This is a genomic window from Micromonospora sp. DT15 (genome assembly GCF_049841475.1).
GTDB lineage: Bacteria > Actinomycetota > Actinomycetes > Mycobacteriales > Micromonosporaceae > Micromonospora.
In genome coordinates, this window is sequence record NZ_JBNCKJ010000002.1 from 655,185 (window position 1) to 712,098 (window position 56,914).

53 protein-coding genes and 2 pseudogenes (1 of these 55 running past the window's edge) are annotated in these 56,914 nt (G+C 71.4%); 28 read left to right on the forward strand and 27 right to left on the reverse strand.

Annotated features, from left to right (window positions below):
- The first annotated feature begins 66 nt into the window (after window positions 1–66).
- The 4 genes from ACLQ3F_RS07200 (at window position 67) to ACLQ3F_RS07215 (ending at window position 4,076) form a co-directional block, all read left to right on the forward strand.
- Window positions 67–1,059 carry a carbohydrate ABC transporter permease gene (locus ACLQ3F_RS07200; protein WP_425847274.1) on the forward strand — a complete coding sequence of 331 codons (993 nt, stop codon included), beginning with the start codon at window positions 67–69 and terminating at the stop codon, window positions 1,057–1,059.
- Entirely contained in the window at window positions 1,052–1,891 is an 840-nt protein-coding gene (locus ACLQ3F_RS07205; RefSeq protein ID WP_088989328.1) for a carbohydrate ABC transporter permease, read from the forward strand. Before ACLQ3F_RS07200 ends, ACLQ3F_RS07205 begins: the two co-directional genes overlap by 8 nt.
- 29 nt (window positions 1,892–1,920) lie before the next feature.
- A complete protein-coding gene (locus tag ACLQ3F_RS07210) occupies window positions 1,921–3,297 on the forward strand; it encodes a GH1 family beta-glucosidase (RefSeq protein WP_425847276.1) in 1,377 nt (458 codons plus the stop codon).
- 110 nt (window positions 3,298–3,407) lie between these two features.
- Window positions 3,408–4,076 carry a TMEM175 family protein gene (locus ACLQ3F_RS07215; protein ID WP_425847278.1) on the forward strand — a complete coding sequence of 223 codons (669 nt, stop codon included), beginning with the start codon at window positions 3,408–3,410 and terminating at the stop codon, window positions 4,074–4,076.
- On the opposite strand, the gene ACLQ3F_RS07220 is transcribed toward ACLQ3F_RS07215, so the two are convergent.
- Window positions 4,036–4,644: a nucleotidyltransferase family protein gene (locus ACLQ3F_RS07220; RefSeq protein WP_425847279.1), complete on the reverse strand. Its 609-nt coding sequence runs from the start codon at window positions 4,642–4,644 to the stop codon at window positions 4,036–4,038. The genes ACLQ3F_RS07215 and ACLQ3F_RS07220 overlap by 41 nt on opposite strands.
- 126 nt (window positions 4,645–4,770) lie before the next feature.
- On the opposite strand from ACLQ3F_RS07220, the gene ACLQ3F_RS07225 reads away from it, so the two are divergent.
- The 7 genes and pseudogenes from ACLQ3F_RS07225 to ACLQ3F_RS07255 all read left to right on the forward strand — a co-directional run.
- Window positions 4,771–5,268, forward strand: a complete 498-nt coding sequence (locus tag ACLQ3F_RS07225) for a 2Fe-2S iron-sulfur cluster-binding protein (RefSeq protein ID WP_355007577.1) — start codon at window positions 4,771–4,773, stop codon at window positions 5,266–5,268.
- A complete protein-coding gene (locus ACLQ3F_RS07230; protein WP_425847281.1) occupies window positions 5,265–6,248 on the forward strand; it encodes an FAD binding domain-containing protein in 984 nt (327 codons plus the stop codon). The genes ACLQ3F_RS07225 and ACLQ3F_RS07230 overlap by 4 nt, the downstream gene beginning before the upstream one ends.
- Complete coding sequence (locus ACLQ3F_RS07235) at window positions 6,245–8,335, forward strand: xanthine dehydrogenase family protein molybdopterin-binding subunit (RefSeq protein WP_357258982.1); 2,091 nt, start codon at window positions 6,245–6,247, stop codon at window positions 8,333–8,335. The genes ACLQ3F_RS07230 and ACLQ3F_RS07235 overlap by 4 nt, the downstream gene beginning before the upstream one ends.
- Window positions 8,336–8,363: 28 nt before the next feature.
- A complete protein-coding gene (locus ACLQ3F_RS07240; protein WP_357205230.1) occupies window positions 8,364–8,729 on the forward strand; it encodes an ArsR/SmtB family transcription factor in 366 nt (121 codons plus the stop codon).
- Window positions 8,729–9,370, forward strand: coding sequence for an SRPBCC family protein (locus tag ACLQ3F_RS07245; protein ID WP_357258985.1), 642 nt, complete (start codon window positions 8,729–8,731; stop codon window positions 9,368–9,370). Before ACLQ3F_RS07240 ends, ACLQ3F_RS07245 begins: the two co-directional genes overlap by 1 nt.
- A gap of 59 nt (window positions 9,371–9,429) precedes the next feature.
- The gene (locus tag ACLQ3F_RS07250) at window positions 9,430–9,939 is read left to right on the forward strand and encodes an NUDIX domain-containing protein (RefSeq protein ID WP_425847283.1); all 510 of its coding nucleotides are present in this window, start codon (window positions 9,430–9,432) and stop codon (window positions 9,937–9,939) included.
- A gap of 105 nt (window positions 9,940–10,044) precedes the next feature.
- Window positions 10,045–10,686: pseudogene (locus ACLQ3F_RS07255) on the forward strand (SAM-dependent methyltransferase); the annotation flags it as partial.
- Window positions 10,687–10,736: 50 nt separating this feature from the next.
- On the opposite strand, the gene ACLQ3F_RS07260 reads toward ACLQ3F_RS07255, so the two are convergent.
- The 3 genes from ACLQ3F_RS07260 to ACLQ3F_RS07270 form a co-directional block, all read right to left on the reverse strand.
- Window positions 10,737–12,692 (reverse strand): ABC transporter ATP-binding protein, encoded by a 1,956-nt coding sequence (locus ACLQ3F_RS07260; protein WP_425847402.1) that lies wholly within the window; start codon window positions 12,690–12,692, stop codon window positions 10,737–10,739.
- Window positions 12,693–12,767: 75 nt separating this feature from the next.
- Window positions 12,768–14,213 carry an ATP-binding protein gene (locus tag ACLQ3F_RS07265; RefSeq protein WP_425847284.1) on the reverse strand — a complete coding sequence of 482 codons (1,446 nt, stop codon included), beginning with the start codon at window positions 14,211–14,213 and terminating at the stop codon, window positions 12,768–12,770.
- A 40-nt stretch (window positions 14,214–14,253) separates the two neighbouring features.
- Window positions 14,254–15,912, reverse strand: a complete 1,659-nt coding sequence (locus tag ACLQ3F_RS07270; RefSeq protein ID WP_425847286.1) for an FAD-dependent oxidoreductase — start codon at window positions 15,910–15,912, stop codon at window positions 14,254–14,256.
- 151 nt (window positions 15,913–16,063) lie between these two features.
- Between ACLQ3F_RS07270 and ACLQ3F_RS07275 the strand changes: the two genes are divergently transcribed.
- From ACLQ3F_RS07275 to ACLQ3F_RS07300, 6 genes are all read left to right on the forward strand, one after another.
- On the forward strand, window positions 16,064–18,298 hold the full coding sequence (locus ACLQ3F_RS07275) for a hypothetical protein (protein ID WP_425847288.1): 2,235 nt from the start codon (window positions 16,064–16,066) through the stop codon (window positions 18,296–18,298).
- 43 nt (window positions 18,299–18,341) lie between these two features.
- Complete coding sequence (smpB, locus tag ACLQ3F_RS07280; RefSeq protein ID WP_124856073.1) at window positions 18,342–18,833, forward strand: SsrA-binding protein SmpB; 492 nt, start codon at window positions 18,342–18,344, stop codon at window positions 18,831–18,833.
- 450 nt (window positions 18,834–19,283) lie between these two features.
- Entirely contained in the window at window positions 19,284–19,706 is a 423-nt protein-coding gene (locus ACLQ3F_RS07285; protein ID WP_393225799.1) for a TOBE domain-containing protein, read from the forward strand.
- Between the two features lie 68 nt (window positions 19,707–19,774).
- Window positions 19,775–20,578 carry a molybdate ABC transporter substrate-binding protein gene (gene modA, locus ACLQ3F_RS07290; protein ID WP_425847404.1) on the forward strand — a complete coding sequence of 268 codons (804 nt, stop codon included), beginning with the start codon at window positions 19,775–19,777 and terminating at the stop codon, window positions 20,576–20,578.
- A complete protein-coding gene (gene modB / locus ACLQ3F_RS07295; RefSeq protein ID WP_357225412.1) occupies window positions 20,575–21,411 on the forward strand; it encodes a molybdate ABC transporter permease subunit in 837 nt (278 codons plus the stop codon). The genes modA and modB overlap by 4 nt, the downstream gene beginning before the upstream one ends.
- Window positions 21,408–22,475 carry an ABC transporter ATP-binding protein gene (locus ACLQ3F_RS07300; RefSeq protein ID WP_425847289.1) on the forward strand — a complete coding sequence of 356 codons (1,068 nt, stop codon included), beginning with the start codon at window positions 21,408–21,410 and terminating at the stop codon, window positions 22,473–22,475. The genes modB and ACLQ3F_RS07300 overlap by 4 nt, the downstream gene beginning before the upstream one ends.
- 287 nt (window positions 22,476–22,762) lie before the next feature.
- Here the strand turns inward: ACLQ3F_RS07300 and ACLQ3F_RS07305 are convergent, their stop codons facing one another.
- The 4 genes from ACLQ3F_RS07305 to ACLQ3F_RS07320 all read right to left on the reverse strand — a co-directional run bounded on the left by ACLQ3F_RS07305 (window position 22,763) and on the right by ACLQ3F_RS07320 (window position 25,673).
- On the reverse strand, window positions 22,763–23,176 hold the full coding sequence (locus tag ACLQ3F_RS07305) for a type II toxin-antitoxin system prevent-host-death family antitoxin (protein ID WP_425847291.1): 414 nt from the start codon (window positions 23,174–23,176) through the stop codon (window positions 22,763–22,765).
- Window positions 23,177–23,205: 29 nt separating this feature from the next.
- Window positions 23,206–23,778 (reverse strand): GNAT family N-acetyltransferase, encoded by a 573-nt coding sequence (locus tag ACLQ3F_RS07310; protein WP_425847406.1) that lies wholly within the window; start codon window positions 23,776–23,778, stop codon window positions 23,206–23,208.
- A gap of 134 nt (window positions 23,779–23,912) precedes the next feature.
- Window positions 23,913–24,353 (reverse strand): hypothetical protein, encoded by a 441-nt coding sequence (locus tag ACLQ3F_RS07315; RefSeq protein ID WP_425847292.1) that lies wholly within the window; start codon window positions 24,351–24,353, stop codon window positions 23,913–23,915.
- 33 nt (window positions 24,354–24,386) lie between these two features.
- Window positions 24,387–25,673: a hypothetical protein gene (locus tag ACLQ3F_RS07320; protein WP_425847294.1), complete on the reverse strand. Its 1,287-nt coding sequence runs from the start codon at window positions 25,671–25,673 to the stop codon at window positions 24,387–24,389.
- Window positions 25,674–25,780: 107 nt separating this feature from the next.
- On the opposite strand from ACLQ3F_RS07320, the gene ACLQ3F_RS07325 reads away from it, so the two are divergent.
- Window positions 25,781–27,340: an NAD(P)/FAD-dependent oxidoreductase gene (locus ACLQ3F_RS07325; protein WP_425847296.1), complete on the forward strand. Its 1,560-nt coding sequence runs from the start codon at window positions 25,781–25,783 to the stop codon at window positions 27,338–27,340.
- 33 nt (window positions 27,341–27,373) lie between these two features.
- Here ACLQ3F_RS07325 and ACLQ3F_RS07330 read toward each other — a convergent pair whose 3' ends face one another.
- A complete protein-coding gene (locus tag ACLQ3F_RS07330; protein ID WP_425847297.1) occupies window positions 27,374–28,186 on the reverse strand; it encodes a hypothetical protein in 813 nt (270 codons plus the stop codon).
- 107 nt (window positions 28,187–28,293) lie between these two features.
- Entirely contained in the window at window positions 28,294–29,019 is a 726-nt protein-coding gene (locus ACLQ3F_RS07335; protein WP_425847298.1) for a TetR/AcrR family transcriptional regulator, read from the reverse strand.
- 22 nt (window positions 29,020–29,041) lie between these two features.
- Here ACLQ3F_RS07335 and ACLQ3F_RS07340 point away from each other — a divergent pair, with 22 nt between their 5' ends.
- Complete coding sequence (locus ACLQ3F_RS07340; RefSeq protein WP_425847300.1) at window positions 29,042–30,169, forward strand: FAD-dependent oxidoreductase; 1,128 nt, start codon at window positions 29,042–29,044, stop codon at window positions 30,167–30,169.
- 98 nt (window positions 30,170–30,267) lie between these two features.
- A complete protein-coding gene (locus ACLQ3F_RS07345; RefSeq protein WP_425847302.1) occupies window positions 30,268–30,744 on the forward strand; it encodes a hypothetical protein in 477 nt (158 codons plus the stop codon).
- 109 nt (window positions 30,745–30,853) lie between these two features.
- Here the strand turns inward: ACLQ3F_RS07345 and ACLQ3F_RS07350 are convergent, their stop codons facing one another.
- Window positions 30,854–31,693 (reverse strand): SAM-dependent methyltransferase, encoded by an 840-nt coding sequence (locus ACLQ3F_RS07350; RefSeq protein WP_425847303.1) that lies wholly within the window; start codon window positions 31,691–31,693, stop codon window positions 30,854–30,856.
- Window positions 31,694–31,932: 239 nt separating this feature from the next.
- On the opposite strand from ACLQ3F_RS07350, the gene ACLQ3F_RS07355 reads away from it, so the two are divergent.
- Window positions 31,933–35,397, forward strand: coding sequence for a ThuA domain-containing protein (locus ACLQ3F_RS07355; RefSeq protein WP_425847305.1), 3,465 nt, complete (start codon window positions 31,933–31,935; stop codon window positions 35,395–35,397).
- A 104-nt stretch (window positions 35,398–35,501) separates the two neighbouring features.
- Here the strand turns inward: ACLQ3F_RS07355 and ACLQ3F_RS07360 are convergent, their stop codons facing one another.
- Window positions 35,502–35,957, reverse strand: a complete 456-nt coding sequence (locus ACLQ3F_RS07360; RefSeq protein ID WP_425847306.1) for a nuclear transport factor 2 family protein — start codon at window positions 35,955–35,957, stop codon at window positions 35,502–35,504.
- A 197-nt stretch (window positions 35,958–36,154) separates the two neighbouring features.
- Here ACLQ3F_RS07360 and ACLQ3F_RS07365 point away from each other — a divergent pair, with 197 nt between their 5' ends.
- Window positions 36,155–36,799, forward strand: coding sequence for an alpha/beta fold hydrolase (locus ACLQ3F_RS07365; protein WP_425847308.1), 645 nt, complete (start codon window positions 36,155–36,157; stop codon window positions 36,797–36,799).
- A gap of 82 nt (window positions 36,800–36,881) precedes the next feature.
- Here the strand turns inward: ACLQ3F_RS07365 and ACLQ3F_RS07370 are convergent, their stop codons facing one another.
- From ACLQ3F_RS07370 to ACLQ3F_RS07420, 11 genes and pseudogenes are all read right to left on the reverse strand, one after another.
- Window positions 36,882–39,953, reverse strand: coding sequence for a S8 family serine peptidase (locus tag ACLQ3F_RS07370; protein ID WP_425847310.1), 3,072 nt, complete (start codon window positions 39,951–39,953; stop codon window positions 36,882–36,884).
- 355 nt (window positions 39,954–40,308) lie between these two features.
- Window positions 40,309–40,470: pseudogene (locus tag ACLQ3F_RS07375) on the reverse strand (GNAT family N-acetyltransferase); the annotation flags it as partial.
- Between the two features lie 32 nt (window positions 40,471–40,502).
- Window positions 40,503–41,684, reverse strand: a complete 1,182-nt coding sequence (locus ACLQ3F_RS07380) for a hypothetical protein (protein ID WP_425847311.1) — start codon at window positions 41,682–41,684, stop codon at window positions 40,503–40,505.
- Complete coding sequence (locus ACLQ3F_RS07385; RefSeq protein ID WP_425847407.1) at window positions 41,677–42,516, reverse strand: sugar phosphate isomerase/epimerase family protein; 840 nt, start codon at window positions 42,514–42,516, stop codon at window positions 41,677–41,679. The genes ACLQ3F_RS07380 and ACLQ3F_RS07385 overlap by 8 nt, the downstream gene beginning before the upstream one ends.
- Window positions 42,517–42,536: 20 nt before the next feature.
- Window positions 42,537–43,688, reverse strand: a complete 1,152-nt coding sequence (locus ACLQ3F_RS07390) for a dihydrodipicolinate synthase family protein (protein ID WP_425847312.1) — start codon at window positions 43,686–43,688, stop codon at window positions 42,537–42,539.
- Entirely contained in the window at window positions 43,685–44,836 is a 1,152-nt protein-coding gene (locus ACLQ3F_RS07395) for a Gfo/Idh/MocA family protein (RefSeq protein ID WP_425847313.1), read from the reverse strand. The genes ACLQ3F_RS07390 and ACLQ3F_RS07395 overlap by 4 nt, the downstream gene beginning before the upstream one ends.
- Before the next feature lie 38 nt (window positions 44,837–44,874).
- Complete coding sequence (locus tag ACLQ3F_RS07400) at window positions 44,875–45,630, reverse strand: ABC transporter ATP-binding protein (RefSeq protein ID WP_387350869.1); 756 nt, start codon at window positions 45,628–45,630, stop codon at window positions 44,875–44,877.
- A 43-nt stretch (window positions 45,631–45,673) separates the two neighbouring features.
- Entirely contained in the window at window positions 45,674–46,678 is a 1,005-nt protein-coding gene (locus ACLQ3F_RS07405) for an ABC transporter substrate-binding protein (RefSeq protein WP_425847314.1), read from the reverse strand.
- Window positions 46,679–46,701: 23 nt separating this feature from the next.
- Window positions 46,702–47,673, reverse strand: a complete 972-nt coding sequence (locus tag ACLQ3F_RS07410; protein ID WP_425847315.1) for an ABC transporter permease — start codon at window positions 47,671–47,673, stop codon at window positions 46,702–46,704.
- A 167-nt stretch (window positions 47,674–47,840) separates the two neighbouring features.
- Window positions 47,841–48,557: a cupin domain-containing protein gene (locus ACLQ3F_RS07415; RefSeq protein ID WP_425847316.1), complete on the reverse strand. Its 717-nt coding sequence runs from the start codon at window positions 48,555–48,557 to the stop codon at window positions 47,841–47,843.
- Entirely contained in the window at window positions 48,550–48,894 is a 345-nt protein-coding gene (locus ACLQ3F_RS07420) for a cupin domain-containing protein (protein ID WP_355006751.1), read from the reverse strand. The genes ACLQ3F_RS07415 and ACLQ3F_RS07420 overlap by 8 nt, the downstream gene beginning before the upstream one ends.
- Window positions 48,895–48,987: 93 nt before the next feature.
- Between ACLQ3F_RS07420 and ACLQ3F_RS07425 the strand changes: the two genes are divergently transcribed.
- Together ACLQ3F_RS07425 and ACLQ3F_RS07430 are read left to right on the forward strand one after the other, a co-directional pair.
- On the forward strand, window positions 48,988–50,061 hold the full coding sequence (locus tag ACLQ3F_RS07425; RefSeq protein ID WP_425847318.1) for a LacI family DNA-binding transcriptional regulator: 1,074 nt from the start codon (window positions 48,988–48,990) through the stop codon (window positions 50,059–50,061).
- The gene (locus ACLQ3F_RS07430) at window positions 50,058–51,077 is read left to right on the forward strand and encodes a phosphotransferase family protein (RefSeq protein WP_425847319.1); all 1,020 of its coding nucleotides are present in this window, start codon (window positions 50,058–50,060) and stop codon (window positions 51,075–51,077) included. Before ACLQ3F_RS07425 ends, ACLQ3F_RS07430 begins: the two co-directional genes overlap by 4 nt.
- Window positions 51,078–51,129: 52 nt before the next feature.
- Here ACLQ3F_RS07430 and ACLQ3F_RS07435 read toward each other — a convergent pair whose 3' ends face one another.
- On the reverse strand, window positions 51,130–51,792 hold the full coding sequence (locus ACLQ3F_RS07435) for a fasciclin domain-containing protein (RefSeq protein ID WP_425847321.1): 663 nt from the start codon (window positions 51,790–51,792) through the stop codon (window positions 51,130–51,132).
- Between the two features lie 134 nt (window positions 51,793–51,926).
- Here ACLQ3F_RS07435 and ACLQ3F_RS07440 point away from each other — a divergent pair, with 134 nt between their 5' ends.
- Window positions 51,927–52,412: a GNAT family N-acetyltransferase gene (locus ACLQ3F_RS07440; protein WP_425847323.1), complete on the forward strand. Its 486-nt coding sequence runs from the start codon at window positions 51,927–51,929 to the stop codon at window positions 52,410–52,412.
- A 103-nt stretch (window positions 52,413–52,515) separates the two neighbouring features.
- On the opposite strand, the gene ACLQ3F_RS07445 is transcribed toward ACLQ3F_RS07440, so the two are convergent.
- Window positions 52,516–53,787, reverse strand: a complete 1,272-nt coding sequence (locus tag ACLQ3F_RS07445) for an MFS transporter (protein WP_425847324.1) — start codon at window positions 53,785–53,787, stop codon at window positions 52,516–52,518.
- Between the two features lie 125 nt (window positions 53,788–53,912).
- On the opposite strand from ACLQ3F_RS07445, the gene ACLQ3F_RS07450 reads away from it, so the two are divergent.
- Both ACLQ3F_RS07450 and ACLQ3F_RS07455 read left to right on the forward strand, forming a co-directional pair.
- Entirely contained in the window at window positions 53,913–54,518 is a 606-nt protein-coding gene (locus ACLQ3F_RS07450; protein ID WP_425847325.1) for an FAD-dependent oxidoreductase, read from the forward strand.
- Between the two features lie 100 nt (window positions 54,519–54,618).
- On the forward strand, window positions 54,619–54,807 hold the full coding sequence (locus ACLQ3F_RS07455; RefSeq protein ID WP_425847327.1) for a hypothetical protein: 189 nt from the start codon (window positions 54,619–54,621) through the stop codon (window positions 54,805–54,807).
- Between the two features lie 90 nt (window positions 54,808–54,897).
- Here the strand turns inward: ACLQ3F_RS07455 and ACLQ3F_RS07460 are convergent, their stop codons facing one another.
- Window positions 54,898–55,458 carry an NADPH-dependent FMN reductase gene (locus tag ACLQ3F_RS07460; protein WP_112589991.1) on the reverse strand — a complete coding sequence of 187 codons (561 nt, stop codon included), beginning with the start codon at window positions 55,456–55,458 and terminating at the stop codon, window positions 54,898–54,900.
- A gap of 138 nt (window positions 55,459–55,596) precedes the next feature.
- On the opposite strand from ACLQ3F_RS07460, the gene ACLQ3F_RS07465 reads away from it, so the two are divergent.
- A complete protein-coding gene (locus ACLQ3F_RS07465) occupies window positions 55,597–56,070 on the forward strand; it encodes a MarR family winged helix-turn-helix transcriptional regulator (protein ID WP_425847329.1) in 474 nt (157 codons plus the stop codon).
- A 103-nt stretch (window positions 56,071–56,173) separates the two neighbouring features.
- On the opposite strand, the gene ACLQ3F_RS07470 is transcribed toward ACLQ3F_RS07465, so the two are convergent.
- Window positions 56,174–56,914 carry the 3' end of an IucA/IucC family protein gene (locus tag ACLQ3F_RS07470; RefSeq protein ID WP_425847331.1) on the reverse strand. It continues 1,107 nt past the right edge of the window, so 741 of the gene's 1,848 nt are visible here — the last part of the coding sequence; its start codon lies beyond the right edge, outside the window; it ends in the stop codon at window positions 56,174–56,176.

Consider the following 56,914-nt stretch of genomic DNA (forward strand, 5'->3'; position numbering starts at 1 on the left):
GGTGGCGGGGGGGGGGGGGGGGGGGGCCCCCCCCCCCCCCCCCCCCCCGCCTCCGAGAGGACCCTGATGGCAACCAGCACCACCGCGCCGGACGCCGACCGACGCGAATCCCGGGCCGGATCACCGACCCGGAAGCCGGCCCGCCGGCCCCGCGGCCCCCGCCGCTCACTTCTGCCGTACCTGCTGCTCGCACCGGCCGTCGTGCTGGAACTCGCCATCCACGTGATCCCGATGGTCGTCGGGGTCTGGATGAGCCTGCTGGAGCTGACCCAGTTCCACATCCGCGACTGGTCCACCGCGCCCTTCGTCGGGCTGGAGAACTACCGGGCGACGCTCGACCTGAACAGCGCCGCCAGCAAGGAACTGCTGCACTCGTTCTGGGTCACCCTGGCCTACAGCCTGCTCTCGGTCGGGTTCGCCTGGCTGCTCGGCATCTCGGCGGCGGTCGTCCTGCAACGGCCGTTCCGTGGACGCGCGATCCTGCGGGCGCTGTTCCTCACCCCGTACGCGCTGCCGGTCTACGCCGCCGTGATCACCTGGAGCTTCCTGCTGCAACGCGACACCGGCCTGGTCAACCACGTGCTCGTGGACCAGCTCGGGCTGATGAACGAACGGCCGTTCTGGTTGATCGGCGACAACAGCTTCTGGTCGCTGCTGGTGGTGTCGGTCTGGCGTAACTGGCCGTTCGCGTTCCTGTGCCTGATGGCCGGGTTGCAGAACGTGCCCGGTGAGCTGTACGAGGCCGCCGCGATCGACGGCGCCGGGTTCTGGCGCCGACTGCGCTCGGTCACGCTGCCGATGCTGCGGCCGGTCAACCTGGTGCTGCTGCTGGTGCTGTTCCTGTGGACGTTCAACGACTTCAACACCCCGTTCGTGCTGTTCGGCGGCTCCGCGCCGGAGCAGGCCGACCTGATCTCCATCCACATTTACCGCAGCTCCTTCAAGACCTGGGACTTCGGCTCCGGGTCGGCGATGTCGGTGGCGCTGCTGCTGTTCCTGCTGGTCGTCTCGGCCGCGTACCTGCTGATCACCAACCGTCGGAGGGACGACCATGCGTGAGACCGCCGGCGAGCGCTGGGGCCGGCGCATCGTGCTGACCCTGCTCACCCTCTTCGTCGTCATCCCGCTCTACGTCATGGTCACCTCGGCGGCCAAGCCGTTGCAGGACGTGCAGAACGGCTTCACCTGGTGGCCCAGCCGGCCCACCCTGCAACCGTTCGTCGACATGTGGAGCACCGTGCCGCTGGCCCGGTACCTGGTGAACAGCCTGGTGGTGTCGAGCATCGCGGCGGTCTGCTCGGTGGCGGTGGCCATCTTCGCCGCGTTCGCGGTGAGCCGCTACCGGTTCCGCGGTCGCGGTGTCTTCTCGGTGACCGTGCTGTCCACTCAGATGTTCCCCGGCATCCTGTTCCTGCTGCCGCTGTTCCTCATCTACGTCAACCTGGGCAACGCCACCGGCATCGAGCTGTACGCCAGTCGCACCGGCCTGGTCATCACGTACCTGACCTTCTCGTTGCCGTTCTCGATCTGGATGCTGGTCGGCTACTTCGACTCGATCCCCCGGGGTCTGGACGAGGCGGCGCAGGTCGACGGCGCCGGTCCGCTGCGCACCCTGTTCCAGGTCATCCTGCCGGCCGCCGTGCCCGGCGTGGTCGCGGTCACCGTGTACGCGTTCATGACCGCGTGGGGTGAGGTGCTCTTCGCGTCGGTGATGACCGACGAGGGCAGCCGCACCCTGGCCGTCGGCCTCCAGGGCTACTCCACCCAGTTCAACGTCTACTGGAACCAGATCATGGCCGCCTCGCTGGTGGTCAGCATCCCGGTCGTCGTCGGGTTCCTTGCCCTACAGCGCTACTTCGTCGCCGGCCTCACCGCCGGTGCGGTCAAGTGAGTCATCCAACCCCAGAGGAGAACCGACCCGTGCCCGACCTGTCCAAGCTGCCACCCGACTTCCTCTGGGGTGTCGCCACGGCGGCGTACCAGATCGAGGGGGCCGTCGACGTCGACGGCCGGGCACCGTCCATCTGGGACACCTTCTCGGCGACCCCCGGCGCTGTCGACAACGGCGACACCGGCGCGGTGGCGTGCGACCACTACCACCGGTGGCCGGAGGACCTGGCGCTGCTGCGCCGACTCGGCGTGGACGCGTACCGTTTCTCGGTGGCCTGGCCCCGGGTCATGCCCGACGGCGTCGGGCGGGTCAACGCCGCCGGGCTGGACTTCTACGACCGGCTCGTCGACACGCTGCTCACCGACGGGATCCGACCGTTCGTCACGCTCTACCACTGGGATCTGCCGCAGGTTCTGCAGGACTCCGGCGGTTGGCCGGAGCGGGCCACCGCCGAGGCGTTCGCCGACTACGCGGCGGTGGTCGCCGGCCGCCTCGGTGACCGCGTGGCCGACTGGTGCACCGTCAACGAGCCGCTCTGCGTGTGCTGGATCGGGCACCTGGAGGGCAACATGGCCCCCGGCGAGCGCGACCTCACCCGCGCCGTGCACGCCTCGCACCACGTGCTGCTCGGGCACGGCCTGGCCACCCAGGCGATCCGCGCCAACGCCGCCCGGCCGGCCTCGGTTGGCCTGGTCGTCAACCTCAGCCCGATCGAGGCGGCGACCGACCGACCCGAGGACGTCGCGGCGGCCCGCCGGGCCGACGGGCACGTCAACCGGTGGTGGCTGGACCCGATCCACGGGCGCGGCTACCCGGCCGACATGATCGCCACCTACGGGGTCGAGCCGCCGGTACGCGGCGACGATCTGGCGGTGATCGCCACGCCGACGGACTTCCTCGGGGTGAACTACTACTTCCGCCAACTGGTGGTCGACGATCCGACAGGTCCGGCGCCGTTCGCGAAGCAGGTGCCGGTGCCCGGCTCGGTGGAGACCGCGATGGGCTGGGAGATGTACCCGGCGGGCCTGGAGCGGCTGCTCGTCGACGTGCACGAGGAGTACCGGCCGGGCCGGATCATCGTCACCGAGAGCGGCTCGGCGTGGCCGGACGAGGTCACCCCGGACGGCACTGTCGAGGACAAGGAACGCACCGACCACCTGGAGCAGCACCTGGCCGCGTGCGCGTCGGCGGTGGCCCGAGGGGTTCCCCTGGACGGCTACTTCGTCTGGTCACTGCTGGACAACTTCGAGTGGGCGTACGGCTACGACAAGCGCTTCGGGCTGGTGCACGTCGACTACGCCACCCAGCGCCGGACGGTGAAGGCCAGCGGTCTGCGCTACGCCGAGGTGATCCGCGCCCACCAGCGGCTCGCCCGCACCACCGGAACCGCGACGCCGGTGGCCTGAACGGGGGCGGTGCGAGCGGCCGCCCGGGGCCTCGGACCCCGGGCGGCCGTTTCCGTTCCGATCGGAGGAAACCACCACCGGCCGCGTTGCCGAGTGGCTAGCCTGCGGCAATGTCCGCAGCACCCGACGAGCTCGAGCGGCCCGACCCCACGGGTCGAGTGTCCGCCACCGACCGGATGACGGCCTTCAGCGACGGGGTCTTCGCCATCGTCATCACCCTGCTGGTCATCGAGTTGCGGGTGCCCGAGTACCACGAGGGTGAGCTGCTCACCGGTCTGCTCGGCGAGGGCGCCTCCTACCTGGCCTTCGTGGTGTCCTTCGTCTACATCGGGGTGCTCTGGCTCAACCACCACGCGCTGTTGCGGCTGATCCGCGGCACCACGCTCACGTTGAGCTGGATCAACCTCGGTGTGCTCTTCGGCGCGGTGATCATCCCCTTCCCCACCGCGGTGCTGGCGTCCGCGTTCACCCATGGCGACACCGACGACCAGCGCGCGGCTGTCGCCCTGTACGCGCTGGCCGCGGCCCTGATGTCAGCCCCCTGGCTGGTGTTCTTCGGCTACCTGCACCGCCACCCGGCGCTGCTCCAGCGTCGGGTCAGCCCCGAGTACGTGCGGACGCAGCGGCTGCGACCGGTCACCGGCCTGATCCTGTACGGGCTCAGCGGTCTGCTCGGCTGGTTCGTCAGCCCGGTGCTGGGCCTGATCGGCGTCATCATCATGATCACCTATCACGCGATCACCAGCGAGGGTCTGCCCCGCTGGCTGACCCGTCACTGACCGGGCGGAGTCGGCGCAGGTCGGCCGGGGTGTCCACGTCGGCCGGGGACCCGACGTCGTCACAGGGCACCTCCGCCACCAGGTCCGGCCGGTCGCGCAGCAGGTCGCGCGCGCCCCGGTCGCCGACGGCGTACCCGCTCAACAGTGGCCAGGTCTCCCGGCCCAGCAGGATCGGGTGCCCGGGTCGGCCGGCGTAGGTGGCGACCGCGACGAGGGCGCCGCCGTCGTACGCGGCGCGCACCCGGCACACCGCGACCGGGCTGAGCAGTGGCTGGTCGACGAGGACCACGACGGCGGCCGGCACGTCGGCCGGCAGCGAGGCCAGACCGCGCAGCAGCGACGAGCCCAGCCCGTCCGCCCAGCGATCGTGCCGGACCGGCACAGCGCCGGGCAGGTCGGGCACCTCGTCGGCGCCCGCACCGAGCACCACGTGCACGGGTGCGCAGCCGCCATCGCCGAGCAGCCGGATCGCGCGCCGCACCAGTGGCTCGCCGTCCAGCTCGACCAGCACCTTCGGCCGGCCGTAGCGCCGCCCGGCGCCGGCGGCGAGCAGCAGTCCGGCGGTCACCGTCGTCACCTCCCGCACGAAGGGCTTTGCGTTATTCGCCCCGAGATATACCGACAAAGCTAGTCTGGGCCGGTGCAGGGCGGACCGGAGAACGCGACCACGATCGACGAGCGCCACTCGTCCCGGGTGACGGTCGAGGTCAACGGCGCGTCCCGTGAGGTGACCCTGGACAACCGCACCACACTGCTCGACACGCTGCGCGAGCACCTCGACCTGACCGGGGCGAAGAAGGGCTGCGACCACGGCCAGTGCGGCTCCTGCACGGTGCTGCTCGACGGCCGGCGGGTGAAGAGCTGCCTGGTCTTCGCGGTGACCGTGGACGGCCGGTCAGTGGTGACAGTCGAGGGGCTGGCCGGGCCGGACGAGCTGTCCCCGTTGCAGGCCGCCTTCGTCGCGCACGACGCCTTCCAGTGCGGCTACTGCACTCCCGGGCAGCTCTGCTCCGCCCGGGGCATGCTCGACGAGGTCTCCCGGGGCTGGCCCAGCGCGGTCACCGGCGACCTGAACACGCCCGCGGAGCTGACCGACGCGGAGATCCGCGAGCGGATGGCCGGCAACCTGTGCCGGTGCGCCGCGTACCCGCACATCGTGGCGGCCGTACGCGAGACGGCGGCGTCCTCGTGAAGGCGTTCCGCTACCACCGGCCCGCCGACGTGGCCGAGGCGGTCGCCGTGCTGGCGGCCGAACCACAGGCCGCCTACCTGGGCGGCGGAACCAACCTGGTGGACCTCATGAAGCTCGGGGTGCAGCGCCCCGACGTGCTGGTGGACGTGACCCGGCTTCCCCTCGACACCGTCGAGGAGCTGCCCGACGGTGGGCTGCGGATCGGCGCGACGGTCCGCAACAGCGACCTCGCGGCCCACCCGGCGGTACGCCGCGACTACCCGGTGCTGGCCCGCGCCCTGCTCGCCGCCGCCTCCGGACAGTTGCGCAACATGGCCACCACCGGCGGCAACCTGTTGCAGCGAACCCGCTGCGTCTACTTCCAGGACACCGGCAAGGCGTGCAACAAACGGGAGCCGGGCAGCGGTTGCGCCGCTCTGCACGGCCAGAACCGCGACCTGGCGGTGCTGGACTGGTCGGAGCAGTGCGTGGCCACCCACCCGTCCGACCTGGCCGTCGCGTTGGCCGCCCTCGACACGGTGGTGGAGGTGCACGAGGCCGACGGCCCCCGTGACATCCCGATCGCCGGCTTCTACCGCTCCCCCGGCGGCCACCCAGAGCGGGAGACCACAGTGGCCCGGGGCGCGCTGATCACCGCCGTGCGGCTGCCGCCCCTACCGGCCGCGCGCCGCTCGACGTACCTCAAGGTGCGCGACCGGGCCTCGTTCGCCTTCGCCGCCGGCTCGGTGGCCGCGGTGCTGGACCTCGACGGTGACGTGGTCCGCGACGTGCGGCTGGCGTACGGGGCTGTGGCCCACCGGCCGTGGCGGGCGTACCGGGCCGAAGAGCAGCTGCGCGGACGTCCGTTCAGCCCCGAATTGGCGGCACGGGCCGCCGACGCGGAGCTGGCCGAGGCGCGCCCGCTACGGCACAACGGCTTCAAGCTGCCGCTGACCCGGGCCATCACCGTGCGGGCGCTCACCGAACTGGCGTCGTCGTGAGCACCGGGGCGGTCGGCCGGGCGTACCCCCGGCTGGAGGGCCCGGCGAAGGTCACCGGCGCGGCCCGCTACGCGGTCGAGTACCCGGTGGACGGGGTCACCTACGGCTGGGCGGTGCCGTCGACAGTGGTGCGGGGCCGGATCACCCGGATCGACACGACGGAGGCGTTGGCCTCGCCCGGCGTGCTGGCAGTGGTGCACCACGGCAACGCGCCCCGGATGGCGCCCGGCCCACAGCCGGAGCTGCGGCTGTTGCAGGAGCCGACTGTGCACTACCGGGGGCAGTACGTCGCCGTGGTGGTGGCCACCAGCCTGGAGGCGGCCCGCGAGGGCGCCCGACTGGTCCGCATCGACTACGACACCGGCCCGCACAGCACAGTGCTCACCGACGACCATCCCGGCCTGTACAAGCCGGACCAGGTGAACCCCAGCTATCCGACGGACACCGCCGAGGGCGACTTCGACGCCGGGTACGCGGCCGCCCCGGTGCGGGTGGACGTCACCTACCGCACGCCGGCGTACCACAACAACCCGATGGAACCGCACGCCACCATCGCGCAGTGGAACGACGGGCGGCTCCTGGTGCACGACTCCACCCAGGGCGCGACGCCGGTACGCGCCACCCTCGCCGAGCTGTTCGAGCTGCCGCCGGAGTCGATCCGCGTCGTCGCCGAGCACGTCGGCGGCGGCTTCGGCAGCAAGGGGTACGCCAAGGCGTCGGTGGTGCTGGCCGCCCTCGCCGCCCGGCACGTGGACCGCCCGGTCAAGCTGGCGTTGACCCGCCAGCAACTGTTCGGACCGCTCGGCTATCGCACCCCCACCATCCAGCGGGTCCGCCTCGCCGCCGACACCGACGGCCGGCTCACCGCCATCTGCCACGACGCGATCAGCCAGACCTCCACCATCAGGGAGTTCGCCGAGCAGACCGCCGTCTACACCCGCAGCATGTACGCCGCACCGCACCGCCGCACCACGCACCGGCTGGTCCGCCTCGACGTGCCCACTCCGTTCTGGATGCGCGCCCCGGGCGAGTGCCCCGGCGCGTACGCCCTGGAGTCCGCGGTGGACGAGCTGGCCATCGCCGTCGGCATCGACCCGGTGGAGCTGCGTATCCGCAACGACACCGCTGTCGACCCCGACCAGGGACGCCCGTTCACCAGTCGCAACCTGGTGGCCTGCCTGCGCGAGGGCGCAGAGCGGTTCGGCTGGGCCGGCCGTGATCCGTCGCCCCGGTCCCGGCGCGAGGGGCGGTGGCTGATCGGCACGGGGGTGGCCGGATCGAGCTACCCGGCCCGGGCCCGGCCTTCCTCGGCGACGGCCACCGCTCGGCCCGACGGGAGCTTCCTGGTCCAGATCAACGCCACCGACATCGGCACCGGTGCCCGGACGGCGATCTGGCAGGTGGCCGCCGACGCCCTCGCAGTGCCGGCGGAACGGGTGGAGATCCGCATCGGGGACACCGCGCTGCCGACGGCACCGCTGGCCGGCGGCTCGATGGGGACCGCCAGCTGGAGCTGGGCGGTGATACGCGCGGCCCAGGCACTGCGCGAGAAGCTGCGCGACGGCGGGCCGCCGACCGACGAGGTGACCGCCGAGGCGGACACCACCGAGGAGGTGGGTGAGCAGCCCGCGCTCCCCCGGTACGCCTACGGGGCGCAGTTCGTCGAGGTGCGGGTCGACGCGGACACCGGCGAGGTACGGCTGAACCGGATGCTCGGGGTGTTCGCGGCGGGGCGGGTGGTGAACCCGACGACGGCCCGCAGTCAGCTCATCGGCGGCATGACGATGGGGCTGTCGATGGCGCTGCACGAGGAGGGCCTGCTCGACGAGCGCTACGGCGACTGGGTCAACCACGACCTGGCCACCTACCACATCACCGGCTGCGCCGACGTCGAGTCGATCGAGGCGTACTGGCTTGACGAGCGGGACGACGAGCTGAACCCGGCCGGGGTGAAGGGCATCGGTGAGATCGGCATCGTCGGCGCCGCGGCGGCGGTCGCCAACGCGGTACATCATGCGACCGGCGTACGGATCCGGGAGCTGCCGATCCGGCTGGACAAGCTCATCGGAGTATCAGACTTGGCTTAAATAAGCCGTCAGTGATACAACTGTCGTCGTGCACGCCTTCGACGTGCTGGGCGATCCGGTCCGGCGCCGCATCCTGGAACTGCTCGCCGCCGGCGAGCAGACCGCCGGCGCGGTCAGCACTGTCATCCGCGAGGAGTTCGGCATCTCCCAGCCCGCCGTGTCCCAGCACCTCAAGGTGTTACGCGACAACGGCTTCGCCACCGTGCGGCCGGAGGGCACCCGGCGGCTCTACGCGGTCGACCCACGCCCACTGCGCGAGGTCGACGGCTGGCTGGAGCACTTCCGCCGGTTCTGGACCCCACCCCTGGCGGCACTCGCCACCGAGCTGGCCCGGGGCCGACGCGAGCGTCGGCTGCGCGGCCCCGCCGACCCACCCGACGAGAGGAACACCTGATGTTCGACGCCACCGAGCAGATCAACGCCGTCCAGCGCAAGGTCGGCAGCCGCACCCTGGAAGCCGGTGAGGCGCGGGTCACCACGATCAGCCAGACCTACCAGGCGACGGCCGAGGATCTGTGGGACGCCTGCACCAGCGCCGAGCGAATCCCGCGCTGGTTCCTGCCGATCTCCGGCGACCTGCGGCTGGGCGGCACGTACCAGCTCCAGGGCAACGCCCACGGCACCGTCGAGAGCTGCGAGCCGCCGCACCGCTTCACCGCCACCTGGGAGATGGGCGGCGAGGTGAGCTGGATCGAGGTGCGGGTCACAGCGGTCGGCGACGAGCGGGCCCGCCTCGACCTGGACCACATCGCGCACGTCGACCAGGACCGGTGGGCCCAGTTCGGGCCGGGCGCGGTCGGTGTCGGGTGGGACCTCGGGCTGCTCGGGCTCGCCTCGCACCTGGCCGCCGACGGCAGCGGGATCACGCCGGAACAGGGCGCCGAGTGGACCGCCTCCGCCGAGGGACGACGGGCCATGGAGCTGAGCAGTCAACTGTGGTGCGAAGCGAGCATCGCCGCCGGCACCGACGCCGACGAGGCGAAGGCCGCCGCCGAACGCACCACCGCCTTCTACACGGGCGACCCGGCAGCCTGACCGCTTGGCGAGGCGGCGGCGCGGCAGCCTGAGCAGGGATCGGAGTAACGTGCTGCGGCATGACCGGCACGCCGTACTCGCACTGCTCCTACTGCGGCGTCGCCTACCCGCCGGCCGTCGGATGGCCGCGAGTCTGCGCGGTCTGCGGCGAGACCGTCTGGCGCAACCCACTGCCGGTGGCGGTAGCGGTGCTGCCGGTCCGCACCGCCGAGGGCCTGGGAGTGGTGGTGGTCCGCCGGGACATCGAACCCGCCCGCGGCCTGCTCGCGCTGCCCGGTGGCTTCATCGAGTACGGCGAGGAGTGGTCCGACGCGCTCGTGCGGGAGCTTCGGGAGGAGACCGGCCTGATCGCGGCGGCCGGGGACGCCCGCCTGTTCGCGGTGCACGGCTCACCGACGGGAGGCACGATGATGGTCTTCGGAGTGCTGCCCGAGCGGGCGGCCGAGGACCTGCCACCGTCGGCGCCGACCGAGGAGGCGACCGAGTGGCTGGTGCTCACCGACCCGGTCGAGCTGGCGTTCTCCACCCACACGCGGATCCTGGCTGAGTTCCTGACACCCACCTCCTGACCCCCGCTCGGCCAGGGGACAAGGGCTTCGCCGATCCGCAGGACCATGCGGGCGCCGCCGCGCCGCTAGGCTACGGCCCCGACGCCCGTACGGCTGGTGAGGGAGAAGGCGGCACGGTATTCGCGCGCGTTTCTCAGACGAGCGGTGACCTATCTCGCCGCAGAGGCGGGGGTAGGCCAGTTCCTCGACGTCGGTACGGGCCTGCCCACTGCCGACAACACCCACGAGGTCGCCCAACGGATCACGCCGCGGGCGCGCGTCGTCTACGTCGACAACGACCCGATGGTTCTCGCGCACGCCCGGGTGTTGCTGACCAGCAGCCAGGAGGGTGCCACGCAGTATGTCGACGCCGATCTGCGCGACCCGGAGAAGATCCTCCAGGACGCTCGCGACACACTCGACTTCAATGAGCCGATCGCACTGATGATGCTGGGCGTCATGGGCCACGTCGAGAAGCCGGCCGAGGCGCAGGCCATCGTCAACGCTCTGGTCTCGTCCCTACCACCGGGCAGCTTTCTGGCGATGTCCGACGGTACGGCTACCAGCGAGCGGGTCATCGAGTCGCATCGGCAGTACAACGAAAGCGGTGCTCTGCCGTACCACCTGCGTGCGGTCGCGGACTTCACGGCGTTCTTCGACGGCCTCGACCTCGTCGAGCCGGGTGTCGTGCCGCTGGGGCACTGGCGGACTGACAGCAGGCCCGCGGCCGTCGTGGATGGCTACTGCGGGGTCGCCCGCGTGCTCTGACGCGTCGACTGCCGGGCCGATCCGCACGACACAGGCTCCGCGCAGTCTGGTCAGCGGGTGTCGGCGGGGCGGCGTCCGTCGACCCCGGTCAGGTAACCGCTGGCCTGCAGGTTGAACAGCTCGCGGTAGAGGCCACCGGCGGTCATGAGCTCGTCGTGACTGCCGTGCTGGACGAGTCGACCCCGTTCCAGCACGAAGATACGGTCGGCGTGCCGGACGTTCGCCAGCCGGTGGGTGATCAGCACGACCGCCCGGTCGGGGCGACGGCGCAGGTGCTGGAACAGGGCATGTTCGGCACGCGCGTCCAGGGCGGCCGAGGGTTCGTCGCAGATCAGCAGGGCGGCGTCCCGGTAGAGGCCGCGAGCCGCGACGAGCCGCTGCCACTGCCCGCCGGACAACTCGTGGCCGTCCTTGAACTCCCGGTCGAGCAACGTGTCGTAGCCGTGCGGCAGGCCAACGATCATGTCGTGCGCGGCGGCCGCGCGGGCTGCCTCCTGCACACTCGGGCCGGACCGGTCCGGCGGGCGATCGTGCCGGCCGACGCGGATGTTCTGCCCGGCGGTGAACGGGAACTTCCACCACTCCTGGGTCATCACGGCCACCTGAGCGCCCAGGGCACGCGGGTCCAACTCGGCGGCGTCGACGCCGTCCCAGCGGATCACCCCGCCGGTCGGCTGGTAGAGGCCCGCGATCAGTTTGGCCAGGGTGGTCTTGCCCGAGCCGTTCTCACCGACCAGCGCGATCACCTCGCCTCGGCGGACGGTGAGGCTGACCCGGTCCACCGCCGAGGAGTCGGTGTCCGGGTAGCGCAGGCTCACCTCGTCCAGCTCGATCACGTCGACGCCGTCGGCCACCCGACTGCCTCCGACCGGCACCCGGGCCCGGGCGCGGGCCAGGAAGTCCTGGTAGTCCTGGTAGTAGAGGGCGTCCTCGTACAGTGAGTTGGTGGCGACGACCGCCACGCCCAGGCTGGTCCGCGCGGACTGCAACGCGAGCAGGGCGGTGGCCGCGGCGGCGAGGGCGACCATCCCACTGAGCAGCAGACCACCGAGGACCGCGTACACGCCGAAGGTGGCCAGGCCCGCCACCGTGGCACCGACGACCCGGGTGCCGGTCTGCGAGCGGACCAGCCGCAGCTGGGCACGGGTCTCGACGGCCATCACGCCGCGGTACTCGGCGAGCAGGAAGTCGCGCATCTGGTAGGCGCGCACCTCGGCGGCGGTGTGCCGGTTGGCCATCAGGTGGGCGAGCATCCACATCCGGCGGCGCCGGGTGATCCGAGCCAGCATCGCCAGATACTCGCGGCGGGCCATCCGCACCGCCGTGATCGCCTGGGGCACCGCGGCGAGCAGCAGGCAGGGCAGCAGCAGCGGCTGGATGACGGTCACCGCCACGGCGGTGGCAAGCATGCCGACCACGCCGGTGACCAGGTTGACGGTGTGGTCGACGATCCACGCCGCCTCGCCCATCCCCCGGTCGCGGGCGCGGTCCATTTCCTCGGCGAAGCCGGCGTCGTCGAACGCGGCCAGGTCCACCGCCGTGGTGGCCTCGAACAGGCGTAACTCCACCTGATAGTTGATCTGCGGGGTCAGCCGGGCCTGGGCCCAACCGGCCGCGATGGTCAGGCCGCCGCGCGCCGACACCGCCGCCGCGGCCACGATCAGCGCCGGCAGGGCCGAGCGGACCCGGTCCGGGGTGGGGCCGGCGGCGAACAACTCGCGCAGCACGCTCGTCGTGGCGAGCAGGCCGAACGTGGTCATCACCCCGGCGGCGATGTTCAGGCCGATGGAGGCGACGGTGTCGCGCTGGTTTGTGGACCAGGCCAGGCCGACCGCTTCCCGGACCAGCCGGGGCAGCCGCCGGGCCACCGCCCAGAAGCTGGTGTGTGCGAACTCCTGCGCGTGGTGCAGCCAGTCCCGATCCTCCAGCTCCGGCAGCACCGAGCTGTCGCCGGGCGGGTCGATCGGCTGGTCGTCGTCCTCAGCAGCGGTGCGCTGGCGGGCCATCGACTCCACGGACCCTCCTCCGGGCGGGGATCACAAACGCCGCCCGAGACTACTGCCCGCGACCACCTGCTGTCTCTAGGTAATCGGCGCGTCGCGGGGCTCGTCCGTGATCGGCAGCAGGACCCGGAAGGTGGTACGGCCCGGCTCGGTCTCCACCCGGATGTCGCCGTGGTGCTTGTGCACCACGATCCGGTACGAGATGTCCAGCCCCAGACCGGTGCCCGCGCCGACCGGCTTGGTGGTGAAGAACGGCTCGAAGATGCGGGGACGCACCTCTGACGGGATGCCCGGCCCGGTGTCGGTGATCTCCACCGCCAACTGGTCACCGATCCGTCCGGTGCGGACGGTCAGCACACCCTTGTCTCCCATCGCGCCCAACGCGTTGTCGATCAGGTTGGTCCACACCTGATTCAGCTCGGCCGCGTACGCCGGGACCGGTGGGAGGTTCCGGTCGTACTCGCGAACCAGTTTGACCTCGGCGGGGATCTTGCCCTTGAACATCACCAGCGTCGCGTCGAGCAGGTCGTGCACGTCCACCACCCGGTGCGGCGCGCGGTCCAGCTGCGAATACTGCTTGGCGGCGTCCACGAGCCCGGAAATCCGGGTGACAGCGTCGCCGATCTCCCGCATCAGCAGCTCGGTGTCGACCGTGTAGGTGAGCCAGCGCACCGCCGCCTCCAGGTCCGCGGCACCGACCGCGGCCTTCACCTGCGCCAACCAGGCAGCGTCGAGCCCACCGCCGACCAGGATCGGCGCCAGGTCCCAGGCCCCGCCGACGCCGTGGTCCTCCAGCCAGTCGGTGAGGGTGTCCTCGGCGTCGGCCGTGGCCATCGGGGTCAGCTTCGGCGCGGTGGCCACCCGGGCGACCGCCTCCTCCTGCAACCCGACGAGGCCGTGCAGCGCCCTGCCGTCGAGCCGGCCGTCGGCGACCATCGCGAGCTTGTGCCGCATCCCGGCGACCCGGTCCCGCAGCACAGAGGTGGCCCGCACCGCCGCCGCGGCAGGGTTGTTCAGCTCGTGGGTCAGCCCCGCCGACAGCGAACCGAGGGCCAACAGCCGCTCCCGTTCGCCGACGATGGCCTGGCTGTCCCGCAGGCCGAGGAACAACCCCTCCAACAGGTGCATGGGCATCGGGAACCAGGACCGCAGGGCGTACGCGAAGTCCTCCGCCGGCAGCACGAAGAAGTCCGAGTCGACCACCGCCCGCATGGTGTTGCGGTAGATCTGGTCGACCTGGTCACCCAGGTAAGCCTGGACCGCCCCGCCGTACACGCCGCGCTGGTCGGTGCGGCTGACCTCGACGTCGTCGCCGCGCACCTGGCGGCTCAGCGCCACCGCGCCGCGCACCAGCACGAAGAAGCAGGTCGCGGGCTCCCCTTCGCCGTACACGAGAGTGCCGCCGGCACGCTGCTCGACACGGCCGCGTTCGGCCAGCCACTCGAGTCGCCCCTCGTCGAGCGCCTCGAACAGGAACAGGGTGCGCAACTGCGCCGGTGTCAGTCGGTCAGACTCGATGGTCACAGGGACTCCTTCGCTCGCAAACCCGGCTCACTCCTCGCGCTCACTGGGCCTCCAGGTAGCGGTGCACCAACGACACCGCCATCGCGCCCTCGCCGACGGCCGAGGCGACCCGCTTGACCGACTCGGCCCGCACGTCCCCGGCGGCGAACACACCCGGCACGCTGGTCTCCAGGTGGTACGGGTCGCGCGACAACGACCAACCGGCCGGCCGCCGCCCCCCGGCGAGCAGATCCGGACCGGTCACGATGAAACCACGGCCGTCGCGGACCAGCACCCCGTCCAGCCAGTCGGTGCGGGGCTCCGCGCCGATGAAGATGAACAGCCAGGAGGTGTCGACCGAGCGGGCCTCCCCGGTGCGGGTGTCGCACAGGGTGAGCCGCTCCAGGTGGTCCTCCCCCGCCCCGCCGACCACAGCGGTGTACGGGTGCACGGTGATCCGGTCGATCCGTTCCAGCTGGTCGATCAGGTAACGCGACATCGAGGCGGTCAGGTCCGCACCACGGATGAGCAGGTGCACCCTCGACGCGTACCGGGAGAAGTGGACCGCCGCCTGGCCGGCGGAATTGGCCCCGCCGACGATGTAGACGTCCTGCTCGACGCAGCTCGGCGCCTCGGTGGCGGCGGCGCCGTAGAACACCCCCCGCCCGGTGAAGTCGGCCAGCCCAGGGGCGTCGAGCACCCGGTACGACACGCCGGTGGCCAGCACCACTGTGTGCGCGGCGATCTCGGTGCCGTCGCCGAAGCGCAGCAGTCGGGCACCGCCGGCCTCGCTGAGACCGACCACCTCCCGGGCGCTGAGCAGCTCGGCGCCGAACTTGACCGCCTGGCGTCGGGCCCGATCGGTCAACTGCGCGCCGGAGACACCGTCCGGGAAGCCCAGGTAGTTTTCGATGCGGCTACTCTGCCCGGCCTGACCGCCGGTCGCTCGTCGCTCCACGAGCACGGTGCGCAGCCCCTCCGACGCTCCGTACACTGCGGAACCGAGACCAGCGGGGCCGCCGCCGATCACCACCAGGTCGTAGAAGTCACACGCCGGCACCACTGTCAACCCGGCGAGCGCGGCCAACTCGGCCTCGCTCGGGGCGACCAACGCCTTGCCCTCCGGCGTCACCACCAGCGGCACGTCCGCCTCGGTGGCCCCGGCCGCGTCGAGCAACCGGGTGCCCTCCGGATCGTCGGACAACAGCCACCGGTACGGCACCAGGTTGCGGGCCAGGAAGTCGCGGACCTTGAACGACGGCGCCGACCAGCGGTGCCCGACGACCCGGATCTCCGCGCTGGCCGCGTCCGGGGTGACCGCCCACGCCTCCAGCAGCCCGTCGACGACCGGGTACAGCTTCTCCTCCGGCGGGTGCCAGGGTTTGAGCAGGTAGTGGTCCAGGTCGACCACGTTGATGGCCTCGATCGCGGCGTCCGTGTCCGCGTACGCGGTGAGCAGCACCCGACGGGCGGCCGGGAAGATGTCCATCGCCGCTTCGAGGAATTCGACGCCGGTCATCTCCGGCATCCGGTGGTCGGCCAGCAGCAGCGCCACCTGTTCGCCGCGCAGCTTGACCTCGCGCAGCGCGTCCAGCGCCTCCGGGCCGGAGGACGCCCGCAACACCCGATAGCGGTCGCCGTAGCGGCGCCGGATGTCGCGGGCGACCGCCCGGGACACCACGGGGTCGTCGTCGACGGTCAGGATCACCGGGTTCGCCATGGCGCCATGAAATCACCTGCCGACGGTCGACCGCACCATCGCCGGCGCCCGGCGCACGGTTGACCGCCCCGCAGACGGGTAAGCCGGAGCGCCGCGCGGGTGGCCGGACATCGACGACCCGCCCGGTTGCCGCGCACACCTCGGGGGGCCCATGGCCGACGCGACACCGACCGGACCGCCAACGTCGGGCGGGATCGTGGAGCTGCGGGTGCACGGTGTCTCCGGCGCGGGCGCGGACCAGGTGTTGGACCGGCCGTACGTGTACCAGGTAGCCGGCGACCGCAGCGGAGGTTTCTACCGACCGCGCCCCGGATACCCGGACTCGACCGGTACGGACGGGGTGACGCTGGAGGCGTACCGCTGGAGTGACCTGCCGTCCGGCACAGCCGTGCGGACCCTGTCGCTGGTCTTCCTGCTGCCGTTCATGCTCTGCAACGTGGCCCTGTGGATGCGGCCGGCGAACACCATCTCGACGCGCGGCTTCATGGCGCTGTGCCGGGTGCTCGCCCTCACTCTCACCATGCTCTATGTGCTCTCCATCGTCGGGGTGGCGCTGGACCTGATCGCGTGGCGCTGCATGGGCACCCCGTCGTGCCTGGCCGGTCGGACCTGGCTGTCCTGGCTCGGCGGGCGCCCGATCGGGCTGCGCCTGGGTGTGCTGGCGCTCGTGCCGGTCGCCGCCATCGGGCTCGTCTGGTGGTTGGGCGCTCGCCCGGGCCATTCCTTCGACGCGTTCCGGACGCCGACGACGACGTCGAAACACCAGTTGAGCGCCGTCGGCCAGTGGGACGGCGAGCCGCTCGTGGGTCGGCTGCGCTCGGTCCACGTCGCGGCGGCGTTCGCCACGCTGAGCGGCAGCCTGCTGACCGCGCGAGCCAGCCAGCACCGCTCGTGGGTGATGGTGATCCTGCTGACCGCCACCGCGGTGGTGCTGCTGAGCTGCCTGGTCCTGGTCACGGTGGTGCGGAGCATCGACCGCACCGACCCGTCGCCCCGGGTGGACGGGGTCTTCCGCTGGCTGCGCACGATCGCCTGCGGCGTGACAATGCTGGTAATCGTGCACATCGTCATCAGCCCGGCGCCGTGGCCGCAGGGCGGCGTGCTGCCCGGCTACAGCGCGATCGTGGCCTGGCTGTTCGTCAGCCAGACCGTGCTGGTGGTCGCGCTCGCCGTGCTGGTGATCTGGCGGCGGGGTGGCGGGCAGCGCGGGTCACCCATCCGCGCGTTGGGAGCGCCGGTCTTCATGACGATCTCGGCCGGGCTCGCCGTGGCGTTCTCGGCCGAACTGGTCTACCGGGTGGCGGACCTGCTCGACCGCAACGGGACCACTGCTGACGGCCTGGAGACCAGCCCTCCCCTGGCGTACAAGTGGGCGATCTTCGGGTTTTTCCTGGCCGTGGTGACCGCACTGCTGGTGGCCGGCCTGGTCACCAGGATGACCCGGCGCGGGCGGCGGCGGGCCGCGCGGGCGATCGTGGCCGCCGACTTCCCGGACGCGCCGCCGCACGCGGCCGCCCGGCTGCGGCGGGTCGAGCAGGCGGTGGCCCGCGCCCGTTTCACCGAGAATCTGGAACCGCTCTCCGTGGTGTACGCCAGCCTGGCGGCGCTCGGCCTGGCCACCAGCCTGCTCGGCCTGCTCCAACTCCTACCCGGGGACGTGGCGCAGCGCTACGTCGGAGTGCCGGAGGGCATGGTCAACTTCCTGATCGGGTCGGGTAGCTACGTGATCGCCGCGATCCTGCTCGGCCTGGTGGTGGGCGGCATCTTCGCGTACCGGACACCGCAGTTCCGTCGGTACGTGGGGGTGCTCTGGGATCTGGGCACCTTCTGGCCGCGGGCGGCGCATCCGTTCGCCCCACCCTGCTACGCCGAGCGGGCCGTGCCGGAGTTGGCCAAGCGGATCACCTACCTGGTTGAGCAGGGGCAGGGGGTGCTGCTGGCCGGGCACAGCCACGGCTCGGTGCTGCTAGCCGCCGCGGTTCTGCAACTGCCCACCCGGATCACCGACCGGGTCGCCCTGCTGACCTACGGCTCACCGCTGGGCCGGCTCTACTCCCGGCTCTTCCCGGCGTACGCCGACGACCCGGCGCTGCGGGAGATCGGCGAACGGGTCGGCTGGCGCTGGATCAACCTGTGGCGCGACACCGACCCGATCGGTGGCTGGATCTTCGCCTCCCACCGTCCCGGGGAGGCCGAGACGCTGACCGGTCCGCCGGCGACGGTGGACCGGCGGTTGACCGATCCGCAGGACGTGGTGCCGGCACCCAGCGACAGCGTTCCGCCGCCGATCCTCGGACACTGGCCGTGCGAGTCGCAGGAGGCGTTCGGGGACGCGGTGAGGGACCTCACCGCGCGACTACGCCCCGCGCGCCCGGTACACGACTGAACCGGCCGGTACGACTGCTCCGACGGCCGGATATCGTCGCCTGGTGACCCCGTCCAAGCCACCCGCCCGCCGGTTGATCGCCTCCAACAAGAAGGCCCGGCACGAGTACACGGTGCTGCGCACGTACGAGGCGGGCATCGTGCTGGTCGGCACCGAGGTGAAGTCGCTGCGCGAGGGGCGGGCCTCGCTGGTGGACGCGTTCGCGCACGAGCGCGACGGCGAGATCGTGCTGTACGGCCTGCACATCGCCGAGTACGCCTACGGCACGTGGACCAACCACGCGCCGCGCCGCAACCGCAAGCTGCTGCTGCATCGCGCCGAGATCGACCGGATCCTGGACAAGGTCCGCGAGGGCGGGGTAACCCTCGTTCCGCTGTCGATGTACTTCGAGAACGGCTTCGCCAAGGTCGAGTTGGCCCTCGCCAAGGGCAAGCGCTCCTACGACAAGCGGCAGACGTTGGCCGAGCGCGACGCCAACCGGGAGATAGCCCGCGAACTGGGCCGGCACCTCAAGGGCCACCCCCGCCGACCCTGACGCCGCCGCTCCTCCCAGGACACGGCTCGCCCGTACGTGAGCACTACCGCCACCCGAGCCCGCGCCCGCGCCCGCGCCCGCGCCCGCAAGATCTAAGCAACTTCCCGGATGCTGCTGCCTCCGACGCGGGAGAGGCAGCAACATCCCTGATATTGCGCGGATCTTGACGACGGACGCCGATGCCCGACCGACCGGGGAGCGCGGTTTTGAGCGCCCGCGTCCGCGCCCCACATCAAGATCATGCTTGAACCAGGATGTAGTGGCCTCCTCGCTCGCCGACACCACTACTTCCTGGTTCGAGCACGATCTTGCGGGCTCGGACCAGGGATCCCCAGGCGTCCTGAGACAGCACAGCAGGATGCAACTGCTGGCCCGGACGCCCACTCACTCGCATGTTTGCTGCGTATTTCGGGGTTTCGCGCTGGCAAATGCGGGCGTTAGGGTGAGCCTGTGACGACGTACCGGATCGGGGAGGCGGCCGACCTGCTCGGCGTCAGCGCCGACACCATTCGCCGCTGGGTGGACGCCGGGCGCCTCACGGCCGAACGCGACGAGCACGGCCACCGGGTCGTCGACGGCGTCGACCTGGCGTCGTTCGCTCGCGCCCAAGCCAACGACCCGGATGCGGGCGCCGAGTTCTCCTCGGCCCGCAACCGGTTGCGCGGCATCGTCGTCGACGTCCGTAAGGACACGGTGATGGCCCAGGTCGACATCCAGGCGGGCCCGTTCCGGGTCGTGTCACTGATGAGCCGGGAGGCCGTCGACGAGCTCGACCTGCGGGTTGGTTCGGTGGCCGTTGCGGTGATCAAGTCGACCACTGTCGTGGTGGAGCGGGCCGCACCCGCCCCGGCGCGCGGACGGTCGGCCAGATGAACGCGGGGACGGTCGGGCGGACGAACGCGCGGGCGGTCGCCCAGACGAAGGTGCAGACGGTCGCGCCGATGCACGCACGCACTGTCGCCCGGAGCAGGCGTACGGCGGTGGCTGTCCTGGTGGCGGCCGGCCTGGCGCTGACCGGCTGCGGCGCGGGCGACGGCCAGGCAAACGGCAGCGGAGCTGACGGGCGGGTGACCGGCCCGGTGACCGTGTTCGCGGCCGCCTCGCTGACCGAGTCGTTCACCCGCATCGGGAAGGACTTCGAGGCCGCCTACCCGGGCAGCCGCGTGACCCTCAACGTCGCCGGCAGTTCCGCCCTGGCCAACCAGATCACCCAGGGCGCGCCGGCGGACGTGTTCGCCTCCGCCGCCCCGACGAACATGAGCACTGTCGTCGAGGCCGGCGACGCCGATGGCACGCCGAGCGTCTTCGCCCGCAACCAGTTGGTGATCGCGGTGCCCCGGGGCAACCCGAAGGCAGTGGCCGGCCTGGCCGACCTGAGCCGCCCGGGTGTGAAGGTGGCGCTCTGCGCCAGTCAGGTGCCGTGCGGCGCGGCGGCCCGCACCGCCCTGGACGCGGCCGGCGTCGCGCTGACGCCGGTCACCCTCGAACAGGACGTCAAGGGTGCGCTCGCCAAGGTGAAGCTCGGCGAGGTCGACGCGGCACTGGTCTACCGTACGGACACGCGGGCGGCGAGCGACGACGTGACAGGCGTGGAGTTTCCCGAGTCGGCGCGGGCGGTCAACGACTACCCGATCGTCGCGTTGAAGGACGCGCCGAATCCGAACGGCGCACGGGCTTTCGTCGCGTACGTCCGCTCGGCGCCGGCGCAGGCGGTCCTCGCCGATGCGGGGTTCCAGGCCCCGTGAGGCAGGTCCACGACCTCAACGCACCGAGCGGTCGCCCGGCCACGGCTCGACGGCGGGGTCGGGTGCCGGCGGCGCTGCTGATCCCCGCCGGGCTGGGGTTTCTGTTCCTCGTCCTGCCGTTGGCGGGGCTGCTGATCCGGGCACCGTGGACGACCCTGCCGGAGCGGCTCGCCGCGCCGGGCGCGTTGACCGCCCTGCGGCTGTCGGTGCAGACCGCCACCCTGGCCACCGCGCTCTGTCTGCTGCTCGGGGTGCCGCTCGCCTGGGTGCTGGCCCGGGTCGAGTTCCCCGGCCGTCGGCTGGTACGCGCGCTGGTCACCGTGCCGCTGGTGCTGCCGCCGGTGGTCGGCGGGGTGGCGCTGTTGCTGGTCTTCGGCCGACGCGGCCTGCTCGGTGGCTGGCTCGACAGCACGTTCGGCATCACCCTGCCCTTCACGACCACGGGTGTCGTGCTGGCCGAGGCGTTCGTCGCCATGCCGTTCCTGGTGATCGCCGTGGAGGGTGCGCTGCGTGCCGCCGACCACCGCTTCGAGGAGGCAGCGGCGACGTTGGGCGCCAGCCGCTGGACCACCTTCACCCACGTCACGCTGCCGCTGGTGGCGCCCGGCCTGGCCGCCGGGGCGGTGCTCTGCTGGGCCCGGGCGCTCGGAGAGTTCGGTGCCACCATCACCTTCGCCGGCAACTACCCCGGTCGGACACAGACCATGCCGCTCGCCGTCTACCTGGCGTTGGAGACGGACCTGGAGTCCGCGATCGTGCTCAGCCTGGTGCTGCTCGTCGTGTCGGTGGGCATCCTGGTGGCGTTGCGGGACCGCTGGATGACCACCGCATGAGCGACCGACTTCTCGACGCGAGGCTCGTCGTCGACCGGGGCGTCTTCCGGCTCGACGTGCCGCTGCGGGTTGCCCCGGGCGAGGTGGTGGCGTTGCTCGGCCCGAACGGCGCCGGGAAGACCACCGCGCTGCGGGCGCTGGCCGGGCTGCATCCCCTCACCGACGGGCACGTCACCCTCGACGACGTCGACCTGGACCGCCCGGCGACCGGGGGCTGGGTGCCCACCGAACGCCGGTCGATCGGCGTGGTCTTCCAGGACTACCTGCTGTTTCCGCACCTCAGCGCCTTGGACAATGTGGCCTTCGGACCGCGCCGGCACGGCGTCGAGCGGCGGGACGCCCGCGCCACGGCCCGGGAGTGGCTGGGCCGGGTGGGGCTGGAGGCGCAGGCGCAGCGCAAGCCGCGGCAGCTCTCCGGCGGTCAGGCGCAGCGGGTGGCGCTGGCCCGCGCGCTGGCCGTGGCACCGTCGCTGCTGCTGTTGGACGAGCCGCTCGCCGCGCTGGACGCCCGCACCCGGCTGGACACCCGCGCGGAGCTGCACCGGCACCTGTCGGCGCACGCGGGCGCGACGGTGCTGGTCACCCACGACCCGCTGGACGCGTTGGCGTTGGCCGACCGACTGGTCATCGTCGAGGGTGGCCGTGTGGTGCAGGAGGGCGACGGGCCGAGCGTGACCGCCCGCCCGCGCACCGACTACGTCGCCCGGCTGGTCGGGCTGAACCTGTACCGGGGCCGTGCCGACGGGCACGGGGTGCGGGTGTCGCCGGAGCTGACCCTCACCGTCGCCGACCGGTTGGACGGCGAAGCGTTCGTGGCGTTTCGCCCGGCCGCTGTGGCTCTGCACCCGGCCCGGCCGGACGGCAGCCCACGGAACACCTGGGCGGGCACAGTGGCCGGCGTCCAGCGCCACGGTGACAACGTGCGGGTGCAACTGGACGGACCGATCGGGGTGGCCGCCGACGTCACGCCGGCCGCCGCCGCCCAGTTACGGCTGATCCCCGGCCAGCGCGTCTGGGTGGCGGTCAAGGCGACCGAGACCCACGCGTACCCGACCACCGGCTGACTGACGCCGGCCGCAGCGTCACCGGGTGGACCCGGCCGGCGCGTCCGTCGCCGCCGCCCCTGCCACGCCGACCGCCGGCCCGCGCGGACGCCGACGAGCTTGCCCGCCAACGCGGGGCCCGTCAGCCGGCACGACACCGGCGCACACCCGGCGCGGCGCCCGCCTCAGCGGGTGCGGCCAACGCGGCGCGGGCACGGACGCGAGTCAGTCGACGAGCGGCCCAGCACGAGCGGCGCAGCACTCGCTGAGGGCGGGTACGGCCATCGCCGCCCCGGCACCGATGCGAGTCAGTCGGCGAGCAGATCGGAATGCGCGGCGCGCAGCCGGGCCAACGTCGGGTCGCTGCCCGGGACGACGCGGCTGTCCAGCTCGGCCCACGCCTCGGCCAGCGCCGCACGGACCGCGCCCAGCTCGGCGGCGTGCCGCTGTGTGCTGCGTCGGTGCTGCTCCTCAAGGCGGCGGGCCCAGCCGGCGGTGACCGTCGCGAGCCGGTCGGCGTCGGCGCGGGCCTGGGCGGCACTGCGGGCGGCTGCGGCGGGGACGATCGCGGCGACCGGGCGGGGATCGCCGTCGCGGGTGACGACGGTGACCGCGTCGGTCAGCTCGGCCAGCGCGACGAGCTGGCTGAACCGGGTGCGCGCCTCACGCAGCGGCACGGAACGCGGCGGGTCGGAATGAGGGGTGAGCGCGGGGACGGCCATGGATGCATGGTGCCGCGCGGGTATGACAACTATTCGCGGTCGTCAGTGGACGGTGCGTAAAAGTCGGTCCACTCGTCCGCCAGCACCGACCAGATTTCAATGTCGATCCGACCGCGCGGACCCGGGATGACCTGGCGCAACGTTCCGTCGAGGCGCAGGCCGAGCCGGTCGGCGAGGGCCTTGCTGCGGGTGTTGTCGGCGTTGGTACGCCACTCCACCCGATAGATGCCGCGCTCGCGCACCGCCCAGTCGACGATCCGGCGCACCGCCGGGGCGACCAGGCCCCTGCCCTGCGCCGCCGGCTCCACCCAGCAACCGACCTCGCAGACGCCCCGGGCCACGTCGAACGACACGAACATGACCCCACCGACGAGCGTGCCCCGCCACCACAGCCCCCAGATGCCACCGCTGTCGCTGGCCGAGAGGTCGGCGTACCGCTGCAACACCGCACGGGCCGACGGCAGGTCCGTGGCGACGAAGGACGGCGAGACCCAGGGTTGGATGTGCTCGCGGGCCCGGTCGAGGTGGGCGAGGAACTCCTCGGCCCGCCACGGGTTCAGCGGGCGCAGCTCGACGTCCTCGGTCAACGGCAGGGCGAACACCGGGCCTCCACTCAGTACGCTTCTCACGTCGGTAGCAGGCTCGCACAGCCACCCTGGCCGAGGCACGGCCGCCCTCCGCGCTCACCCCGGCGATGCGTCCGCAGCGCCCACCCCGGCAGGTGCGTCCGCAGCGTTCACCCCGGCAGGAACGTCCGGAGCGCGGCGAACTGGGCCACGGTCAGGTAGGAGGGGTTTGCGGCCTGCGGCTGACGGAGCACCTCCAGGGCGGCGAGCCGGTCATCGGCACGCAACAGCAGCCGGGAGATGCGGTCCTGTTCGGCGAGGATGGGCAGATCCAGCGGCACCGACCACGGCTGCCCCGGTGCGCCTGGCTCGGCCGCCCCGGTGACCTGCCCGACGCCCCACACCCCGTACGGCAGTCGGCCCCGGCTGCCGCTGGCCCAGAAGACCACCGGCTGCCCGGCGCACATCAACCGCGCCCGGTAGCCGGGACGCACGCACCAGCTCGTCACCAGTGGCTGCCGGGCGAACCGGGCGGCGAGGTCGACCAGGTCCGCGTTGCCCTTGATCAGCCAGGCGCCCAGGTCGTCGAGGCGTACCCGTGGCTCGGTCATCCGCCTATCCTGCCCGGCCGCCGGCCGTCCCAATCAAATGATCATGTGGGTCCAGTAGCTGAGCCACAGCACGAACAGCACGCCCTGCACCACCGCGAGCGTCGCGGTCAGCCACACGTCCACGCTGGTACGGCGGGCCCAGCGGGCCAGCACCAGCGCCACCGGGAAGGCGGCGAGCAGATAGCGCAGCAGGCTCTTGTACACCGGCGGGCCCATCGACAGCGGCACCAGCACCATGAGGACGCCGTACACCAGGTAGGCCAGCTCCCGGCGGCGGAAACCGACGACCAGCACCGCGAGGACGGCCACGGCGAACCACACCCGAGCGGCGTCGCGCGGCTCCCCGGTCAACCCGTCGAGCAGCACCGGGACGGGGTTCTGCACCTCGATTCCCCATCCGGTCGCCTGGGCGTGCTGGTAGGCGAGCCAGTCCCCGCCCCGCCACCGGCAGTACGCCATGAAGGTGAACCACCCGGCGGGTAACAGCAGCAACGGCCAGCCGATCCGGAGGTAGCCGAGCAGGGCGCGCGGCCCGAGCCGCCAGTCGTGCTGCCGGAGCAGCACCAGGGGCAGCGGCAGCGCCACGAGCAGGCCGACGGAACGGCTCATCGCCAGGAAGTAGCCGATCACGCCGACCAGCAGCCACCGGCGTCGCTCGGCGTAGAAGAAGGTGGCCAATGCGAGGCAGACGAAGAGCGACTCGGTCAGCGCGGCCTGGAACAGGAAGGCGGTCGGCAGCAGCACCAGGTACCGGATGAACCGGCGGGCCGCGTACGCGTCGCCGAGCAGCAGCTCCGCCAGCCGGTGGCCGTACCAGAGCGCCAGCAGGAACGCGACGTTGCTGATCACCAGCAGTGCCAACGCGTTGTCGCCGCCGAGCACCGCGCCGAGGGGCCGGGCCAGGAACGGGTACAGCAGCGGAAAGCCGAAATCTCGCCACGGCCCGGTCAGCGGCAGGGTGCTCAGCCGCAGGTAGAGCAGCGAGTCCCAGGCGAACCAGAAGGAGATCCACCGGTGCCCGGAGATCTCCCGCTGCTGCGCCCACATCAACGCCTCGTCCGGCGGCGGCGCACCGGGGACGCCGTCCCAGGCGTGCAGGACCATGAGCCCGAGCACTGTGAGCAGCAGCTTCGCGCCGAGGAACAGGCCGATGACGTACGGCCAGGGCGCCGGCACCCGGCGGGCCAGGCGCGCTCCGCCTCGGCCGACCGCGACCGCCCGCGCGGCCAGCGTCGCCGCGCCGCTGCGCCACCGGTCCATCCGCCCCGCTTCCCCGCTCCCCCGGCGCGCGGGGAGGTCGCTCTTCTCGTGGTACGCCACCGCGCGCCCCGCCGAAGCGAGGACCGGCTAGCACTAAGTGTGACATTCTGCGCGTAACGGGTGGACGCCGCGCCTCAACCATGGCGGTGAACAGGGAGCGCGTCAGCATGAGCGAGCAGAACGGCACGGTGGTCATCGGCGCGGGGCCGGCCGGGCTCACCGCGGCGTACGAGCTGCTCCGGCACGGCCGGTCGGTTCAGGTGTTCGAGGCCGACGAGGTGGTCGGCGGGATCAGTCGGACCGTGGAGCGCGACGGGTGGCGGTTCGACATCGGCGGGCACCGGTTCTTCACCAAGGTGCCGCGGGTGGAGGCGTTCTGGCACGAGATCCTGCCGGACGAGGACTTCCTGACCCGGCCCCGGATGAGCCGCATCTTCTACCGGGGCGCCCTGTTCAACTACCCCCTCAGCGCCGTGAACGCGCTGCGCAACCTGGGTCTGCCCGAGGCCGTCCGCTGCCTCGGCTCGTACGCCCGCGCCCGACTGCGGCCACCACGGGACCAGTCGCACTTCGAGGGCTGGGTGTCGGCCCGGTTCGGCTGGCGGCTGTACTCGATCTTCTTCAAGACGTACACCGAAAAGGTCTGGGGCATGCCGGCGGACCGGTTGCAGGCCGACTGGGCGGCACAGCGGATCAAGAACCTGTCGCTGGCCACCGCGATCCGCAACGCGCTGCTGCCCCGACGTCGGCGCACGGACGTGACCAGCCTGATCGAGGAGTTCCAGTACCCGAAGTATGGGCCCGGAATGATGTGGGAGCGCTGCGCCGAGCAGGTCCGCCAGCGGGGCGGGCACGTGTGGACGGGCAGTTGGGTCACCGCCGTGCACCGCGACCCGGCCCGTCGACGGGCGATCAGCGTGACGGTCAACGGCGCGGGCGGGCAGCGTACCGAAGCTGCCGACCACGTGATCTCGTCCATGCCGATCTCGGAGCTGGTGGCCGTGCTGCACCCTCCGGCGCCGCCGGAGGTGCTGGCCTGCGCGGCCGACCTGCGCTACCGCGACTTCCTGACGGTCGCCCTTGTCGTGCCGGCGGAGTTCTCGTTCGCTGACAACTGGATCTACGTGCACGACCCGGGGGTGCGGGTCGGTCGGATCCAGAACTTCGGCTCCTGGTCGCCGTACCTCGTCAAGGACGGCCGCACCTGCCTCGGCCTGGAGTACTTCGTGTTCGAGGACGACGAGATGTGGCGTACCCCGGATCCCGACCTGGTGGCCCTCGCCACCGCGGAGCTGGAGCGGTTGGGGTTGGTCCGACCCGGCGTAGTGGAGGCCGGCTACGTCGTGCGCATGCCCAAGGCCTACCCGGTGTACGACGAGCGCTACCAGCACAACGTGGACGTGATCAGGGCCTGGCTGACCGAGGCGGTGCCGAACGTGCACCCGGTGGGCCGCAACGGCATGCACCGCTACAACAACCAGGACCACTCGATGCTGACCGCGATGCTCACCGCCGAGAACATCGCCACCGGCAGTACGCACGACGTCTGGTCGGTGAACGTGGAGCAGGACTACCACGAGGAGTCCTGCGGCGGCGACGGCCGGCGGGGCACCGGCCGGGACGCGCCGGTGGTGCCCAGCCGGATCATCGCGGCGCCGGTCACCATGCCGGCGGGGTCGGACGACCGAGCCGCTGTCGCCGCTCCCCCGTCTCACGCGGGAAGCTGAGCACGCCCTCGCGACACGGGCAGGTGCTCAACGCTACAGATGCGTGCAGTGTGCCACTGTGGCGTCGTCCGGGCTGTGCGCATCCACGCCACCGGTGGTCTGCGCCTCGGTCTGCCGGACGGAGGCGATGACGCCGGCCGGTCCGCTGACCCGGAGCAGGTCCAGCACGCCCGGCCAGTCGGTCCGACCGTACGGGTTGACGATGCGGCTGGCACCGTTGCTGAGCAACGCGACACCGTTCAGGTCGGCGAGGGACCGACTGCCGGTCACCGCTTCCCGCGCCGCGCGCGGGTCATCCTTGGCGATCCAGTAGCCGCCCGGCTGGTTCCGGCGGGCACGCAACGCGGTGACGCACAAGGCTCGCACCTGGTCGTACTCCGGGGTGTCCTGGTCAATGCCGGCCAGCGGCGTCGCGCATTCCCGCCGGGCAGTCATCTCACGCTCATCAGTGATCACCAGCGGGCCGGCGTCGACCTGGTCGAGGACGAGGAAGGAGTCCGCGAGCAGGAGCCAGTCCAAGCGGCCCTGGCCGGCGCGGACCATGGCGACGGTGGCCTGCGGGCTGCTGGGGTCCGCGATGTCGCAGGTGTCGCCGTGCTCGGCGGCGATCGCACCGATGGCGGTGGCGAGGATCGCGGCGAGATCTGGTTCGTCGCCGCGCGACAGGTGGCCGAGCAGCGCGCCGCCGAGGCGGTGCGTGTACCAGGCGACGCCGTGGGAGCACAGCGACTCGGCGCCTGGAATGCCGGCGCCGTCGAGCAGGACGACAGCGCCGGGAACCGCACCGACGAAGTCCTCGTTCGGTCGATCGGTGCTGCCGGCGCTCGTGGCCAGGCTGACGTCCACTCGTGGGGCTCCTGTCCGGACCGCGTCGCCGTGCGGGGTGGCAGTCGGGCGGGTCGGGTTGGTGGAGACACGGTGCGGCGGCTAGCCGCTGGCCGCAGCGCGACGGATCACGTCGAGCGTTGGCGGGTGATGCCGTCCAGGATGGTGGTGAGGTTGTGGTTGAAGGTCTCCTCGGCGTTGAGGTGAGCGCCGTCGATGACGAGCCGGGCCACTGTGGGGTACCTGCCGGTTTTCAACATTCGCGTGAGGTAGGGGCCGAGGCTGGCCTGGAAGGCAGCCTCATCGGTGCCGGTGGAACGTGCGGTGCGGCGTTCGGTGACCTCTCTGCGGACCGATCCGACGATGAAGGCGTTGAGGGCGCCCACGGCCCGCTGGAGATCGTCGATGTCACGCACGGCGGGGGCCGCACTGAGCGCGGAGGCGGTCGCTTCGCCCACGGCGAGCGCGTGTGGTCCCAGGTGTGGCCGTCCGCCGAGCACGTCGGAGAACCACTCGTGGTCAAGGGCCGCGGCGCGGGTCGCGTGGGCGATGGCCAGCACCGTGTCGCGCCACCCCGATTGCCGGCCCACCTCGGCGATCCGGGCGTAGACGACGTCGACCATGAGATCGAGTAGCTCCGACTTGTTGATCACATAGTCGTAGAGCCGCATCGGACCGACACCGAGCTCTTTGGCGATCTTGCGTAGTGACAGCCCGTCGAGGCCGTGCACGTCGGCAAGCCCGATCGCCGTAGCGGCGATCTTCTGGCGGCTCAACGGCACCGGCACCGCCCGCGGTTGAGGTTCGGGCCGCTCCCAGACGGGCAGCGGCTCGCTACCGTACGGTGTATCCACCAATACAGTGTACGGTAGTGCCGTGAGAACGCGAATTGCGATCGCCGGTGGCGGACTCGGCGGGTTGACGCTGGCTCGGATCCTGCACCGACACGGCATCGACGCGATGGTGTACGACCGGGAAGCAAGCCGATCCGCGCGACCCCAGGGCGGCGCCCTCGATCTACACCCGGAGTCCGGGCAACTGGCCCTGGCCGAGGCGGGTCTGGCCGGCCGGTTCCGGTCGGAGGCGCGGCCCGAGGGCGAGGAACATCGCATCCTCGACCCGACCGGACGCACCCTGGTGCACCACGAGCCACAACCTGGCTCATTCTCCGGACGTCCCGAGATCGACCGCCGCGCACTACGTGATCTCCTGCTCGACTCCCTCCCCGACGGCACGGTTGCCTGGCGGCACCGGCTCGTCGCGGCGACCCCACGACCCGCCGAGGGCTGGGACCTGACGTTCCACGACGGTCGACGAGCCAGCTGCGACATCCTCATCGGCGCGGACGGCGCGCGCTCGGTCGTCCGGTCACTGCTGACCGACGTCGAACTGTCCTACGTGGCAACTCTCGTGCAGCTGAGCGTCGCAGACGTCGACCGACGGCATCCCGATCTCGCCGAGCTGGTCGGCCCCGGGAACCTGTGGTGTATCGGCGTGAACCAGATCCTGGCAGCGCAACGTCTCGGCGACGGCAGCCTCCAGGTCGGGATCTCGCTGCGCGCGGAGGACCGGCCCCTTGACACGTACCGCAGCAAGCAGTCCCTGCTGGACCTGTTCGCTGGCTGGAGCCCCCGCCTCACCGCACTCATCGCGGCGGCCGACAGCGCGCCGACGCCACGCCTGATCGAGGCGATGCCCATCGGTACGCGCTGGGCCAGCCGGCCGAACGTCACCCTCATCGGTGACGCCGCGCACCTCATGCCACCGGTGGGCGAGGGCGCCAACCAGGCAATGCTCGACGCCGCAGAACTCGCCGGCCAGCTCGCCGCCAACCCCGCCGACCCGAATGCGGCGATTCGTACGTACGAAGAGTCGATGTTCAGCAGGATTCGCCCGATCGCCGACATGTCGACGCGAGTCCAGGCGATGATGCTGTCCCCCACCGCGGCGGAAGACATCGTTCGTTTCTTCACCCGACCGGCAGAGCCGGCACGCGAAAATTGACATCTGGCGCTGTCGCCGCGGCTCGCAATAATCGTTCTATGACGACGGATGTGCACCCTGAGTCCGGTCTCCGCAAGGCCACCTTGACGGATCAGGACATGGCGGAGACATCGTGGGACCACTGCCGAATTCACGCGCTCGCCGTCACCGACGACGAGGGTCCGCCTGACGATCCAACTGTGGACTATCGGGAGGACGACGACCTCGACCCCACCGCACCGTCGGCACTGAAGCTGCATCTCGACCTGGACTACGTCGTACGCCGGGTCGATCCGGGGCCGATGCGGCAGATTCACTTCTGGGTCGCACCGGCCACGTTGATCTTCCACAACGTCTGGGACATCGTCGGCAGCCTGCACTCCGTCTGTCTGCCGTTCGAGTTGAAAGACCTGCGCCCGGAGGCTCCCTCACAGCCAGGGGAGCCCTGCTGGCGTCTGGAGGGACGCGACCTGGACCTGAGGTTCCAGGCATCGGGGTACACCCTTCACCTGCGCCAACCCCCGCGCTACGGCAATCGGGTGCTCCGGATGGCCGAACGGGGCGGCATCAGCTTCGACGTGAAGCCATTCGCCTGACCCAGGAAGGGCCGCCGGCCGCGACGAGGCACACCGTCCGGCGGACGGGAAGGCCGCAACCACGTACGAGAAGGAGGATCCGTCCTGGGGGCAGCCCATGGATGCTCGGTCAGGGCTTGCGGGCCACCGCGCCGTAGATGGAGGCGTCGGCAAGGGGCGGACGCCGCTCCGGTGGCACCTGCGGCCGCCACTCTGCGACCGGCACGATGCCGGGCTCGGCCAGCTCCAGACCGGTGAAGAAGCGGGCGAACTCGGCGCGGTCGCGGGGTACGGCGTCCTGCTTCATCCGGCCGGAGGCGAACTCGGCGTACATCCGCTCGACGATCTCGGTGGGGATGTGGTCGGTGGTGAAGTGGGTCAACGCGAGCCAACTGCCTGACGGCAGCGCGTCGAGCAGCCGGGCGACGTGCTCGTGTGGGCGGTCGTCGTCGGTCAGGAAGTGCGTCACGGCGATCAGCACCAGGCCCACCGGCTGGGACAGGTCCAGTGTGGTGCGCAGCTGCGGGTCGGCGAGGATCTTGTCCGGGTCGCGCAGGTCGGCGTCCAGGTAGGCGGTGGCTCCGGCCGGGCCGCTGGTCAGCAGCGCTCGGGCGTGGACCAGCACCATCGGGTCGTTGTCGACGTAGACCACCCGGGAGTCGGGGGCGACGGACTGGGCCACCTCATGGGTGTTGTCAGCGCTCGGGATGCCGGTGCCGACGTCGAGGAACTGCCGGACGCCGACCTCCTCGGCGAGGAACCGGACCGCCCGGCCGAGGAAGGCCCGGTTCTCCCGGGCGAGCGTGCGGACCCCTGGGTAGACGGCCGCGATCTGGTCGCCGGACTCCCGGTCGACGGCGAAGTTGTCCTTGCCACCGAGCCAGTAGTTGTAGCGGCGAGCCGGATGCACGGTCGTGGTGTCGATCCGGTCAGCACCCCGGCCCTCGGGCAATTCCGATGTGGACGACACCGTCACGAGACCTCCCCAGGTCGACGGGACACACCGCATCCATGGCGTCACCGGACGTGTCCAGAGGGACATCCTAAGCCGTACCCATGAGCCTGCGGGGCCCCCGGCGCGCGGACGCCGCAGGGGCGGGAAACCGCTTACCAGAGGGCTATTGACGGTCGTCACTGGCTGTCAGTACCGTGATGCGGGCAGCGAGAAAGCGCTTTCCGACCCCTCACCGTCCGACAGGGAGCGCCCCCATGCCCCGACACCTCCGTGCGTTCTGCCTGATCCTGCTCGCCGTCGCCACAGTGGTGAGCACCACCACCGCCCTGCCCGCCGAGGCCGCCCCGCGCTTCCGGGTGCTGGTCTTCTCCAAGATCACCAACTTCTACCACGACTCGATCCCGGCCGGCATCGCCGCGATCCAACAGCTCGGCGCCGCCCACAACTTCGAGGTCGTCGCCACCACCGACGCGGCGGCCTTCACCGACGCCAACCTCGCCACCTTCGACGCTCTCGTGTTCAACAACACCAACAGCCTCCCGACCTCGGGCGACCTGCTCAACGCCAGCCAGCGGGCCGCGTTGCAGACGTTCATCCGCAACGGCGGTGGTTGGGCCGGCCTGCACGCCGCCTCCGCCAGCGAACGCGACTGGCAGTGGTACGAGGGCCTGGTCGGCACGATCTTCGACTACCACCCCGACTTCTCGTCCACCGGCGGCACCTTCCCCGGCCGGGTCAAGGTGCTCGACCGGGCACACCCCTCCACGCGCAACCTGCCGGAGCTCTGGGAGCAGAGCGAGGAGTGGTACAACTGGCGAACCAACCCGACCGGCAACGTGCACACCCTCGCCCAGATCAAGGTGCGCGACGGGATCAACGGCTTGGACGAGGGCGTCGACCACGCGTACTCCTGGTGTCAGCCCTACGACGGCGGCCGGTCCTGGTTCACCGCCGGTGGGCACGCCAGCTCGCAGTTCAGCAGCGCGACCTTCCTGGAGCACCTGCGCTACGGCATCGAGTGGGCGGCCGGCGCGGTCGCCGGTGACTGCTCGGCCACCAAGACCAGCAACTTCGAACGGGTGGGGCTGGTCACCGAGAACCTGGCCGACCCGTTCGAGCTGGCCGTCGGCCCGGACCGGAAGGTCTACTACATCCAACGCACCGGCGCGCTGAAGGTGGTCAACTCCGACACCCTGCAGGTCACCACGTTGCTGGACTTCGCGTACACCTCGGCGATGACCGACCAGTCCGACGGGCTGCTCGGGATGACCCTGGACCGCAACTTCGCCAGCAACGGCTGGATCTACCTGCTCTGGTCGGACAAGACCCTCAAACAGCTCAACCTGTCCCGGTTCACTGTCGCCAACAACAGCGTCGCTCTCTCCTCGGAGAAACGTCTGCTGACCGTCCCCACCTATCGGGGAGAGGGCCGGGCCAACTCGCACATGGGCGGGTCGCTGGCCATGGACACGGCGGGACGGCTCTACGCGGCGATCGGTGACAACACCGACCCCTTCGCCTCCAGCGGCTACACCCCGGTCGACGAACGCTCCGGCCGCGCCGCCTGGGACGCCCAGGGCACGGCCGGCAACACCAACGACCTACGCGGCAAGATCCTGCGGATCACCCCACAATCCGACGGTACGTACACAGTGCCCAGCGGCAACCTCTTCCCGGCCGGCACCGCGAGGACCCGGCCGGAGATCTACGCGATGGGCATGCGCAACCCGTTCCGGATCACCGTCGAGCCGCAGACCAACGCGGTGCTGGTGGCCGACTACGGTCCGGACGCCCGCGCCGCCGACCCCAACCGCGGTCCGGAGGGGACTGTCGAGTTCAACCGGATCACCAGCGCCGGCAACTTCGGTTGGCCGTACTGCGTGGGCAACAACATCCCGTTCAACGACTACAACTTCGCCACCAACACCTCGGGGGCGAAGTTCAACTGCGCCGCACCCGTGAACAACTCACCCAACAACACCGGGCTGACCACCCTGCCGGCGGCGAAGTCCGCGCTGGTCTGGTACGCGTACTCCGCCTCCACCCAGTTCCCCGAGCTGGGCACCGGTGGTGGCGGGCCGATGAGCGGCCCGGTCTACGACTACGACCCGACCAACACCCGCACCACGAAGTTCCCCGAGTACTTCGAGGGCAAGTGGATCACCTATGAGCTGACCCGCAGGTGGTTCAAGACGCTGTCGATCCACAAGACGGCGCAGACCTTCAGCAACGCGCGCTTCGGCCCGACCGCCGTTGGCGACCTCCAGTCGATCAACGGGATCTTCGACAACATGAGCTGGATCCAGCCCTTCGAGGCGGAGTTCGGCCCGGACGGTTCGCTCTACGTCATCGACTTCGGCGAGGGCACCGGCAGCGGTCGCGGCGGCAGCAACGCCGGCGCGGGCATCTACCGGATCGACTACGTCGCCAACGGGCGGCCACCGACCGCGAAGATCGCCGCCAGCCCGGACAGCGGACGTACACCGCTCGCTGTCAGCTTCTCCTCGGCCGGCACGACAGCGGGTGACGGCACGGCGCTCAGCTACGCCTGGGACTTCACCAACGACGGCAGCACCGACTCCACCGCCGCCAACCCGAGCCACACCTACTCGACGGCCGGAAAGCACACCGCCCGGCTGACCGTGCGCAACAGCGGCAACGGGTTGACCGCCACCGCGGTCACCGACGTGGTGGTCGGCAACACCCGGCCGACGGTGACCATCACCGTGCCCGACGGCGGGTTCTTCGACTTCGGTGACAAGATCCCGTACACGGTGACGGTCACCGACCCGGAGGAGACCACCATCGACTGCGCCAAGGTGACGGTGCAGACGCAGCTCGGCCACGACTCGCACGCCCACCCGCTGGACGTCTACACCGGCTGCTCCGGGCTGCTCGCCACCGAGGCGGACGCCGGTGACGGCCACGGGCCCGGGCAGAACCTCTACACCCTGATCACCGCGCAGTACACCGACGGCGGGGCGACCGGCGGCGTACCGGCCCTGACCGGCTCGACCCGCGTGCAGTTGCAGCCCAAGAGCAAGGAGGCCGAGCACTTCAGCGCCCAGTCCGGCGTCACTGTCAACGACCGGGCCACCGCCCGCGCCGGCAAGCGACTCGGCGAGGTCGACCACAACGACTGGGTGGCGTTCGGGCCCGCGGACCTGCGCAACGTCGGCTCGGTGACGCTCGGGGTGACCAACGGCGGGCTCGGCGGCACCATCGAACTGCGCACCGGCTCGCCCACCGGCACGCTGATCGGCACGGCCACCATCGGCTCCACCGGCGGGTGGGACAACCTGGTCTCCCCCACCGTCACGCTGACCAACAAGCCCACCGGCACGACCACCCTGTACGCGAAGTTCGTCAACGCCGCCCAGGTCGGTGGCACCCCGGACCTGATGGCCCTGGACTGGCTGCGGTTCAACGGCGCCGGGGTCAAACAGGAACCGGGCGGGACGCTGTCGCTGGGCGCCAGCCCGACCGGCGGCGCCGCGCCGCTGACCACCACGCTCACCGCCACGGCGACGGCGCCGTCCGGGCAGAGCATCACCGACTACGCGTGGGACTTCGGCGACAACAGCGCCATCACGCACGGAGCGACACTACGGTCGACGGCGCACAGCTACCCCCGCAAGGGGACCTTCACCGCCCGGGTGACGGTCACCTACACCAGCGGGGAGACCCGCTCGCTCAACCTGACCATCACGGTCAGCTGACCCCGGTAGCCGGCGGGCGGGAGCGTCCCGCCCGCCGGTGCCACCAAGCAGGCCTCGCTCGCCGTGCCGGTCATCGGCCGGCCGATTCCAGGGCTGATCGCCGGTTACGCCCTCGATGGGGGTGCTTCTTGCGGACGCAGTGCGGTCAGGAGGCTGTCGAGTTGACCCCAGGCCCGCGCGCTGGCGATGGGGTCGATGTAATCCCTGGACTCGATGATGAGCCCGTCGCGGATACGCATCACGAAGACGCAGGGCACCGTGAACGCCTCACCCGTCTCGGCCACCTGCCCCTGATAGGCGAACTCGGCGACAATCACCTCCGGGTCCGCAGTTTCGTGAACTGTCACGTCGACTGGCTTACGGACCAGCGTCCGGGCGACCGGAGGCGGCGAGGTGAAGTGCTCGTGCAGTTCGTTGCGGCTCCGCAGCGGCGGCGGGTTGAGCGGGTGGAACGGATGCGTCACGTGGGTCTGTTCGGCGTACAGGTCGGCCAGGTCGTCGTACGGACCGTCGCAGACACCGTTCACCAGTTGGAGGAACGTTTCGCGGGGACTGCTCATGCCGGGCTTCCTTCGCGATCGGTAGATGTCACCTGAGGCACGCCGAGAGCTACCTCCTGGGTGGCTGGTACCCCAACGACGGCACCCTACTGATCTCAGCCTCGATCTGACTGTCCCGAAGCGCTCTCCTCGCCCCGCATCCACTGCATCGGCACCGACGGAGGCGCGTGTCGTACCTGTGTGTGAGGCTACGAGGCATGGCGACTTTCGTTCTGATCCACGGTGGTGGGGGCAGCGCCTGGGACTGGCATCTCCTTGCCCCCGAGCTGACGAGCCGGGGCCACGACGTGGTGGTTCCGGAACTGCCGATCGAGGACAGATCCGCGGGGTTCGCCGACTTCCGCCGGACTGTCGTCGACGCGATCGGCGACCGGAGCGACCTCGTGGTCGTCGGGCACTCGTACGGTGCGTTCACCGCGCCGCTCATTGCCGACAAGCTGCCGGTGCGGCTGCTCGTCCTGCTCACACCGATGGTCCCCAGACCTGGCGAGAGGCCCGGTGACTGGTGGGCAAACACCGGTTACCGCAGCGCCGAAGGGCTCACTGAGGAGCAGCAGTTCTTCAACGGCGTCCCGGCCGAGATCATCGCGGAGGCAGCATCACACAGCCGGGGCCAGGTCAGCGCGGAGGGCGACGAGCCGTGGCCCCTGGACGCCTGGCCAGACGTGCCGACGACGGTGCTCCTCGCACGCGAGGACCGGTTCTTCCCGGCGGACTTCCAGCGCCGGGTTGCCGCCGACCGACTCGGCGTCGTTCCGGACGAGATTGACGGCGGCCACTGCGTGCCGCTCAGCCACCCGAAGCAACTCGCCGACCGCCTGACCGCGTACCCGCTGACCTGACGGCGTGACCACGGCCGTGCCGTTTTGGAAGCGACGGTGGGGGCGGTGCACGTCGGCACCGCCCCCACGCCTGGTTGAACGGTTACTGCCAGGAACTCTGTTGGGTGTAGACGAGGTTGCCGGGGACCACAGTGCCGTTGGTGCTGTACTCGGTGTACGCCCAGAAGTCACCCTCGGCCAGCGGCTTGTTCGGCTTCAGCGTGAAGTTGAAGCCCTGACCGCGCTCCGAGGTGGAGGGCAGCGTGAGGGTGGCACCCGAATACGTGGCGTTTCGGCCGATGATGGCGTGACTCAGGTCGAAGTCGACGACCGGAGCACCGGGGTACTGTGCGAACACGTACGCGGTGTAGCGCCCCGGCTCGGGCAGGAACTTGTACGCCTGCTCAGCGCTGGTCCAGTACCTGTCACTGCTGTAGACGAGGGTGTCGCCCTTGTACAGGTAGAGATCGAGGTTCGTGTTCGGATCAGCGGTGTTGGCCTCGACGACAATGCCGGCGGTGTTCGCCGGCACCGTGAAGTCGACCTTCTTCACACCGGTGGCGCTCGGGTCGAACACGCCCCCGTAGACGCCGGCCGGCATCGAGTACGACGTGCGCCGCATCGGCGTGTAACCGGTGCTGCGACCGACGAGCGGGCCGGTGAAGCCCGGCTGGACCATGCCGAAGGCGCCGTTGGCCATCCGGGCGAACTCTTCGCCGTCGTCCGCGTACGGCCGGGCCGCGATGCCCCACGGACGGGCAGCGACCGGAATCCGGGCGCTGTGGGCCTTACCCTGCCAGGTGATCGACCCGGTCACGTACCGGTCCCACGGCGCGCTGCCTCGACGCAGCGTGATGGTGACCGTCGCGGACTTGCCGGGGGCCAGGGTCACCGATGCCGGCGACACGGTGACCTTCATGCCGGGCAGACCGGACACCGACGAACGGTAGGTCTCCCGCGCCTTGCCCACATTGGTCAGGGTGCGGGTGACGCTCACCGGGCGGGTCCCGTCGTACTCACGCAACGAGATGGCCGGCAGGTTGAGTGCCTTCCCGTCGGGTTCGGTCGTCTCGCTGAACTCGATCAGTTCGGCCGCAGTGGGCTCGATGACCAGTCCCGGGTCGGTGGCCCGGGGCAGGTTGATGAAGCCGCTGCCCTGCTCCAGGGGGCTGCTGGTGCCGACGGTGTCGGTGGCGGTGGTGCGCAGCGCGGAGGCGACCGCGCCGGGTGACCAGTCCGGGTGCGTGGCGCGCAGGATCGCCGCTGCCCCGGCCACGTACGGCGAGGCCATCGAGGTGCCGGAGTACGCGTCGTACTGTCGCCCGAAGTTGCCGGCCGGTGAGACCGCGGCGATGATGTTCGATCCGGGCGCGACCAGGTCCGGCTTGAAGACGCCGAGGGTCACCTTGTCCGGGCCGGTGGAGGAGAAGTCGGCCACGCTCGGGATGCCGGGGACGCTGGAGCCGTCGCCGCCGGTGCGCAGCGACACTGTCGCGTCGGTGGGGTGGCGCATCAGGTAGTTGAACAGCGTGCCGGCCTGCTTCTCGGTCGGCAGGTAGACCACCGGGAAGTTGAAGATGGAGTTGATCCGGTAGTTGCCGACCGGGTCGAACACCACCATCGCCGCCCCGCCCTTGGCCTTGATCTCGGCGGCGGAGCCGAACATGTCGGACAGCGCGCAGGCGACGACCTTGCCCTTGATCTTGGCGGGGTCCAGGCTTCCGGGCTCGCAGTAGACCGCGCCCAGATCCGGCGAGCCGGCCTGGTCGCCGAAGACCAGCGGCCGTGCGCCTCCGCCGGGCAGGGCGTCCAGCGAGCCGCCGACCAGCTTGGTGCCGTCGCCCAGCTTGGCGGTGGCCTCGTCGAGCTTGGTCACCGCCGCGCCGACAGTGGTCACCCAGGGCGCGGCGTTGCTGATGGCTCCACTGACGATGCCGGTGTTGCCGGCCGACGCCGCGACGAAGACCCCGGCCAGCGAGGCGTTGAGGAACGCCACGCCGATGGGGGTGTTGGCCTCCCAGTCGCCGAGCTGCGAGCCGATCGAGAAGTTGATCACCTGCACGCCGTCGGCGACGGCCGCGTCGATTCCGGCGATGATGTCGGCGTCGTAGCCCATGCCACCCCAGAGCACCTTGTAGACGGCGATCTGGGCATCCGGCGCCACCCCGGAGACGGGGCCGTAGCGGCGACCGTCGATCGTGACGTTCGAGATCGGCAGGCCGGCGGCCGTGGAGGCGGTGTGGGTGCCGTGCCCGGACGCGTCGCGGGGGGACAGGAACTCGCCCTCGGGCACCGAGCCACCGCCGGCGAGCCACGAGTCGGCGAAGTACCGGGCACCGACGATCTTGCCGTTGCAGTGCGCGGCCACGAAGGCCACACCGGTCTGGCAGGTGCCGCGCCAGTTCGCGGGAGCGGGCATCGTCTTGGCGAACGACGCGCTCTCCGGCCAGATGCCGGTGTCCAGGACGCCGATCACCATGCCCGCGCCGGTGCCGGGGCCGGGCTTGGCCGGCCGGCCGGAACGGTCCGTCGGCGCCGACTGGTCCGCGCCCCCGGAGGTGGCGGGCGTCGGGTTGTCGGCGGTCGCCGTGCTCGCGGTGGGCGGCGCGGAGGGGGTGCCGAGGGCCCGCGAGGCGGTGACGGCGCGGACGCGCTTGTCCGCCCGCAACGTGCTCACCTGCTGGGTGGTCAGCTTCGCCGAAAACCCGTTGAACGCGGTGGTGTAGACGGCGTTGACAGTGACCCCGGCCGCGGCGGCGACGGCGCCCCGCTGCGTGTCGAGGTGCCGGCGGTACGCCTGCGACGGCGTCGACGTCACGTCCAGCCGGCTGCCCGCCGCCGGGCGGGTCCGCGCCAGACCGGACACCCCACCGGTGTACGTGGTCAACGGGTCCTCGGCCAACTCGACGACGTACATGCCGGGGCCGGTCTCGTCGACGGCCGCCTTCGGCGTGGCCGCACGGTTGCCGCCGGGTCGGCGGTCGGCCCCGTCGGTCAGGGTGACCGACTTGTCGGACCCGGCGGTGAAGTAGCCGGCGCCACTGCCGCTACCCGGCGACCCCGAGGGTGCCGCCGACGCCGTTCCCGCGACACCGGTGGTACCGGTGATCAGGGCGACGACCAGCGTAGGTATCGCCAGTCTTCGCAGCCTGTTTCCGCTCGTGCCTGTAGCCACGAGGCTCCTTTCGGTTGCTCCCTTGTGGAGCTGTTCATCGATCGCGACCCGCTCATGGGAGCGCTCCCCCACCTAAGCCGCCGATGGTTAATCGATGGTTTGCGCGGTGTTACGGATCGCCGGTGCGTATAAGATCACGTTCTGCCGGCACCGCCTAGATCACTTTCTCAGGACGATGCCGGAGCAGGGCGTACACCCCGGCCAGGGCCAGCCCGAGCAGCGGCGCGGCGCGTGGGCAACGGCCCGCCACTGGCCGTCGGCGCCGCCGTCGCCGCACCCGACGACGCGCTGACGGCCGCCGTCCGGCTTCGGTGGTGGCGCTGGCCGACCGTTTCCCACCGCTACCGAGCCTCGATCAGTTGCGGGGCCAGACCTGGACCGGCACCCGGGGAAAGGCCGTGGTCAGGAAGTCTTCCGTGCGGCGGTCCCGGAGGAGGCAGTCGGGCCAGGTGTCGAGCACCTCGGGCAGGGTGCGGTGACCGAGGGCCAGCTGGAGTAGGGCGCCCGGTGGGATGGTCTTCCACCCAGGCAGCGATCGCACGCCACCCGCTAGGCGCCGCCAACCGAGTCGTCCGCGCCCCCTCTGCGGCGCCAGAGCACTGTGCACGCCGCGGCCAGGGCCAGCCCGAGCAGCGGGGCGACACCAACCCCGGCGAGCGTGCAGGCCACCGCCAGCAGCGCCGGCGGCATCCAGCACCAGGCGGGCACGGTACGCGGGACACGACCGCGACGACGGGCCGCGGCTTCCACTGCCATCGGCACCACCAGCACCGGCAACGCGGCGGCCAGCAGCGTCAGCCACGGCAGCACCAGACGGTCGAACCGCGCCACCGCCAGCATCCCGCCGAGCACCGCGACGAGCAGCATCGCCGCCCGCGCCGGCACGCGGGGAGCCAGGCCACGCAACGCCAGGGAACCGGAGTACGTGGTGGTCAGCGCCGCCGCGAAGACCGCCACCGCGACGAACAGATTCGCGTACGCGGCCAGCCCCGAGCCGGCGGCGAGCAGCGCGACCACGTCGGCCGAGCCGGTCCGCAGCCACAGGCCGGCCCCGGCCAGCACCCCGAGCAGCGCCGGCCCGACCAGCAGCGCCACGCACCAGGCCAGGTCCCGCCTTCGAGAAAGGCCCACGCTGAAGTCCGGTGCGCGCAGCGCGAACACGGCCGCGTACCCGATCAGCGCGGCGGCGTCGGCGAGCCCGCCGCCGGCGAGGCGGACCGGCGCACCGGGTGGTGGAAGCACCGTCAGGCACCAGCCGACCAGCACCACCGCGCTGAGCGTGGTGACCACAGCGACCCGGTTACCGAGCCGGGCCGGCGCCCAGGAGACGGCGAGGACCGCCACCTCCAGCAGCGCCGGCCCGGCCCAGCCGGGCAGGTGGGTCAGCGCGGCCAGCGAGGCCCCGCCGAGCCCGACGTTGAACCCGTTCCACCCGACCATCGACACGGCCAGCACCGCCGCCAGCAGCAGCCGCGAGGTGTCCCCCAGGTACGCGGGCAGCACCGCGGTCAACGTCCCGCCGTCGCCGAGCGGCCGGCGCAGCCCGATCCGGCCCTGCCCCCAGAGCAGGGCCGCCATCAGCACCCCGCCGACCAGCAGCCCGGCCACCGGCACCGCGCCGCCGTGTCGGGCGGCCATCGCCGCGCCGAGGACCAGCGTGGCGGGTGCGGTGCCGATGCCCAGCCACGCGCCGACCGCCGCCGGCCACCGCCGTTCGGGGCTGTCAGGCAACGTGGCGCAGGTAGCCGGCGATCGCGGCGTCGAGCACCTCCGCGCCCGGACGTGCCCACACCTCGGCGGAGAAGACCTCCACCTCGATCGGGCCGACGTAGCCGGCCGCGTCCACCGCCTCGCGAAGCCGACGCAGCTCGATGCAGCCGTCGCCGGGCAACGCCCGGCCGAGCAGCACCCCCTCCGGCAGCGGGGTCACCCAGTCGCACACCTGGAACGCGGCGATCCTCTCGCCCGCTCGCGCGATCTGCGCGTACACCGTGTCGTCCCACCAGACGTGGTACGCGTCGACCACCACGCCGACCACCGCCGGGTCGAACCGCTCGGCGATGTCCAACGCCTGGCCGAGGGTGGCGATCACGCACCGGTCGGCGGCGAACATCGGGTGCAGCGGCTCGATGGCCAGCCGTACCCCGGCCGCCTCGGCGTGCGGTGCCAGCTCGCCGATCGCGTCAGCGACCCGACGCCGGGCGCCGTCGACGTCCCGGCTGCCGACCGGCAGCCCACCGGAGACCAGCACCAGCTCCGGGGCGCCCAGGGCGGCGGCCTCCTCGATAGCCCGCAGGTTCTCCGCGCGCCAGTCGTCGGCGGAGAAGAACCCGCCCCGGCACAGCGACGTGACGGCGAGGCCGGCGTCGCGGACCAGTTTCGCCGATCGGGCCAACCCGTACTCGGCCACCGGCTCCCGCCACAGGCCGATGCCCGGCACACCGGCCGCCACGCACCCGGCCACCACCTCGGGCAACGGCCAGCGCTGGGCGGTCGCCTGGTTGAACGAGAACCGGGCGAGGCTCGCTGGGCTGGTCTCTGCTCGCGACTGCGGGGCTCGCACAACCGGCTCACGCCTCGCGCTCACTGCGCCACCCCCGCCACTGTGAACAGCGCTCGGGCGCGGGCCGCGGCCAGGTCGGCGTCGGGCAGCAGCCCGGCCGCGTCGGCCAGGGTGAGCAGGGTGGCCAGGTGCGCCGGGGACCGGCCGGACTGCGCGCCACCGACCATCGTGAAATGGTCCTGGTGCCCGGCCAGCCAGGCCAGGAACACGATCCCCGTCTTGTAGTGCCAGGTCGGCGCCGCGAACAGGTGCCGGGCCAGGGGCACTGTGGGCCCGAAGATCTCGTCGTACGCCGTCAGGTCCCCCCGGTCCAGGGCGGCCAACGCGGCGGCGGCGGCCGGCGCAATGGCCGCGAACACCCCGAGCAGCGCGTCGGAGTGACCCACCTCGTCACCCCGGATCAGCTCCGGGTAGTGGAAGTCGTCACCGGTGTAGAGGCGTACCCCGGCCGGCAGGCGGCGGCGCAACGCGACCTCCCGGTCGGCGTCCAGGAGGGACACCTTGATCCCATCGACTGTGGACTGGTGCGTTTTGATCAGCTCGATCACCGTGTCGGCGGCCAGGTCCAGGTCGACCGCACCCCAGTAGCCGGTCAACGCCGGGTCGAACATCGGACCCAGCCAGTGCAGCACCACCGGTTCGTCGGCGGCGCTGAGCAGCTCGTCGTACACCCGCAGGTAGTCCTCCGGGCCGCGTGCGGCGGCGGCCAGGTGCCGGCTGCACATCAGCACCGGTCGGGCGCCGGCGGCGCGGACGTCGTCGAGCTGCTCGGCGTACGCGGCGGTGACCGCCGCCAGGGTGGCCGGGCCGGCGGGCAACTGGTCGGTGTTGACCCCGGCGACGATCCGACCGCCGACCGCGCGGGCCTCGGCGGCGCTGCGCCGGATCAGTTCCCGGGTCGCCGGATAGTCCAGCCCCATTCCCCGCTGGGCGGTGTCCATCGCCTCGGCGACCCCGAGCCCGTACGACCAGAGATGCCGCCGGAAGGCGAGGGTGGTGTCCCAGTCCACCGCCGCCGGGGCACCCGGCACGTTCTCCGCGCCCGGGTCGGCGACCACGTGCGCTGCGGCGTACGCGATCCGGCTGGTCGCCGGTGCGTCCGGCCGGGCGAAGCCGCCACCCCCGGTCAGCCGGTGCCGCCGTCCACCGGGCAACACCACCTCGGCGGTCATGAGCGCAGCTCCGGCACCTCGACACGCACGCCCTCGCGGGCCGAGCGCAGCCCCAGCTCGGCGAGCTGCACGCCGCGCGCGCCGGCCAGGAAGTCCCACCGGAACGGCTCGCCGGCCACCACGTGCCGCAGGTACGCCTCCCACTGCACCTTGAAGCCGTTGTCGAACTCCTCGTTGTCGGGCACCTCGGCCCACTGGGCGCGGAAGTCCTCGGTGGCCGGCAGGTCCGGGTTCCACACCGGCTTCGGGGTGAGGGCCCGGTGCTGCACCCGGCAGTTGCGCAGGCCGGCGATCGCGCTGCCCTCGGTGCCGTCGACCTGGAACTCCACCAGCTCGTCGCGGTACACCCGCACGGCCCAGGAGGAGTTGATCTGCGCGATCACCCCGCTGTCGAGTTCGAAGATGCCGTACGCGGCGTCGTCGGCGGTGGCCGCGTACGGGTGACCGGCCTCGTCGACCCGTTCGGGCACGTGGGTGGCGGTCACGCAGGAGACGGCGGTGACCCGGCCGAACAGCTCCTCCAGCACGTAGTGCCAGTGCGGGAACATGTCGACCACGATGCCGCCGCCGTCCTCGGTGCGGTAGTTCCACGACGGCCGCTGAGCGGGCTGCCAGTCGCCCTCGAAGACCCAGTACCCGAACTCGCCGCGCACCGAGAGGATCCGGCCGAAGAAGCCGCCGTCGATGAGGCGCTTGAGCTTGCGCAGACCGGGCAGGAAGAGCTTGTCCTGCACGACACCGGTGCGGACGCCGGCCGCGTCCGCCGCCCGGGCCAGGTCGAGGGCCGCCGCAGTGTCCTCGGCGAGGGGCTTCTCCGTGTAGATGTGCTTGCCGGCCTCGATGGCCTGCCGGATCGCCTTCTCCCGTTGCTGGGTGACCTGCGCGTCGAAGTAGATCTCGACGTCGTCGCGGGCCAGCGCCGAGGTCAGGTCGGTGGTCCAGTCGGTCAGCCCGTGCCGCTCGGCGAGCTCCCGGAGCTTCGTCTCGTTGCGCCCGACCAGGACCGGTTCCGGCCAGATGGTGGTGCCGTCGGCCAACGCCACACCACCGGATTCGCGGATGGCCAGCAGCGACCGGACGAGGTGCTGCCGGTAGCCCATCCTTCCGGTCACGCCGTTGACGATGATGCCGATCGACCTGCGGGTCATGGTGTTCCTTCCGTCGTGCTGGTCGTGCCGATCCGCGCTCAGTGGTTGGCGGCCGCGCTGCCGAGCAACCCACGCAGGTCGGTGGCGAGCCGGTCGAAGCGGGGATCCGACATCACCTGCGCGTAGTCGCGGTGCGCCGGCAGCTCGACCGGGAAGGTGCGGATGATCCGGCCGGGCCGGGGACTCATCACCACGACCCGGGTGCCGAGGAAGACCGCCTCGGCGATGGAGTGGGTGACCAGCACCACAGTCGTCCCGGTCTCGCGCCAGATCCGGTGCAGTTCGGCGTTCATCTGCTCCCGGGTCAGCGCGTCCAGGGCGCCGAACGGTTCGTCCATGAGCAGCACCGGCGGGGAGTGCAGCAGCGCGCGGCAGAGCGCCACGCGCTGCTGCATGCCGCCGGACAGCTCGTGTGGCAACGCCTTCTCGAAACCGGTGAGGCCGGTCATCTCGATCAGCTCGTCAGCGCGGCGGGCCGCCTGCGCCCGGTCCATGCCTCGCATCTCGGCCTGAAGCAGGATGTTGGCTCGGGCGCCGCGCCACTCCAGCAACGCGGCCTTCTGGAAGACGAAGCCGATCTCCTTCTGCGGGCCGCGCACCGGGCGCTCCAGCAGGGACACGTCGCCGCTGGTCGGCTTGACCAACCCCGCGACGATCTTGAGGAGGGTGGACTTGCCGCAGCCGGACGGGCCGACGATCGTGACGAACTCGCCCGGCTCGATGTCCAGCGACACGTCGTCCAACGCTGTGGTCTGCGTCCGTCGGGTGGTGAACCGGACGGTCAGCCCGGACATCCCGATGGCGGTGCCGGTGGCTGCCGGCGCGGCGGTCACCGGGTCACCCCTGCGCCGCGTACGAGGAGTCCCAGTACGCGTTGGGCGCTCCGGGGTCCTTCAGCTCGGCGTAGCGGGACATCAGGTCGATGGTCTCGCTCCACTGGGCCTCGGTGTTCACCCCGGGCGGGCCGTCCGCGCCGATCAGCGGCATGTTGAGGGTGAGCTGCTTGGTGAGCACCTCGGGCGCCGGCTCGTTCTCGGCCAGGGCCGTCATCGCGCTCACCGCGCCGGCCGGGTCCCGGGCGGCGTCGGCCCAGGACTTCTGGGTGGCCTTGACGAACTTGCGGACCAGCTCGGGGTCCTTCTGAAGGGTCTGGGTGTTGGCGATCAGGCCGGTGCCGAGCAGGTTCATCCCGTAGTCGGCGAAGAGCAGCACGTCGACCTTCTTGCCGGTCTTGCTCTCGATCGTGGGCGCCTGGTCGTGGAAGAAGCCCATGATGGCGTCGACCTTGCCCTCGGCCAGGGCGGCGATCTTGCCGGCGGCGTCGACGTTGACCACCTTGACGTCGTCCTTCTTGAGGCCGTTCTTCTCCAGCCAGGCCGGGAAGGTCGCGTAGAGGGCGTCGCCGGGGGTGCCGCCGACGGTCTTGCCCTTGAGGTCGGCCGGGGTCTTGATGTTCTCCTCGGTGAAGAACTCCACCGAGGAGGGTCCCTTCTCCAGGTACGCGCCGAGGCTGCGCACCGGCATGCCGCTGGCCACCGACTTCAGCAGCACCGGGCTGTCGGCCCACCCGAAGTCGGTCTGCTTCTGGGCGACCTGCTTGACGGTGTTGCCCGAGCCGTTGCCGGGCAGGATCTTCAGGTCGATGCCCTCGGCGGAGTAGTAACCCTTCTGCAGTCCGTAGTAGAAGGGCGCGTGCTCGCCGTAAGGCACCCAGTTGAGGGTGAGGGTGACCTGCTTCTTGCCGTCCGCGCCGGTCTTGCCGACGGGGTCGTCCCCACCGCAGCCGGTGGCGGCGAACAGCAGGGCGGCGGTGGCCAGGACGGTGGTGGCGGTGCGTTTCATCGGTGCCTCCGTGATGGGGTCGGTCAGGAGGTGGTGAGGGACACGCCGGCCCGGCGGCTGGCGTGCCACGGAATGAGCAGTGCCTCGGCGATCTCGACCAGGACGAACAGGACGATGCCGATGGCGGACATCAGGATCAGGTCGGCGAACAGCAGTGGGGCGTCGAGGTTGCCGTTGGCCAGCAACAGGACGTAGCCGAGCCCTTCGCTGGCGCCGACGAACTCACCGACCACGGCACCGACCACGGCGAGGGTGACGGCCACCTTCAGGCCGGCCATCAGGTGCGGCAACGCGTTCGGGAAGCGGATCTTGCGGAAGGTACGCCACGGCCCGGCGCCCATCGTGGCAGCGAGGTCGAGCAGCTCCGGGTCGGTGGAGCGCAGCCCGGCCACGCCGGAGATGACCACCGGGAAGAACGCGATGAGCACCGCCAGGATGATCTTCGGAGTGAGGCCGAGGCCGAACCAGACCACCAGCAGCGGCGCGATGGCGATCTTCGGGATGACCTGTGCGAACAGGACGATCGGGTAGAGCGCCTTGTCCAGGGTGCGGGAGTAGGCGATGGCGACAGCGGTGACCAGACCCAACGCGGCGGCGAGCACGAAGCCGAGCACTGTCTCGTAGAGGGTGACCACTGTGTGCCGGGCCAGCTCGGACCACTGGGTGGTCATCGTCTCCCAGACCTGGCCGGGGGTGGGCACCAGGTAGTTCGGGACGTACTCGCGGGCCGCCACGAACCACCAGGCGGCGAAGAAGACCGCGAGCACCAGCGCAGGACGCCAGAGCGAGTCGGCGAAGGTCACCGCCCGGCGAGCGAGCGTGGGACGCGGCGGTCGGCCGCCGCCGGATGGCACTTTTACCACAGTGGACGGAACCGCACCGTCACGAGCCTGCCGTGCATCGGTGTTGCCGGGCCCGGCAGCGGCGGCTCGCGCACCGCCGGTCAGGTCGGCGGCGGCCTGCCGACCCGCCGTGTCCAAAGAGTTCTCGGTCACGCGGAACCTCCTCGGGGCCCGGCACGACGCCCACGGAACGGGCCGGTCGGCGGATCAGGCAAACGCTTTCCTGGAGCGTAGGCGGCACCCTCACGCCGGGCAAGGCCTTTCCTCGATCTGTTTCCACCGATGTCTGGCAGCCCTCGGCAGCCGTCCCGAAAGGACGGTCAGCCTGCCGCAGGGTAGGTGTCCAGCAGGCCGCACATGCCCAACCGGCCCCGCTCGACCGGCGCGTCCACCACGTACACCCCGGCGTCGCCCAGGTGTCCCGGATCCCCCCGCTCCAGGGCGTCGAGCTGAGCGGCGGTGTCGGCCGCGGCGCGGCCCGCGCCGGCCTCCCACCGCTGCCGCCACCGCGTCAACAACGGCTGGCGCAGAGCTGTCGCGGCGGCGTGGAACGCGGCCAACACCGCCGGACCACCGGACCGCAGCGCCTGGAAGCCGGTCACCGCCAGATCCCGGCGGCGGTACGCGACGCGCACGTCCGCGCCCGGCGCTCCCCCGTCGGGCAACGCCGCCGCCGCGGCGTACGCGGCCGGATCGGCCAGGACCTCGGGTGGGAAGGTCAGCACCGCGTCGCCCGCCTCGGGCAGGCCGCTGTTCTGCATCAGGACCACGATGCTCAGCCCGCCGGTGTTGACGAGGCGGTGCACGGTGCCCGGCTCGAACCAGACCACCACCCCCGGTCGCAGCGGCGTCTCCCGGTAGCCGGCCGTGGTCAGGGTCTGCACCATGCCCTCCCCGTCGGTCACCACGTACCCCTCGGTGCAGCACAGGTGCACGTGCGGGGTGCCGCCGACCAGGCCGTCCGGGGCCATCGTGTCGTAGACGCGCAGCCGGGACACCCCAACCCCGCCGGGCAGCGGCGCCGGCCGATCACGCATCGAAGTACTCGTCGGTGTCGTCGGCGGCCGGCAGTGACACCAGCAGCACGGTGAGGTCGCCGATGGCCCGGTGCCGGCAGCCCGGCTTGATCAGGAACGCGGACATCGGCCGAGCGGGGTGACGGACGCCGTCCAGCTCGATCTCGCCCTCACCGGCGAGCACGACGTAGTACTCGGTGGCGACCCGGTGGTGGTGGGTCACCGCGTCCTGCACCTGGAGCAGATGCACGCTGGCCTGGCCCTCGCTCTCGGCGATGAAGCCCCGGCGGGTGGTCCCACACGAGCAGCGACGGGCGGTAAGTTCGTCGAGTTGAAGTACCGCGAAGCGATCGGACACGGCCGGGCCTCCCTGCGGGAAAGGGCTTTCTCTGCGGTACGGTGACGCTAGCCGGCACGACGAAACGCCGTCAACAGATCGAGGGGGCGGGCCATGGCGACCCTGTCCGATGTGGCCCGCCGAGCGGGCGTCTCACCCGCCACCGCCTCCCGCGTCATCAACGGCAGCAGCAAGCCGGTCACCGACGAGCTGCGGGAACGGGTGCTCGCCGCCGTCGCCGAGTTGCAGTACGTGCCGAACGCACACGCCCAACTACTGGCCCGCTCGCACCGCAGCGCTGTCGGTGTAATCGTGCACGACGTCTCCGACCCCTACTTCGCGGAGATCACCCGAGGGCTGCAACGGGTCGCCACCGACCAGGGCCGGCTGCTGATGATCTGCAACAGCTACCGGGACCCGGACCGCGAGTTGGAGTACGTGGAGCTGTTGCGCGGGCACCAGGTGGCGGCGCTGATCCTGGCCGGCTCGGGCTACCACGACGAGGCGTTCACCCGGCAGCTCAACGAGAAGCTCGCCGCGTACGAGGCCACCGGCGGGCGGGTGGCGGTCATCGGCCGGCACGAGCACTCCGGCGACGCGGTGATGCCGGACAACCGGACCGGCGGCTACCTCGCCGGGCGGGAGCTGTGCGGGTTGGGGCACCGGGCGATCGGCGTGGTCGCCGGCCCGCGCATCCTGACCACCACCACCGACCGGCTCGCCGGCCTCCGGCAGGCCCTCACCGAGCAGGGCCGCGAGCTGCCCGAACGGCGCATCCGGTACGCGGAGTTCGACCGCGACGGCGGAGCGGAGGCCACCGCCCGACTGCTCGACGCCGACCCGGAACTGACCGCCGTCGTGGCGCTCAACGACTCGATGGCCATCGGCGCGCTCGCCACCCTGCGCGCGCGTGGAATGGCGGTGCCACAGCAGATCTCGGTGCTGGGTTTCGACGACATGCCGATCGCCCGGGACGTGACCCCGGCGCTGACCACAGTGCGACTGCCCCTTGTCGACATGGGTGTGCGGGCGATGTCCCTGGTGCTCGGCGTCGGAGCCCCGACGCCCCGAGTCGAGGTGCTCCCCGCCGAGCTGGTCCGCCGCGACACCGCCGGTCCCGTCCCCCGGTCCACCCGTGCCACCGCGGGTTCCGCGCCACGCGCACGGCGAGGTGACAGGACGTCGTGACCGGAGTCAGCCCGACCCAGCGGCCCCTCACGCGCGCCGACGTGGCGTACCTGATCGCTGCGTCGTTCGGCCCACACACCCGGGTCCGCGACGCCGGTCCGCTGGCCGGCGGCGGGTTCGCGACGGTCTGGTGGGCGCTGCTCGACGACGAGCGTCGGGTGGTGGTGAAGCTGGCTCCGCCGGCCGGAACCCCGCTGCTGCGCTATGAGCGCGGGCTCTGCGCTGCCGAGGAGCGATATTTTCGACTCGTTGCGCAGCGGGCGCCGCAGGTGCCCGTCCCCCCGGTGCTCTGGCGCGGCGCCGACCCGGCGTACGGCGAGTGGTTGGTCACCACGATGCTTCCCGGCCGGTCGCTGTCCGGCCTGGCCGAGGCCGGTGTCGTCGTCGACGACGGCCCGGCGCGCCACGACCTCGGGGTGGCCCTCGCCGCGTTGCACGGGGTGACCGGTGAGCGGTTCGGGTACGACGACGACCGGGCCGGCGGGCCGACCTGGCGGGCGGCGTTCACGGCGATGCTCGACGCGCTCCTGGCCGACGCGGCCGACTGGGACGTCCGACTGCCGGTGACCCCGGAGCAGCTGCACGCGCTGGTGGGGCGGCACGCCGACGTGCTCGACGAGGTGCGCCGACCGGCGCTGCTGCACTTCGACTGCTGGGACGGCAACGTGCTGGCGGCACCCGACGCGGACGGCCGGTTGCGGCTGCGCGGTCTGGTGGACGGCGAGCGGTTCCTCTACGGCGACCCACTGCTGGACCTGGTCTCGCCGCTGCTCTTCCGCCGCGTGGAGGACGAGCCGGAGCATCCCCTGATGCGCGGCTACCAGGCCGGCGCGCCCGAACCGTTGGTGCTGGACGCTTCGGCACGCCGTCGGCTCGGTCTCTACCGGTTGCACCTGTACCTACTGATGACAGTGGAGATGCCCAGCCGCGGGATGACCGCGCACAGCCATCCCGGACGGTCCGCCCGGCTGGCGGCCCTGCTCGACGAGGAGCTGGCCGCGCTCGCCTCGGGCTGACGTCCCGGCGCGGGTGGCGTCCGACGCACGGCCGGACGCCACCCGCCCGCGGTCAGGGCAGGTCGATCGGGCGCAGCACCCGGTCCACGGCGTGCGCGATCTGCCGGTTGCCCTTGTTGACGTCGTAGGAGACGACCCGGGCGTCACGGTCGTCGGTGTCGGCGTCGACCAGCCGCACCTGGCGGAAGAAGTACAGGTAGGTACGCACGTCGACCTCGACGGTCGAGCCGAGCGCGGTGGTCAGGTCCGTGCCGTCGGCCCGGACCGCCGTCTTGCGATCGATGGTGGCGCCCGGGACAACGTGGTAGAGCAGCACCGACTCGACGGTGTCGATGCCCAGCCCGGCCACGGCGGTGAAGGCCGCGCTCTCACTGGGCAACTTCTGGGCCTGCGTGATCTCGCGGACCAACTGCTGGAAGGCCGCGTCGGTGGGGATGAACGCGGTCAGCGCCACCGTGCCGTCGGTGAGCACCTTGACCGGAGAGTTCGGCTTGGCCTCCAGCACGGCCAGAACGGCCGCCGTCAGTACGTCGAAGTCCCGCGAGTTGCGGTCGAAACCGCTGGTGTCCTTCGTGAGCACCGCGGCGAGTGAGTTCGTGCCGAGCGGCTTGGCCTTGCCGGTCGCCTGAGCGGCCGGCACAGCGATGGCCGTGGTGGCCAGCGCGGTGGCCATGGCGCCCACCGCCATCCGGGCGGCGAGTCGTGCGATCTTCATCAGCGGGCCTTTCGTCGAAGCGACGGATCCGTGACGTCTCGTCACGACCCATGCTTCGCGCCGGGTAGGCCGCGTGGATGCACCTGCGGATAAACGGATTGTCCGGGGCTCCGGCCAGGGCCTAACCTCCCCCGGTGCTGATTCGGGAGTTCGTCGACCGGGACTGGTCGCAGGTGTGGCCGATCATCGAGGAGGTGATCCGGGCACAGGAGACGTTCCCCTACGACCCGGCGATGACCGCCGAGCAGTCGTACGGCATGTGGGTCGAGGCGGCGCCGGCGCGGACCGTCGTGGCGGTCGACGGCGAGCGGGTGCTCGGCACCGCGAAGATGGGCGCCAACCGGCCCGGGCCGGGCGCTCACGTGTCCACCGCCAGCTTCATGGTCGCCGCCGACGCGCGGGGCCGGGGCGTCGGCACCGCGCTGTGCCGCGACGCCCTGACCTGGGCCCGCCGCCAGGGGTACGCCGGCATGCAGTTCAACGCGGTGGTGGAGAGCAACGGTTCGGCGGTGCGGTTGTATCGGCGGGAGGGCTTCGAGGTGGTCGGCACCGTGCCGGGCGCGTTCCGTCACCCCGCAGTGGGCCGGGTCGGCCTGCACGTGATGTACCAGGAGTTCTGACCGCGCCCACTCCGCTCGCGCCGATAATGGACTTGTGGTGGCGTGCGAAAGGGGCAGGCACTCACAACCCGCCCACCATAGGTCCATGATCGACCGGGAGGGCTCAGCCGCCGGCCGGGGCCGGACGCAGTCCAGGCTGCCCGGCGGCCGGCTCCGCGCCGGCACGGCGGATCGGGGTGAAGAGCCCGCCGACAGCGACCAGCAGGCACCCCGCGCCCGCCACGAGCGTGACCGCCGGAGCCCCGTACCGGCCGGCGGCCCAGGTCAGCACGACAGCCCCGGCCGGACCGAGGGCGTAGTGCGTGCTCCAGAACGCCGACGTCACCCGACCCAGCAGGTGATCGGGGGTGATCTCCTGCCGCAGGGACATCGAACAGATCCCGCCGACGCTGAGGCAGCACAGGTACACCGCGGTCAACGTGGTGACCGCGGGCACCGTGGTGGCGATGCCGACCCCCGCCACCGCGAAACCGCAGATCGCGTGCGCGCCGATCCAGGTGGCACCGAAGCCGCGACGTCGGCGCAGCGGCGCCACCAGCAGCGCTCCGGCGACAGTGCCCAGCGCCGCCAGGCCGAGCACCGTGCCGACGGTACCCTCGGAGCCGCCGAGGTCGTGCGTGACGTGGTAGATCAACACGTCGACGAAACCGTAGGTGAGGAAGATGAAGACCGACAACAGGACGGTCAGCGCGCGCAGCACGGGCTGACGCCACAGGAACCGCGCCCCGGCCAGGAACTCGACCAGCGGGCGTTGCCGGGCCACCCCCTCGTCCACCTGGACGGGGCGCAGTCGGATCAGCCACAGGCCGGCTGCCGAGAGCGCGAAGCTCGCCGCGTTGACGGCGATGGCGGTGGCCGGGCCGAAGCGGGCAGCCACCACACCGGCGAGCAGCGGCCCGAGGACGGCCGCCGCCGCGTACGTCGCCTGCAACCGGCCGTTGGCCTCGGTGATCCGGTCGGAGTCGACGAGGTTGCGGACCGCTGTCACCGCGGCGACCTGGAACAGCATGCCGGCCGCCTCGCAGATCGGCAGCACGACGAAGAGCAGCCAGACCTGCGGACCGGCGATCCACGCCAGTGGCACCAGCGCGTAGAGCACCAGTCGGGTCAGATCCGCCACGATCATGAGGGTGCGGCGGTCGTACCGGTCGACCAGCACCCCACCGAAGATCCCGGCGACGACGGACGCCGCGCCCGCGACGGCGGTCAGCAGACCCATCCGCGCCACCGACCCGGTCGCCTGGAGCACCAGCAGCGGCACCGCCAGGTAGGCGAACGAGTCGCCGGCCGCCGAGAGCGACTGGGCGACCCAGTACGTGCTGAAGGTCCGGTCCCGCCAGAGCGGAGCCCGACCAGCGTCGGCGGATCGGCTCATCGCGCCAAGGGTAGTGACCGCGCCCGCTCGGCGTCGTCCGTGGCGGGCGTCACATCGCTGCCGTGTCACGAACGGACGAGCGGCACGCATCTCGTGGTCGGCAACCCGATCGGAGAGGCGGAACAATGAGCACAGGCACACACCGGGTGCTGATCCTCGGCGCGGGCTACGCGGGCATGGCCGCGGCGACCCAACTCGCCGCCCGGACCAGGCGGGCCGACGTGCGGGTCACAGTGGTCAACGCGCAGGAGCGGTTCAGCGAGCGCCTCCGGCTGCACATGACGGCGACCGGTCAGCGGCTCGCCGAGCTGAACATCCCGCACCTGCTGGCGGGCGCGGGTGCGCAGTTCGTGCGCGGCTGGGTGACGGCGGTGGACACCGACGCGAAGACCGTCCGCGTCGACGACAGCCGGGTGCTGCGCTACGACACCCTGGTCTACGCGTTGGGCAGCGTGACGGACACAGCGGCGGTCCTGGGCGTCGAGGAACACGCGTACACCCTGGACGGTCCGGGCGGCGCGAGGACGCTGGCGGATCGGCTGGGCCGGGTCGGCGCCGGCACGGTCGTCGTGGTCGGCAGCGGACTGACCGGGGTCGAGGCCGCCGCGGAGATCGCGGAACGGCACCCGGAGGCCGGTGTCACGCTGGTGGGCCAGCAGGACCCGGGCGCGGGCATGAACCCGAAGGCCCGGGCGTACCTGCGGGCGGCTGTGGACCGACGGTGGCGGTAAGGTCCGCCAGGCACTGCGTCCCATCAGGGGTGCGGACACGGTCGCCGCGTGGTTCGCGGCCATCGGCACCGTCACCTACCAGGGCGTCGCGCCGCACGACATGCGCGCCGCCCTGGTCGAGATCAACGGGGGGCCGGGTCTGGTGTTCAGCGGCGCGGGTCGGGTAGTCGCCACCGTCTCCGTCGACGTCGACGCTGGCGGTCGCATCACCGCCATCCACAACGTCGCCAACCCCGACAAGCTCCGCGCCGTCGCCGACGGCACCACCCACCGCCTCGCGACGCGGTGAACCGGCCGGTGTGTGGAGTCACAGACCGGCCGCAACGTCCGGAAACGGCCGTGGGATCCCCCACGGCCGTTTCCGGAAGGTGCGAAGTGCTCAGCCCTTGCGCAGCGGAGCGAGCGCCGTGCTCCAGGCGACCACCTGGTCGAGCGTGGCGGTCAGCGAGTCCTGGTGGAACTGGTTGGGCTTGAAGACGCTGAAGTTCTCGAAGTCGGTGAAGAGCGACAACGCGACCTGCGAGCGCACGTCGGCCATCTGGAGCTCACCGGAGATCAGACGAAGGTGCTCCACTGCGCGCGTCCCGCCGACCGAGCCGTAGCTGACGAAGCCGACGGCCTTGTTGTTCCACTCGGCGTAGAGGAAGTCGATCGCGTTCTTCAGGGCACCCGAGGTCGAGTGGTTGTACTCGGGGGTGACGATGATGAACCCGTCGAACGACGCGATCGTCTCGGCCCACCGCTTGGTGTGCGGCTGGGTGTACTGGCCCATCGAGGGCGGGTACGCCTCGTCGAGGTGCGGCAGCTGGTAGTCCAGCAGGTCGATCAGCTCGTACTCCGCGTCGGAGCGCTGCTTGGCGATCTCGAGCACCCAGCGGGCGACGGCCTCGCCGTTACGCCCCGGGCGGGTGCTTCCGAGGATGATCCCGATCCTGGTCATGTGTGGCGCCTTTCAGAGGTTCTTGCCTGACGACGGGGAAACGCTAGCGCTGCTTGATTGGTCAAGCAAATACTTGGCGTATGGGCGTAGTCACACGGAGGGTAAGCACTTGCTGAGTCAAGCAAGTATGATAGGAGGATGTCCAACCCCTCCGCAGCGACTCCGCAGCCCCTCACCCCTGACGAGGAATCCCTGGTCCGCGCCCTGGGTCAGGTGATGCACGTCCTGCCCCGCGCTATCGACGCGGACATGGTCGGTGACCGTCAGCTGCCGCTCACCGAGTACACCGCGTTGATGAACCTCTCCGAGACACCCGACCGGCGGATGCGCATGAACGAACTCGCCGCGCTCTGCTACCTCTCCCTCAGCGGCATGACCCGCACGATCATCCGGCTGGAGACGCAGGGCCTGGTCCGGCGGGAACGCTGCGAGGAGGACGCGCGCGGCTGGAACGCCGTCCTCACCGACGCGGGCTACGCCCGCCTGGAGGAAGCCTGGCCCAGTCACCTGGCCGCCGTACGCCGCCGGTTCCTCCAGCACTTCGAGGGCTTCGACCTCGCCCAGTTGGCCCGCGCGTTCCAGCAGGCCGGCGCGGCAGAGCCGACCGACTGAGGCAACCGCCGGCCCGGACCACGTTGCCGCGTACCCAGGTACTCAGAACTCCCATCCGCCTAGTGCACCCGTTGCCGTGCGCGCTGATCAAAGGCGATCGCGGTCACCGGGCCGGAGCGTGGGCGGCGAGCGGGTTGGTGAGGGTGCCGACGAACTGGAGCGCCGCCGACGGGTCGGCCAGGTCGATCATCTGCTGGTTGTTGCGTAGTTGCAGCCGGTTGAGGCAGGAGAGCGTGAACTCCGGGGCGAACAGGTCGTAGTGGCGGACCCGCTCGGCCAGGTGCGGCACCCGGTCGAAGTAGTCGGCGGCGCAGGCCGCGACAGTGCGCCAGAAGTCGTCCTCGGCGAGAACACCGGCCTCGACCAGGACCGCGTTGAGGTGCCGCAGGAAGCAGTCCACCACGTCGGTGAAGATGCTCAGCAGCTTGGTGTCGTCGGGCACCTCGACGCGGATCCGCTCCACCGCCGCCGGCAGCTCGACCCTGTCGCTCATCACCGCGATCTCCTCGGCGATGTCCTTGAAAATCACCCGCTGGACGGTGTCCTGCTCGTCGAGGACCAGGATGACGTTCTCGCCGTGCGGCATGAAAGCCAGGTCGTGGGCGTAGAAGCTGTGCAGCAGCGGGGTCAGGTAGGCGTCCAGGTAGCGGCGCAGCCACACCTCGGGCGCCAGGCCGGACCGGGCGATCAGCGCCGCCGCCAGTGAGCCGCCCTCGTCGTCGACGTGCAGCAGCGCGGCCATCGTGGACAGTCGCTGCCCCGGCGCCAGCTCGGGCACCGGGCTCTCCCGCCACAGGGCGGCCAGCATCTTGCGGTACGGCGAGGTGCCCTCGGTCGCCGCCTC

Coding starts and splice junctions, on each gene's coding strand:
- ACLQ3F_RS07425 (WP_425847318.1), top strand. CDS start 48,988: ATGGCGACCCTGTCCGATGTGGCCCGCCGAGCGGGCGTCTCACCCGCC.
- ACLQ3F_RS07465 (WP_425847329.1), top strand. CDS start 55,597: ATGTCCAACCCCTCCGCAGCGACTCCGCAGCCCCTCACCCCTGACGAG.
- ACLQ3F_RS07390 (WP_425847312.1), bottom strand. CDS start 43,688: ATGACCGCCGAGGTGGTGTTGCCCGGTGGACGGCGGCACCGGCTGACC.
- ACLQ3F_RS07460 (WP_112589991.1), bottom strand. CDS start 55,458: ATGACCAGGATCGGGATCATCCTCGGAAGCACCCGCCCGGGGCGTAAC.
- ACLQ3F_RS07405 (WP_425847314.1), bottom strand. CDS start 46,678: ATGAAACGCACCGCCACCACCGTCCTGGCCACCGCCGCCCTGCTGTTC.
- ACLQ3F_RS07395 (WP_425847313.1), bottom strand. CDS start 44,836: ATGACCCGCAGGTCGATCGGCATCATCGTCAACGGCGTGACCGGAAGG.
- ACLQ3F_RS07415 (WP_425847316.1), bottom strand. CDS start 48,557: ATGCGTGATCGGCCGGCGCCGCTGCCCGGCGGGGTTGGGGTGTCCCGG.
- ACLQ3F_RS07200 (WP_425847274.1), top strand. CDS start 67: ATGGCAACCAGCACCACCGCGCCGGACGCCGACCGACGCGAATCCCGG.
- ACLQ3F_RS07435 (WP_425847321.1), bottom strand. CDS start 51,792: ATGAAGATCGCACGACTCGCCGCCCGGATGGCGGTGGGCGCCATGGCC.
- ACLQ3F_RS07300 (WP_425847289.1), top strand. CDS start 21,408: ATGAGCGACCGACTTCTCGACGCGAGGCTCGTCGTCGACCGGGGCGTC.
- ACLQ3F_RS07450 (WP_425847325.1), top strand. CDS start 53,913: ATGAGCACAGGCACACACCGGGTGCTGATCCTCGGCGCGGGCTACGCG.
- ACLQ3F_RS07400 (WP_387350869.1), bottom strand. CDS start 45,630: ATGTCCGGGCTGACCGTCCGGTTCACCACCCGACGGACGCAGACCACA.
- ACLQ3F_RS07245 (WP_357258985.1), top strand. CDS start 8,729: ATGTTCGACGCCACCGAGCAGATCAACGCCGTCCAGCGCAAGGTCGGC.
- ACLQ3F_RS07445 (WP_425847324.1), bottom strand. CDS start 53,787: ATGAGCCGATCCGCCGACGCTGGTCGGGCTCCGCTCTGGCGGGACCGG.
- ACLQ3F_RS07250 (WP_425847283.1), top strand. CDS start 9,430: ATGACCGGCACGCCGTACTCGCACTGCTCCTACTGCGGCGTCGCCTAC.
- ACLQ3F_RS07205 (WP_088989328.1), top strand. CDS start 1,052: ATGCGTGAGACCGCCGGCGAGCGCTGGGGCCGGCGCATCGTGCTGACC.
- ACLQ3F_RS07270 (WP_425847286.1), bottom strand. CDS start 15,912: ATGGCGAACCCGGTGATCCTGACCGTCGACGACGACCCCGTGGTGTCC.
- ACLQ3F_RS07275 (WP_425847288.1), top strand. CDS start 16,064: ATGGCCGACGCGACACCGACCGGACCGCCAACGTCGGGCGGGATCGTG.
- ACLQ3F_RS07355 (WP_425847305.1), top strand. CDS start 31,933: ATGCCCCGACACCTCCGTGCGTTCTGCCTGATCCTGCTCGCCGTCGCC.
- modA (WP_425847404.1), top strand. CDS start 19,775: ATGCACGCACGCACTGTCGCCCGGAGCAGGCGTACGGCGGTGGCTGTC.
- ACLQ3F_RS07365 (WP_425847308.1), top strand. CDS start 36,155: ATGGCGACTTTCGTTCTGATCCACGGTGGTGGGGGCAGCGCCTGGGAC.
- ACLQ3F_RS07215 (WP_425847278.1), top strand. CDS start 3,408: ATGTCCGCAGCACCCGACGAGCTCGAGCGGCCCGACCCCACGGGTCGA.
- ACLQ3F_RS07360 (WP_425847306.1), bottom strand. CDS start 35,957: ATGAGCAGTCCCCGCGAAACGTTCCTCCAACTGGTGAACGGTGTCTGC.
- ACLQ3F_RS07325 (WP_425847296.1), top strand. CDS start 25,781: ATGAGCGAGCAGAACGGCACGGTGGTCATCGGCGCGGGGCCGGCCGGG.
- ACLQ3F_RS07260 (WP_425847402.1), bottom strand. CDS start 12,692: ATGGCCCGCCAGCGCACCGCTGCTGAGGACGACGACCAGCCGATCGAC.
- ACLQ3F_RS07455 (WP_425847327.1), top strand. CDS start 54,619: ATGCGCGCCGCCCTGGTCGAGATCAACGGGGGGCCGGGTCTGGTGTTC.
- ACLQ3F_RS07305 (WP_425847291.1), bottom strand. CDS start 23,176: ATGGCCGTCCCCGCGCTCACCCCTCATTCCGACCCGCCGCGTTCCGTG.
- ACLQ3F_RS07345 (WP_425847302.1), top strand. CDS start 30,268: ATGGCGGAGACATCGTGGGACCACTGCCGAATTCACGCGCTCGCCGTC.
- ACLQ3F_RS07315 (WP_425847292.1), bottom strand. CDS start 24,353: ATGACCGAGCCACGGGTACGCCTCGACGACCTGGGCGCCTGGCTGATC.